Genomic DNA, 53,761 nt, shown 5'->3' with positions numbered 1-53,761 from the left:
TTTGATCTGCTTTTGATCTGCTTTTGATCTGCTTTTGATCTGCTTTTGATCTGCTTTTGATCTGCTTTTGATCTGCTTTTGATCTGCTCTTGATCTGCTTTTGATCTTGATCTTGGGCGCCCCGTCAAACACGCTGGCCGAACGCAGGCTTGAATCCGTGACCCGCTGTAAGAGCGGAACCCCAATTGGCCGTTACCTAAATAACGGATATGTACCCAACACTCGGTCAGCTTTTGTGCAGCTTACTCATCAACTGCGCCTCAGCCTGCGTCAACCCACACGACTGAGTCAGCTCATCCACCGTAGCCCCCATCCCCACCAACTTCGCCGCCTGGGCAAACGACAGACTGGTAGGATCACGCTGCTCCAGCTGTGCCAACTTGTCCGGCAACGGCCCGAGGATCGCACGCAGTTCGTGCACCTCGTCCCCCACCTTCACCGCACTCTGCTGGTAATGATCAACGCGCTTGACCAACTCCAGAATGCGCCGGTCACGCACGGCATCACGCTCGGCCTGTTGCAGGGCCGACTCACGCTGCTGGCGCATGTAACGCAGCACAAATGCCAGTGTCCCGGCCCACAACAGGGCCAGGACAATCACCGCCGCCTCAAAGAACAATCAGATGCTCTCCAGTTCCGACCATTCTTCTTCGCTCATCATCTTGTCCAGCTCAACCAGAATCAGCAGCTCGCCGTTCTTGTTGCAGACGCCCTGAATGAACTTGGCCGATTCCTCGTTACCCACGTTCGGTGCGGTTTCCACTTCCGATTGGCGCAGGTAAACCACTTCCGCCACGCTGTCGACCATGATCCCGACCACTTGCTTGTCGGCCTCGATGATGACGATACGGGTGTTGTCGTTGACTTCGGTCGGCACCAGGCCAAAGCGCTGGCGGGTGTCGATGACCGTCACCACGTTGCCGCGCAGGTTGATGATGCCCAGCACGTAGCTCGGCGCTCCCGGTACCGGCGCGATCTCGGTATAGCGCAACACTTCCTGCACGCGCATCACGTTGATGCCGTAGGACTCATTGTCCAGCTTGAAGGTTACCCATTGCAGGATCGGATCATCTGATCCTTGTGCGGACGCTGACTTGTTCATATCTCTGACCCTTCCCCTTCAAATGCCGTTACGTACGGCGTGTGTGCTTCATCGGCCGCACTCGCATGCGGCCCTTATTGTTCAATCAACTGCGTTTGTTGAGCGGCATCGATTTGACGGCGCCGCTGGCGATCAGCTCGGCCAGTTCGGCGACGTCGAGCAAGGCGCACATGTGTTCGATCACGGTACCGGCCAGCCACGGGCGTTGGCCACGGTGGCTGCGCCATTTGATTTCGTTCGGGTCCAGGCGCAATGAGCGGCTGACTTGGTGCACCGCCAACCCCCACTCGTAGCCTTGCACCGAGATCACGTATTGCAGGCCCTGGCGAAAGTCATCGCGGTAGCGGTCGGGCATCACCCAGCGCGCGGTGTCCAGCACCTTGAGGTTGCCGGCCTGGCTGGGCAGGATGCCGAGGAACCATTCCGGCTGTCCGAACAGTGGTGTCAACTCCTGGCCTTCCAGCGAATAGATCGAGCCCAGGCATACCAGCGGCACGGCCAGGGTCAAGCCGGCAACGTCGAACAACAGGCATTCGAACGGCTCGGCGGCCCACGATGGGCGATCGTCACCACTGAGCGGCGGCGGCGGGTTGCTCGGCGGCAGGTGCACTTCGACCACCGGCGCGATCACCACCGGGGCAACCGGCGCTTCGATGACCGGCGCGATCGGTACCACGACGGCGGCGACGGGCGTCACCCGGGCATCACGGGCCTGCTCTTCCAGCACCGCCAGCTGGAACTCATCCAGCGTGCTGTGCGGTTCGGCGGCCGGCTCCAGTACCAGGATCGGCTCGGGCAAGGCTTCTTCGGTCGCATCCTGCAGCAAGGCGTCCAGGTAGGACTCCAGCGCCAGTTGCGGCCGGGTCTTGAGTTCGGTGGGTCGGCTCATCAGGCCACCTGCGCCACAAGCTGCTGGGACAGCAGGTGTTTGAGCAAGGCGCGGTAAGCCTGCACACCCCGGCTTTTGCCGTCGAACTGCGACGGCACCAAGCCTGCGCGGCTGGCGTCACGCAGGCGCGTGTCCACTGGAATGTAGCCTTGCCAGATGGTGTCCGGGTACGCATCGCGCAGCACGCGCAGGGTACCGAGGGAAGCCTGGGTACGGCGGTCGAACAGGGTCGGCACGATGCTGAACGCCAACGGCTGTTTGCGCGAGCGGTTGATCATCGCCAGGGTGCTGACCATGCGTTCCAGGCCCTTGACCGCCAGGTGCTCGGTCTGCACCGGGATCACCAGTTGCTGGCTGGCCGCCAGGGCGTTGACCATCAGCACGCCCAGCAACGGCGGGCTGTCGATGATGGCGTAGTCGAAATCCTGCCACAGCTGCGCCAGCGTCTTGGCGATCACCAGGCCCAGGCCGTTCTGGCCGGGCGACTGGCGCTCCAGGGTCGCCAGGGCGGTACTGGAAGGCAGCAGGGAAATACTGTCATTGCTGGTGGGCAACAGCAGTTGCCCGGGCAAGTCGGCCGGCACGCTGCCCTTGTGCAGAAACAGGTCATAGCAGCTATGTTCCAGCGCATCCGGATCGTAGCCGAAATAGCTGGTCATGGAGCCGTGGGGATCCAGGTCCACCACGACCACACGCTTGCCCGCCTCGGCCAGCAAGCCGGCCAGGGCGATGGAAGAGGTGGTCTTGCCGACTCCACCTTTTTGATTGGCAACTGCCCAGACTCTCATTCGGTTGGTTCCTCCCGGCAGGCACAGGCGCGACCGAGACATGGCATGGGGTTATTGAGCCGGTGACGGAGAATTGACGGTACCCTGACGAACCGGCGGCTTTGCAGCAGGCGGTGCAGTTTGTGTGCCAGCCCGCTTCAACGCCGCATCCGGTGTGGCATTGGCGGTACCGGTGCCGGTCAGGCTGCGACGTACATCCAGGTTGCGCGATACCACCAGCACCACCCGGCGGTTGCGCGCGCGCCCTTCGACCGTGGCATTGTTGGCCACCGGCTGGAACTCGCCATACCCCACCGATGCCAGGCGCTGCGGGTTCACACCCTGCATCGCGAGCATCCGTACGATACTCGCCGCCCGCGCCGACGACAGCTCCCAGTTGGTCGGGTACTGCGCCGTGCTGATCGGGAAATTGTCGGTAAAGCCTTCCACATGAATCGGGTTTTCAAACGGCCGCAGGATCGCCGCAACCTTGTCGATGATGGTGAACGCCTGGTCGCTGGGCATGGCGTCGGCACTGGCGAACAGCAGGCTGGAATTGAGCTCGATCTCCACCCACAACTCATTGCCGCGTACGGTCATCTGGTTGGAACTGATCAGGTCGCCGAACGCCGCACTGATGTCATCGGCGATGCTTTTCAGCGGGTCGCTGCTACCGGCCACGCCGGCAGCGGTTTCATCGCTGTCGTTGACCAGCGGCTTGGCCGGGGTCACGGTCTTGGGCCGTTCCTCACCGATGGGAATCGGCTTGAGGGCGCGGTCTGCGTCGTTGAACACGCCGATCAGCGCCTGGGAAATGACCTTGTACTTGCCTTCGTTGATCGACGAGATCGAGTACATCACCACGAAAAACGCGAACAGCAAGGTGATGAAGTCCGCATAGGACACCAGCCAGCGTTCGTGATTGACGTGCTCTTCAGGCTCGCGGCGGCGACGGCTCACAATTCATCCCTCCCATCAGTCCATGAAGCCCTGAAGCTTCAATTCGATGGAGCGCGGGTTCTCGCCCTCGGCGATCGAGAGGATGCCTTCAAGCAGCATTTCACGGTAACGCGACTGGCGCAGGGCAATCGATTTGAGTTTGCTGGCCACCGGCAGCAATACCAGGTTGGCGCTGGCCACACCGTAGATGGTGGCGACGAAGGCCACGGCGATGCCGCTGCCCAGTTGCGACGGATCCGCCAGGTTGCCCATTACATGGATCAGGCCCATCACCGCACCGATGATGCCGATGGTCGGCGCGTAGCCGCCCATGCTCTCAAACACCTTGGCCGCGTTGATGTCGCGACTTTCCTGGGTGTAGAAATCCACTTCCAGGATGCTGCGGATCGCTTCCGGCTCGGCGCCGTCCACCAGCAATTGCAAGCCTTTGCGTGCGTAGCTGTCAGGTTCGGCATCCGCCACGCCTTCCAGGCCCAGCAGGCCTTCCTTGCGCGCGGTGAGGCTCCAGTTGACCACGCGGTCGATGCCACCCGGCAGGTCGACGCGCGGGGGGAAGATGATCCACACCAGAATCTGCATCGCGCGCTTGAACGAGCTCAATGGCGATTGCAGCAGCGCGGCGCCCACGGTACCGCCGATCACGATCAGCGCCGCCGGGCCGTTGGCCAGCGCACCGAGATGGCCGCCTTCGAGGTAGTTGCCGCCGATGATCGCGACAAACGCCATGATGATGCCGATCAGGCTTAACACATCCATCAGAGACAGGCCTCCACCAGATGCTTGCCGATATCGTCCAGGCTGTAGACCGCATCGGCCAAGTCAGCCTTGACGATGGCCATGGGCATGCCATAGATCACGCAGCTGGCTTCGTCCTGGGCCCAGATGGCGCTGCCGCCCTGCTTGAGCAGGCGCGCGCCTTCACGACCATCGGCCCCCATGCCGGTGAGCACCACCGCCAGAACTTTGTCACCGTAGGACTTGGCCGCAGAACCGAAGGTGATGTCCACGCACGGCTTGTAGTTCAGGCGCTCGTCACCCGGCAGGATTTTCACCGCGCCGCGACCGTCCACCATCATCTGCTTGCCACCCGGCGCCAGCAGCGCCAGGCCCGGACGCAAGATGTCGCCGTCTTCGGCTTCCTTGACGCTGATGCGGCACAGCTTGTCCAGGCGCTCGGCAAAGGCCTTGGTGAACGCGGCGGGCATGTGCTGCACCAGCACGATCGGCGCCGGGAAGTTGGCCGGCAATTGGGTCAGCACCCGTTGCAGGGCTACCGGGCCGCCGGTGGAAGTGCCGATGGCGACCAGCTTGTAGGCCTTGCGCTTGGGCGCGGGCGAATGAGCAGCGGGCGCTGCGGCGCGCACTGGCGCCGGCGCTGGGCGTGCAGCCGGCGCAGGCGCTGGCGCGGGACGACCGAACGATGAGGCCGGTGCAGGGGCCGGTGCCGCAACGGCAGCCGGCGTCGGCGCGGGCGTACTGAACAGGCTGCGACGGTTGCTGCGGGAAATGCTGTGTACTTTCTCGCACAGCAGTTGCTTGACCTTCTCGGGATTGCGCGAGATGTCTTCGAAATTCTTCGGCAGGAAGTCCACCGCACCGGCGTCCAGCGCATCGAGGGTCACCCGAGCGCCTTCGTGGGTCAGCGAGGAGAACATCAACACCGGAGTCGGGCAGCGCTGCATGATGTGCCGCACCGCCGTGATGCCGTCCATCATCGGCATCTCGTAGTCCATGGTGATCACGTCCGGCTTCAACGCAATGGCTTGATCGATCGCCTCTTTGCCGTTGGTGGCCGTGCCGACCACCTGGATGCTTGGATCGGCGGAAAGAATTTCCGAGACGCGGCGGCGGAAGAAACCCGAATCGTCCACCACCAGGACCTTGACTGCCATAAACACTCCGTTAGGCGGGGCAGGCACTACTGCCCTGCCCCACCAGAATCAAATACGCCGAGCGGCGTAACGCTTGAGCATGCTCGGAACATCGAGAATCAGCGCGATCCGACCGTCACCGGTAATGGTCGCACCCGACATGCCCGGGGTTCCCTGCAGCATTTTGCCCAAAGGCTTGATGACCACCTCTTCCTGGCCCACCAACTGGTCGACGACAAAGCCGATGCGCTGGGTGCCCACGGAGAGAATCACCACATGGCCTTCGCGCTGCTCTTCATGCTTGGCCGATGCCACCAGCCAGCGCTTGAGGTAGAACAGAGGCAATGCCTTGTCGCGCACGATCACCACCTCCTGGCCGTCCACCACGTTGGTGCGCGACAGGTCGAGGTGGAAGATCTCGTTGACGTTGACCAGCGGGAAGGCGAACGCCTGGTTGCCCAGCATCACCATCAGGGTCGGCATGATCGCCAGGGTCAACGGCACCTTGATGACGATCTTCGAGCCCTGGCCCTTGGTCGAGTAAATGTTGATCGAGCCGTTGAGCTGGCTGATCTTGGTCTTCACCACGTCCATGCCCACGCCACGGCCGGACACGTCGGAAATCTCGGTCTTGGTCGAGAAGCCCGGAGCGAAGATCAGGTTGTAGCACTCGGTGTCGGTAAGACGGTCGGCGGCATCCTTGTCCATCACACCACGCTTGACCGCGATGTTACGCAGGATGGTCGGGTCCATGCCCTTGCCGTCATCGGTGATCGACAACAGGATATGGTCGCCCTCTTGCTCGGCCGCCAATACCACTTTGCCGTTGCGGGACTTGCCGGCGGCTTCGCGTTCTTCCGGGGTTTCGACACCGTGGTCGACCGCGTTGCGCACCAAGTGGACCAGCGGGTCGGCCAGGGCCTCGACAAGGTTTTTGTCGAGGTCGGTTTCTTCACCCACCAGTTCCAGGTTGATTTCTTTCTTGAGCTGGCGCGCCAGGTCGCGAACCAGGCGCGGGAAACGACCGAAGACTTTCTTGATCGGCTGCATCCGCGTCTTCATCACCGCGGTTTGCAGGTCGGCGGTGACCACGTCGAGGTTCGACACGGCTTTTTGCATCGCCTCATCGGCGCTGCTCAGGCCCAGGCGCACCAGGCGGTTACGCACCAGCACCAGTTCGCCGACCATGTTCATGATGTCGTCCAGTCGCGCGGTATCGACCCGCACGGTGGTTTCGGCTTCGCTGACCGGTTTTTCGGCCACCGGTGCCGGCGCGGCGCGGGCTGGAGCCGCTGCTGCGGCAGGGGCCGGTGCGGGCTTGGCCGCTGGCGCAGCGGCTTTGGCCGCCACCGGTGCCGCCGTCGCCACGGCGGCGGCCGGAGCGACTTCAGAGAACTTGCCCTTGCCGTGCAGCTCATCCAGCAGGGACTCGAACTCCTGATCACTGATCAGGCCATCGTCCGCAGGCGCTGCCGGCGCAGCAGCCGGTGCCGCCGCCGTGGCAGCGACCGCCGGCAGTGCATCGGCCGCAAAGGTGCCTTTGCCGTGCAACTGGTCCAGCAAGGCTTCGAATTCGTCGTCGGTAATGTCGGTGCTCGCCGTGGCGGCAGGCGCCGGCGGTTCCACCGCAGCCGGTGCCACTGCATCGGCGGCGAATTGGCCTTTGCCGTGCAATTGATCAAGCAGGGATTCGAACTCGGCGTCGGTGATATCTTCGCTGGCGGGCGCAGCCACCGGCGCCGCCGGCGCTTCAGCTTCGGCCTTGACCGCACTGAGGGAGTTGAGCAGTTGTTCGAACTCGCTGTCGGTCACATCCGGCTCAGGCGCGGCCACAGGCTCGGGCGCCGCTTCAGCCACCGGCGCCGCCGACGGATCGGCCGGTTCGGCGTAGCGCGCCAGGGCGGCCAGCAGTTCCGGGGTGGCGGGAGTAATCGGCGCGCGTTCGCGCACTTGGCCGAACATGCCATTGACGGCGTCCAGCGCTTCGAGAATTACGTCCATCAATTCCGAGTCGACGTGACGCTCACCCTTGCGCAGGATGTCGAACACGTTCTCGGCGATGTGGCAGCACTCCACCAGCTCATGGAGCTGGAGGAAGCCGGCGCCCCCTTTTACAGTGTGAAAACCGCGAAAAATTGCATTGAGCAGGTTCGCATCATCCGGTCGGCTTTCCAGCTCGACCAGTTGCTCGGACAACTGCTCCAAAATTTCGCCGGCCTCTACCAGGAAATCCTGAAGGATCTCTTCATCGGCGCCGAAGCTCATGTGGGTGCTCCTTTAGGTCCTGATAGCGGCAAATGACGGATCGCGTTGGAGCTGTGAGCGGGCCAGGCAAGGCGCGGAACGCGGGCAAGGGTTGTTTCCTTGCCAAGTTCCGCAACGCAGCATGGCGCGCTCACAGCTCCAACCCGGAGGGCCGGGCCCCGCAAGGCGCAAGCCGTCGTTATTCGTCGTTCATTTGGAAAAACCAAACCTCTCTCCTCATGCCTAGCCTTGCGCCTTGCGGGGCCCGGCGCGACCGTCATTTGCCGCTATCAGGACCTAAAAGCCTAAACTGGATAACAGGTCATCGACATCATCCTGACCCGATACAACGTCTTCACGTTTATCGGCATGAATCTGCGGACCTTCACCCTTGGCGAGATGTTTTTGTGGATCTTTTTCCGAGAGGATCGCTGCGCGGTCATGTTCGATCCCCGCGAAACGGTCGACCTGGCCGGCCATGAGCACCAATTTGAGCAAGTTGCTTTCCACTTCGGTGACCAGTTGGGTCACGCGCTTGATCACCTGACCGGTGAGGTCCTGGTAATCCTGGGCCAGCAGAATGTCATTGAGGTTGCTGGAAACCGTACGGTTTTCCTGCTCGCTGCGTGACAGGAACGCTTCAATCCGACGGGCCAACTCGCGGAACTCTTCCGCCCCGACTTCGCGGCGCATGAAGCGGCCCCAGTCAGCGCTGAGGGCCTGGGCTTCGCTGGCCATGCCGCTGACCAGGGGCGTGGCGTTTTCCACCAGGTCCATGGTGCGATTGGCCGCCGCCTCGGTCAGCCTGACCACATAGGACAGGCGCTCGGTGGCATCGGTAATCTGCGAAATCTCTTCAGCCTGGGGCATGTGCGGGTCAATGTGGAAATTGACGATCGCACTGTGCAGCTCGCGCGTGAGCTTGCCCACTTCCTGGTACAGGCCACGGTCACGGGTCTGGTTGAGCTCATGGATCAACTGCACCGCATCGCCGAACTGACCTTTTTCAAGGCTCTCGACCAACTGGTGAGCATGTTTTTTCAGGGTCGACTCGAAGTCTCCCTGTGACGTTTCGTTATGCTCCATAGCTCCCCCGTGGCAGCATCAGTTACCGATGCGTTCGAAGATTTTTTCGATCTTCTCTTTCAGCGCCAATGCGGTGAATGGTTTGACCACGTAACCGTTTACCCCGGCCTGGGCGGCTTCGATGATCTGTTCACGCTTGGCTTCGGCGGTCACCATCAGCACGGGAAGGCTGCGCAGTTTTTCGTCGGCGCGCACGTGGCGCAGCAGATCGATGCCGGTCATGCCTGGCATGTTCCAGTCGGTTACCAGAAAGTCGATGCTCCCGCTGTTGAGGATCGGAATCGCCGTAATGCCGTCATCCGCCTCGACCGTGTTTGTGAACCCCAGGTCACGCAACAGGTTTTTTATGATCCGCCGCATCGTTGAAAAGTCATCAACGATGAGGATTTTCATGTTCTTGTCCAATTCGACCTCCAAGCAGTCTTAAACGCGCCCAGCACCTGGACGCGCCATTTCAATCAACAGGCATTACACAAAAAGGACTGCCGGTGGCACCACGGGTCGGTTCCGCAAAGGTCAACGCCCCTCACGGCCTCGTCTGCAGTGCTCCCCAACACTGCCTGTCAGCGCGCTCGCCACTCTCCCAGACGCCCCCGCAAACGGGCGGCGCACTGGCTATGCAACTGGCTGACCCGCGATTCGCTGACCCCCAGGACCTCACCGATTTCCTTGAGGTTCAGCTCTTCGTCGTAGTACAGCGCCAACACCAGCCGCTCACGCTCCGGCAAATTGGCAATCGCGTCCGCCAGCGCGCCCTGGAAGCGTTCGTCTTCAAGGTCGCGCGACGGCTCAAGATGAGCACTCGCGCCGTCCTCGTGCAGCCCTTCGTGTTCGCCGTCCTGCAACAGGTCGTCGAAACTGAACAGGCGGCTGCCCAAGGTATCGTTCAAAATCCCGTAGTAATCGTCGAGACTCAATTGGAGTTCGGCAGCAACTTCATGATCTTTAGCGTCACGGCCGGTTTTTGCTTCAATTGCGCGAATTGCATCACTGACCATGCGCGTATTGCGGTGCACCGAACGCGGCGCCCAATCGCCCTTGCGCACTTCATCGAGCATCGCGCCACGGATGCGAATACCCGCATAGGTCTCGAAACTCGCACCCTTGCTCGCGTCGTATTTGGTCGACACTTCGAGCAGGCCGATCATGCCCGCCTGGATCAGGTCTTCGACCTGGACGCTGGCAGGCAGGCGCGCCAGCAAGTGGTAGGCGATACGCTTGACCAGCGGCGCATAGCGCTCGATCAACTCGCCTTGGCTGTCACGGGCAGACTTCTTGTACGCGTTGTAGCCAGTCGCTGTCATAGCACGGGTCCTGCGCTCGTCTGATGCACCAATCGCTCGACGAAAAACTCCAGATGCCCGCGCGGGTTGGCAGGCAACGGCCAGGTATCGACCTTCTGGGCAATCGCCTTGAACGCCAGCGCGCACTTGGAGCGGGGAAACGCTTCGTAGACTGCACGCTGCTTCTGCACAGCCTTGCGCACACACTCGTCGTAGGGCACAGCGCCGACGTATTGTAGGGCGACATCGAGAAAGCGGTCCGTGACCTTGGTCAATTTGGCGAACAGGTTGCGACCTTCCTGCGGGCTCTGGGCCATGTTGGCGAGCACACGGAAGCGGTTCATGCCGTAGTCACGGTTGAGCAGTTTGATCAGGGCGTAGGCGTCGGTGATCGAAGTGGGCTCATCGCACACCACCAGCAACACTTCCTGGGCGGCGCGCACGAAGCTGACCACGGACTCGCCGATCCCGGCAGCGGTGTCGATCACCAGCACATCCAGGTTGTCACCGATATCGCTGAACGCCTGGATCAGGCCGGCATGCTGCGCCGGACTCAGGTGCACCATGCTCTGGGTGCCGGAGGCCGCCGGCACGATACGAATGCCGCCTGGGCCCTGGAGCAGCACATCGCGCAGCTCGCAGCGCCCTTCGATCACATCGGCAAGGGTGTGTTTGGGCGTCAGTCCCAGCAGAACGTCGACGTTCGCCAGCCCCAGGTCAGCGTCCAGCAGCATGACGCGACGGCCAAGCTCTGCCAGCGCCAGGGACAAATTCACTGACACGTTAGTTTTCCCGACGCCACCTTTGCCGCCGGTCACCGCGATCACCTGTACGGGATGCATGCTGCCCATTTTATTTCTTTACCTTGTCTTGCTTAGACGCAGGCTACATGGCTTGGCCGCGTGAATCGCTTGCAGACCATCGATGTAGATACATTGCACTGTGTTCATAGTGCTCAGCCCACCCGTTTGGCCGGGCTGTGGTACAGATCAGCGAACATGTCGGCCATCGCTTCCTCGCTAGGCTCATCTTGCATTTGTACGCTGACGGCACGGCTGACCAACTGATGACGGCGCGGCAGATGCAGATCATCCGGGATCCGCGGCCCGTCGGTCAGGTAGGCGACCGGTAGTTCATGGCTGATGGCCAGGCTCAACACCTCGCCCAGGCTCGCGGTTTCATCGAGCTTGGTGAGGATGCAACCGGCCAGGCCGCAACGCTTGTAGCTGTGATAAGCAGCGGTAAGTACCTGTTTTTGACTGGTGGTTGCAAGCACCAGGTAATTTTTCGACTTGATGCCACGCCCGGCCAGGCTTTCCAGTTGCATGCGCAATGCCGGATCGCTGGCTTGCAGGCCGGCGGTGTCGATCAGCACCACGCGCTTGCGCAGCAGCGGGTCGAGGGCATTGGCCAGGGACTGGCCCGGGTCGACATGGGTCACCGGCACATTGAGAATGCGCCCCAGGGTCTTGAGCTGTTCCTGCGCACCGATACGGTAGCTGTCCATGCTCACCAGCGCGATATTCTGCGCGCCGTACTTGAGCACATAACGGGCGGCCAGCTTGGCCAGGGTGGTGGTCTTGCCCATGCCGGCCGGGCCGACCATGGCGATCACGCCGCCCTCTTCGAGGGGTTCGATTTCCGGGGTGACGATCATCCGCGCCAGATGGGCCAGCAGCATGCGCCAGGCCTGGCGGGGCTCTTCGATTTCGGTGGTCAGCGCCAGCAGGTCGCGGGACAACGGGCCGGACAAGCCGATGCGTTGCAGGCGGCGCCACAGGTTGGCCTGTTGCGGTTTGCTGCCTTGCAATTGGGTCCAGGCCAGCGAGCCCAGTTGCACTTCCAGCAGCTCGCGCAGGCCGTTGAGTTCAAAGCGCATCGAGTCGAACACACGCGGGTCCACCGTCGGCGCGGGGGCAGGCGCGGCGGGACGCGGCGGCTCTTTGAAAGTCGGTTCCACCAGCGGCTCGGCAGCAGTCAGCGGCAGGCCGGCGAACAGCTGGCGATTGGTGGTCGCGTCGCTGTCGCCACGCATGCTCAACTCGGCCTGGGCCGAAACGATGCGCGAAGCGGTCTTGCGCAACTCGTCTTCGAGTTCCATGTTCGGCACACGCGGCGCCAGGGCCTGGGGGGTGTAATCCAGGGCAGCCGTCAGCTCCACACCGCCGGCAATACGACGGTTACCGATGATCGCGGCATCAGCGCCCAGCTCATCACGCACCAGTTTCATGGCCTGGCGCATATCGGCGGCGAAAAAACGCTTAACTTGCATAACCCACTACCCTCAGCCGTTGGGCCCTACTGTCGCGACGATAGTCACTTGCTTGTTGTCAGGAATTTCCTGATAAGCCAAAACGTGCAAATTCGGTACTGCCAGACGCCCAAACCGCGACAACATCGCCCGGACGGGGCCCGCCACCAGCAGAATCACCGGTTGGCCCTGCATTTCCTGGCGTTGCGCGGCGTCGATCAACGAACGCTGCAGCTTCTCGGCCATGCTTGGCTCCAGCAGAACGCCCTCTTCCTGGCCTTGTCCTGCCTTCTGGATACTATTGAGCAATATTTGTTCCAACCTGGGTTCCAGGGTGATCACAGGCAGCTCGGAGTCAAGCCCTACAATGCTTTGCACGATTGCGCGGGACAAGCCGACACGCACCGCCGCCACCAGAGCGGCAGTATCTTGACTCTTGGCGGCATTGTTGGCGATGGCCTCAGCAATGCTGCGAATGTCGCGTACCGGCACCTGTTCGGCCAGCAAGGCTTGCAGCACCTTGAGCAACTGCGACAGCGTGAGCACGCCCGGCACCAGCTCTTCGGCGAGTTTTGGCGAGGCTTTGCCGAGCAAGCCCATCAATTGCTGGACTTCCTCGTGGCCGATCAGCTCGTGGGAGTGCTTGTAGAGAATCTGGTTGAGGTGCGTGGCCACCACGGTACTGGCGTCCACCACGGTGTAACCCAGGGACTGCGCCTGGCTGCGCTGGCTGATTTCGATCCAGACCGCGTCCAGGCCAAAAGCCGGATCTTTGGCGGTAATGCCGTTCAGGCTGCCGAACACCTGGCCCGGGTTGATCGCCAGCTCGCGGTCCGGGTAGATCTCGGCTTCGGCCAGGATCACCCCCATCAGGGTCAGGCGATAGGCGCTGGGGGCCAGGTCGAGGTTGTCGCGAATGTGCACGGTGGGCATCAGGAAGCCCAGGTCCTGCGACAATTTCTTGCGCACCCCCTTGATCCTCGCGAGCAATTGGCCGCCCTGGTTGCGGTCCACCAGCGGAATCAGGCGATAGCCCACTTCCAGACCGATCATGTCGATCGGGGTTACGTCGTCCCAGCCCAACTCCTTGGTTTCCTGGGCGCGGGCCGGCGACGGCAGCAGTTCCTGCTGGCGCGCAACCTCTTGCATGGCCTTGACCTTGATCGCGTGCTGCTTCTTCCAGAACAGGTAAGCGGCGCCGCCGGCCAACGCGGCCATGGTGAGGAACGATACGTGGGGCATGCCCGGCACGATGCCCATGATTGCCATGATGCCGGCGGCGACGGCCAGCGCCTTGGGCGATGCGAACATCTGCCGGCTGATCTGCTTGCCCATGTCTTCGGAGCCCGAAGCACGGGTCACCATGATCGCCGCCGCTGTCGATAACAACAGTGATGGCAATTGCGCCACTAAACCGTCACCGATGGTCAGCAAGGCGTACACCTTGCCCGCATCGCCGAAGGTCATGCCGTGCTGGAAGATACCGACCGCCATGCCGCCGATCAGGTTGATGAACAGAATCAACAGACCGGCAATGGCGTCACCGCGCACGAATTTGCTGGCACCGTCCATGGAACCGTAGAACTCGGCTTCCTGGGCCACTTCCGCGCGACGGGCCTTGGCCTGGTTCTGGTCGATAAGGCCAGCGTTGAGGTCGGCGTCGATTGCCATCTGCTTGCCGGGCATCGCATCGAGGGTAAACCGCGCGCTCACCTCGGAGATCCGCCCGGCACCCTTGGTCACCACGACGAAGTTGATGATCATCAGGATGGCGAACACCACGATACCGACCACGTAGTTGCCGCCGATCACCACCTCACCGAAGGCCTGGATCACCTTGCCGGCGGCGGCGTGGCCGTCCTGGCCGTGGAGCATGACCACGCGGGTGGACGCCACGTTCAGCGCCAGACGCAGCAGGGTCGCCACCAGAAGGATCGTGGGGAATACCGCAAAGTCCAGCGGCCGCAGGGCGTACACACACACCAGCAGCACCACGACAGACAGGGCAATGTTGAACGTGAAGAATACGTCCAGCAGGAACGGCGGCATCGGCAACATCATCATTGCCAGCATGACCAGCAACAACAGCGGCACACCCAGATTGCCCCGCGAGAGGTCAGTCAGGGTGCCACGGGCCGTGCTGAGCATTTGAGAACGTTCCACCGGTATTCCTCGTGTCCTTGAAGCAAACTTTTGACGCCGAGAGGCGTCCTGGAGGCGCTATTGCAAGAAGCCTTCCAACTTTTGCTCTTCAGATCGGAACCCCTTGTTTCCGGGGCGGCACAGCTGACAACGAGGCTGCCTGACCCACCGCCTTCGTAGCCTCGCCGGGGCTCGACAACTCCCACAGGGGATTGGCAGTGGCTGGAAGAACGCTGCCACCAGGGACATCGCGCCGCTTGTGGGAGCTTTGCCTGCGAAGACGGCGACACAGCCGCCGCTAGATAAGCGTGATGTTGACCGCAAACACACCCTCGCGGCGGTTGATTCTCCCCAGTCGCACTCGCAGGCCCTTTCTGAGCCAGATCCCGCGCGAGCTGATGAGATCCACTTGCACGCAGTCTTCCCCATTATCCAGTGCAATCCAGCCCTTGCCGGTTGCCCGGCAATAACAGCTGACCGTGCCCGTCACAACTTCCATCCAGCATTCCCCTGCATCTTTTAACCACTTCTGCGCAGTCCATAGCGCCATGGAATCGCGGGCGGGCAATGCTGGCTACTGTCAAAGTTGACAGGTCTCAGGGACTTTCGGATAAATGGCACGGTGTCAATTTGACAGCGCGCAAAGGCGTCAAAAATCCTCAGGAATCGCGGCGCAGGTCAGGCGGGATCGGCAGGTCTTTGAGCGGATCCGGGCGCTTGCCCTTGCCTGCACGGTATTGGCGGATCTGATAGACATATGCCAGCACCTGGGCCACGGCCAGGTACAGACCGGCGGGGATTTCCTGGTCCAGGTCGGTGGAGTAGTAGATCGACCGCGCCAGCGCCGGCGACTCCAGCAGCAGGATGTCGTTGGCCACGGCGATTTCGCGGATTTTCAGCGCGGTGAAGTCGGCGCCCTTGGCCAGCAGCATCGGCGCCCCACCCTTTTCCGGGTCGTACTTGAGGGCCACGGCGTAGTGGGTCGGGTTGGTGATGACCACATCGGCGTCGGGCACCGAGGCCATCATCTTGCGCTGGGACATTTCTCGCTGGAGCTGGCGAATGCGCTGCTTGACCTCGGGGCGACCTTCCTGGTCCTTGTGTTCGTCGCGCACTTCCTGCTTGGTCATCAGCAGTTTCTTGTGGCTTTCCCATAGCTGGATCGGTGCATCCACCGCCGCGATGATGATCAGCCCGGCCGCCATCCACAGCGAGCTCCAGCCCACCAGCTGCACGCTGTGAATGATCGCCGACTCCAGCGGCTCATGGGCGATGCGCAACAGGTCGTCGATGTCCGACGACAACACCATCAGCGCCACGAACAGCACCAGGATGAACTTGGCCAGCGCCTTGAGCAGCTCCACCAGCGCCTTGGCGGAAAACATCCGCTTGAGCCCCGCCCCCGGGTTCAGGCGGCTGAATTTGGGCGCCATGCTGCCGGCTGCGAACAACCAGCCGCCAAGGGACACCGGTCCGATCAGGGCGGCCAGCAACAGGGGAATCAGGATCGGTTGCACCGCCAGAATGGCGATCTTGCCCGAGTGCATCAGGTACTGGCCCATGGTGCCCGGGTTGAGCAGCACGTCACGGGGCAAGGCGAAGTTGTGCTTCATCAGCTCCATCAGGTCCAGCGCGAGGCCGCCACCGTAAATCAGCAAGGCACCGGCACCGGCCAGCATCACCGCAACGGTATTGAGCTCTTTGGAACGCGCGATCTCGCCCTTTTCCCTGGAGTCCTTTTTGCGTTTCTCCGTGGGGTCTTCTGTTTTGTCCTGACCACTCTCGCTCTCGGCCATGGCTCAGCGCGCCCGTGCCAGATCACGCAAAAACTGCAAGGCGTCGGTCGCCAGCGGTTGATACTGATTGAGAATGTCAGCCAGGCTGACCCAGAGAATCCCCATGCCCAATACGAGGGTCAGGGGGAAACCGATGGAGAAGATGTTCAGTTGCGGCGCCGCGCGGGTCATCACGCCAAAGGCAATGTTGACTACCAGCAGCGCGGTGATCGCCGGCAACACCAGCAGCAACGAAGCGCCGAGCACCCAACTGAGGCGCCCGACCAGCTCCCAGAAATGGTTGACCACCAACCCGGAGCCTACCGGCAGGGTGGTAAAGCTCTCGGTCAGCACCTCGAACATCACCAGGTGGCCGTTCATCGACAGGAACAGCAAGGTCACCAACATGGTCAGGAACTGCCCAATCACCGCCACCGACACGCCGTTGGTGGGATCGACCATGGACGCGAAGCCCATGCCCATCTGGATCGAAATGATTTGCCCGGCGATCACGAACGCCTGGAAAAACAACGTGAGGGAAAAGCCCAGCAGCGCGCCGATCAGGATCTGTTCGGCAATCAGCATCAGTGCGCTGAGGTCCAGGGCGTTCACCGGCGGCATGGGCGGCAATCCGGGCACGATCACCACCGTGATGGCAAATGCGAAATACAGGCGGATACGCCGCGGCACCAGGGTGGTACCGAATACCGGCATGGTCATCAGCACCGCCGTGACACGAAACATCGGCAGGATGAAGGACGCCACCCAGGTACTGATCTGGGTGTCGGTCAATGCGAGCACGGATTGCATCGGGTCAGCCGATCAACTGCGGAATACTGCCGTACAACTGCAGGATGTATTCCATGAAAGTCTGCACCAGCCAGGGGCCGGCCACGATCAGCGTGACCAGCATCACCAGCAGGCGCGGCAGAAAGCTCAGGGTCTGTTCGTTGATCTGGGTCGCGGCCTGGAACATCGCCACCAGCAGGCCCACCAACAGGCTGGGCACCACCAGCACGGCCACCATCATGGTGGTCAGCCACAACGCTTCACGGAACAGGTCGACCGCAACTTCTGGTGTCATCGCGCTATACCCCGCCGAAACTGCTGGCCAGGGTGCCGATAATCAGCGCCCAGCCATCCACCAGCACAAACAGCATGATCTTGAACGGCAATGAAATGATCAGCGGCGACAGCATCATCATCCCCATGGCCATCAGCACACTGGCCACCACCAGGTCGATGATCAGGAACGGGATGAAGATCATGAAGCCGATCTGAAACGCAGTTTTCAGCTCGGAGGTGACGAACGCCGGAACCAGAATGGTCAACGGTGCCTGGTCCGGCGTGGCGATGTCGGTGCGCTTGGACAGGCGCATGAACAGCTCGAGGTCGCTGGAGCGGGTCTGCGACAGCATGAAATCCTTGACCGGGCCCTGGGCTTTGTCGATGGCTTCCTGGGCGGTGATTTTTTCCGCCAGGTAGGGTTGCAGGGCTTGCTGGTTCACCTTGTCGAACACCGGCGCCATGATGAACAGGGTCAGAAACAGCGCCATGCCGGTGAGGATCTGGTTCGACGGCGTCTGTTGCAGGCCCAGGGCCTGACGCAGGATCGAGAACACAATGATGATCCGCGTGAAGCTGGTCATCAGCATGACGAACGCCGGGATAAAACTCAGCGCGGTCATGATCAGCAGGATCTGCAGGCTGACCGAATACTCCTGGGCGCCCTGCGCGTTGGTGCCCAGGGTGATCGCCGGGATCGACAGCGGGTCGGCGCCGAACGCCAGCGGCGCCGCCAGCAACAGCATGAGCGTCAATAAAACGCGCATTACTTCTTATCCTTCTGATCCTTGCCCAGCAACTCCATCAGGCGCTGGGCGAATTCCGGCGTGGCGGCCTGGGACTGGGCCACTTCCACCGGGGTCTTGAGCACATGCAGCGGCGTGATGCGGCCTGGGGTGATGCCCAGCAGGATCTGCTCCTCGCCCACCTGCACCAGCACCAGCCGGTCACGCGGGCCGAGGGCACGGGCGCCGATCATTTCGATCACCTGGCCATTACCCGGGCCAACCCGCTGCACGCGACGCATCAGCCAGGCCAGCACGAAGATCAGGCCCACCACCAGCAACAACCCCAGCACCAACTGAGTCAGTTGCCCACCGATGCCGCTGCCGCTCGGCGCCGCTGCGGCCGCCGCCTGGGCCACCGGTTCCGCCGCCAATACGTCCAATGGCAGTGCGACCAACAGTCCTACCATCAAGCGCCGCATATCAGCGCAACTTCTTGATGCGTTCGCTGGGGCTGATCACGTCAGTCAGGCGGATGCCGAACTTCTCGTTGACCACCACCACTTCGCCGTGGGCAATCAGGGTGCCGTTGACCAGCACGTCCAACGGCTCACCGGCCAGGCGATCCAGCTCGATCACCGACCCCTGGTTGAGCTGCAGCAGGTTGCGAATGTTGATTTCGGTGCTGCCCACTTCCATGGAAATGGACACCGGAATATCCAGGATCACGTCCAGGTTAGGGCCATCGAGGCTCACCGGGTCGTTGTTCTTCGGCACGCTGCCGAATTCTTCCATCGCCAGGCGGTTGCCCACTGGCGCGGTGGCTGCATCGGCAGCCAGCAGTGCGTCGATATCGTCCTGGCTGGCGTCGCCGGTCTCTTCCAGCGCCGCTGCCCACTCGTCAGCCAGGGCCTGGTCTTCAGCGGAAGTGTTTTCGTGTTCGGTAGCCATTACATGTCCTCGGCGAAGCAAACATTCATAAATAGGGTGGCATCAAGCGGTGTGACTAGCGTCGGTTGATCGGCTCGACCACCTGCAACGCCAGGTTGCCCTTGTGGGAACCCAGCTTGACCTTGAACGACGGCACGCCGTTGGCGCGCATGATCAGCTCTTCCGGCAGTTCGACCGGGATCACATCCCCCGGCTGCATGTGCAAGATATCGCGCAGGCGCAATTGGCGACGGGCCACCGTGGCGCTCAGGGGGACGTCGACGTCCAGCAGGTCTTCGCGCAGGGCCTTGACCCAGCGCTCGTCCTGGTCGTCCAGGTCCGACTGGAAACCGGCGTCGAGCATTTCGCGCACCGGCTCGATCATCGAGTACGGCATGGTCACGTGCAGGTCGCCGCCACCACCATCGAGTTCGATATGGAAGGTGGAGACCACGATGGCTTCGCTGGGGCCGACGATGTTGGCCATGGCCGGGTTCACTTCCGAGTTGATGTACTCGAAATTGACCTCCATGATCGCCTGCCAGGCTTCCTTCAAGTCGATGAAGGCCTGTTCCAGCACCATGCGCACGACCCGCAGTTCGGTGGGGGTGAATTCGCGGCCTTCGATCTTGGCGTGACGGCCATCGCCGCCGAAGAAGTTGTCCACCAGCTTGAACACCAGCTTGGCGTCGAGGATGAACAACGCGGTGCCGCGCAGGGGCTTGATCTTGACCAGGTTGAGGCTGGTAGGCACGTACAGCGAGTGCACGTATTCACCGAACTTCATCACCTGCACGCCGCCCACCGCCACGTCCGCCGAGCGGCGCAGCATGTTGAACATGCTGATACGGGTGTAGCGGGCGAAACGCTCGTTGATCATTTCCAGGGTCGGCATGCGTCCACGGACGATGCGATCCTGACTGGTGAGGTCATAACTTTTGACACTGCCGGGTTCGGCAGCCATTTCGGTCTGTACCAGACCATCGTCGACACCATGCAGCAGTGCGTCGATTTCATCCTGGGACAGCAGGTCTTGCACGGCCATGTCGTGATCCTACTGCAATACGAAGTTAGTGAAGAGCGCCTGTTCGACCACGACTTTGCCGAGCTCTTTCTGGGCCACTTCCTGCACGCTGGCAGTGACCTTCTGGCGCAGCATTTCCTGGCCCACCGGGGTGGCCAGGCTGTCGAAGCTTTGTCCGGAAAACAGCATGACCAGATTGTTGCGGATCACCGGCATGTGCACCTTGAGGGCATCCAGGTCCGACTGGTTACGCGCCAGCAAGGTGATGCTCACCTGCAAGTAGCGTTGGCGACCGTTCTGAGTGAAGTTGGCGACAAAGGCCGGCAGCATCGGCTCGAAGATAGCCGGTTGCTTGACGTTAGTGGCGGTTTCGGCGGCAGGTGCCGGTTTGCTTGCACTGCTGTGCATGATGTACCAGGTACCACCGACCGAGGCGCCGATGGCCAGGATAAGGCCCAACACAATCAACAGGATAAGCTTGAGCTTGCCCTTGCCCGCGGGTGCTTTTGCTGCGTCGTCGCTCTTCGCCATGCCAATAATCCGTCACTATTCGGGGATTCATAGATCTACGGAAAGGCAAGAGCAAGTGTTATGCCAGAGTTGTCTGGTAGAGAAGGACAGGTGTCACGCTGAAGAGCCATGTGGGAGCGGGCTTGCTCGCGAATACGGTGTGTCAGTGAATAGACACTTAACTGATATACCGCATTCGCGAGCAAGCCCGCTCCCACATTCAGGCCTCTGCAAGGCTCGGTTCAGGCGTAGTAATCCACCGCACTGGAGCCGATCACCGTCGAGGTCACGGGCGCTACAGCCTCAGCCACCTCAACATGGGCGCCCGAGTCGCTATCACCGCCACGCCCGCTGCTGCGGCTGACACCCGCGGTCTGCGCCTGCTGCTGTTGTTGTTGCTCCTGCCCACGGGACTGGTCAGACACATTGACGTCCACCTGCCCCATGCCCTGCTGGGCGAACATTTCCCGCAGGCGCCCCGACTGGCTTTCCAGGGCTTCACGCACCACCGGGTGGGCGCTCATGAAATTGACCTGGGCCTGCTGATCGGCGCTCATGTTGACCTTGATATCCAGGCGCCCGAGTTCGGCCGGCTGCAGCTGGATTTCCGCCGACTTGAGGTTGGCACTGGAGAGGTACATGACGCGGTTGACCACCTCGTCGGTCCAGCCGCTCTGGTGCATGGCCAACGGTGCATTCATCACCGGCGGCAAGGCGTTGGCGGTTTTCGGCGTGGCGGCCTGGGTCAACGCGGCCAGACGGTTGGCGAAGTCATCGACACGGGTGTCGCTGCTCGCGCCCTTCAAGTCCTTGAGGCCATCCTCGATCAGACTGCCGAAGGCCTTGTCGCCGCCCGTGTCAGTGCTGTCCTTGGCGGCTTGCTGGTCAACCATATTGGCCAGGCCGGCGGCGAAATTCTGCGCGGCGGTCGGTTGATCCTGGGTCGGCGCTGGCGCGGTTTTCGGCGGAGTCTGGCTGCTGGCCGACACATGCCCACCCTGCTCCATCGCCAGACGCACCGCCGGCATGGCGTCCAGCGGGTCGGCTTGCGGATCGAACTCGGGCTTGGCCGGCTCGGTCGCCACAACCGGCGCAGCGGCGACCGGTGGCGCAGCCTTGTCATCCTTGGCTGCCACCGGCGCAGGAGTTTCCATCGGCGCCGGGACCGGCACCGCCACCGGGGCGACCGTGGCGATCAGCGCCGGGTCGACCACCGGGTCCGTCGGCGGCTGTTGCGCCAGGGTCGGGTCCACCGAGGCATCGTCATCGGAACTGGCACTGTCATCGGATTTGGCAGGCGGCGTGGCCGGCGGGTTGGCAGGCAAGGTATTGCCGCTATCGGCAACCGCTGGCGCGCTGGCGGCAGACTTGTCGTTGCCGGCAGCAGGTTTGGCGCTGGCGTCGGAAGCCTTGTCCCGCGTGGGCTTGGCCGAGTTGTCATCGGTCTTGACCGAGGGTTTCGAGGCCTGGTTGGCGAACACCTGAGCGAAGGCCGGGCCCTTGTCCCGGGGGTCCGCAGCCGCTACCTGAGGAGTAGCAGCGGGCGCTTGAGGCTTGGCCGCAGGGGCAGCCTGAAGGAGCGAATTCGGGGCGACTGGCATAGGTAAAGGTCTCCACTGCATAGGGATCGGGGATGCAGTATCAGGAGGTAGAGCAAGAGTTGGGCCAGCTTTCGGTTTTGTGTGCAGATCCGTTGTTTGATGGGGCGCCCAGATCAAAAACAGAGCCAGAGCAGATTGATATCTGCCTGATACAGGAGATCCAAATCGTGGGAGCGATCGGCTACCAGGCCGCCGTTACCGCAGAAACGGATCTACACGCAATCAAATCCGAAACCGCTGGCGCTCCGTCTCATACAACCGCTTCACCACCGCAAACTCACGATCAATCTGATCCACCAGCTTCCCAAGATCCACCGCCGCCCCGGCAGACTCAACCTCCAGACGCCGACACAACTCCGCCAAGCGCAATGCACCGAGGTTGCCGCTGCTGCCCTTGAAGCTATGGGCGATCCGCCCCAATGTCGTGGCATCGTCCCGCGCCTTGCGCAGCGCCTCGACACGCTTCTGGGAGTCATCGAGAAAGGTATCGAGCAACTTGGGATACTCGCCTTCCATGACCTCCTGCAAACCCGACAACACGCCAGGGTCCAGATGAGTCTCAACCACTTGCTCGCTCCTTGATCAAGAATCGGCGGATTATGCCAGAGCCTCCCAGGAAAACTCCACGCAGACACTGCGCCCGCCGTCAGACCAACGTACATCGCTGCTCAGCTGGCGCACCAGGCTCAACCCCCGACCAGACAGACGGTCGATATCCAGCGGACGGGCCAATACGTGCTCCACGTCGAACCCCGGGCCACTGTCTTCAATGCGCAAGGTCAGGTTGCCGCCCATGTCGGTCGGCACCACCTGCACATGCACCCGCACATAGCCGCTGTTCAAACTCGCCAGGCGCTCGTTGCGCTGGCGGTAATAGCGGGCAAACCCCTGGGCATCGCGCTTGAGCCGGGAGTCCAGGCCCAGCACGCCATGCTCCAGGGCATTGGAATACAGTTCGGCCATCACACTGTAGAGCGCCCCGCTCTGCTCTCGCAGGCCGTGAATTTCCAGCAACAATTGCAACAGGTACGGCAACGGGTTGTAACGCTTGAGGGTTTCGGCGCGAAATTCAAAGCTCACTGACCAGTCCAGCGGGCACGACTGGCCGCTGTCGGCATACAACGGCTCCGTGGCCCGCAGCGATTGGCCGGGTTGCAGGGTGACTTCCACCATGCTCACGTCATCCCGGGCCTCACCACGAAACGCGGCCAGGGCCTGTTCGATGTCTTCGAACAGGCGGTCGGGCTCGCGATTGGCGGCAAACACCTGCTGCAACCGTTCGGCGCCAAACAGCTGATCATTGGCGTCAGCGGTGTCCAGCACGCCATCGGACAACAGAAACACCCGATCGCCCAAGGCCATGGGCCAGACTTCAGTGCGGTCATCAAAGGCTTCCGCCGAGAGCACGCCCAGCGGCAAGTGCCTTGATGCCAACGGCGTGCGCTTGCCGCTGGCGACCTCATGCACATAGCCCTCGGGCATGCCGCCATTCCACACCTCGACCACCCGCCGCTGGGCACTCAGGCACAACAAGGTGGCGCAGCAGAACATGTCCACCGGCAGGATGCGCTTGAGCTTGGCATTCATCTCCCGCAGGAGCTGCGCCAGGCCATAGCCCTTGGCGGTCATGCCGTAGAACACCTCGGCCAGCGGCATCGCCCCCACCGCCGCCGGCAAGCCGTGGCCGGTGAAATCACCGAGCAGCACGTGCATGTCGCCCGAGGGCGTGTAGGCAGCCAGCAACAGGTCGCCGTTGAACAGCGCGTAGGGCGATTGCAGGTAGCGGATATTCGGCGCGGCGTTGATACACCCGGAGTGGGCGACTTTGTCGAACACGGCCTTGGCCACGCGCTGCTCATGCAAAAGATAGTCATGGTGCCGCGCGATCAGGTCACGTTGCTGCAACACCGTGGCCTGCAAGCGACGCAGGCGGTCCATCGCGTTGATCTTCGCGGCCAGAATCAGTTGGTTATAGGGTTTGGGCAGGAAGTCGTCACCGCCGGCATCCAGGCATTGGGCCAGGGCTTCGCTCTCGCGCAACGAGGTCAGAAAGATGATCGGCACCAGCGCTTCACCCGCCAGTTGCTTGATCTGCCGTGCGGCTTCAAAACCGTCCATCACCGGCATCAGCGCGTCCATCAAGACCAATTGCGGACGCTCGCGCGTGAACACCTCCACCGCTTGCGCACCGTTGCTGGCGGTGAGCACCTGGTGGCCCTGGCGCCGCACGATGGTCGACAGCAACAACAAGTCGGCGGCGCTGTCTTCGGCGATCAGGATCGTCAGCGGCTCAAGGACCGGGGCCAGGGCGCTCAACTGATGTCGAACAGTTTGTCGAAATTGGAAATGCCGAGGATCTTGCGCACATCGGAGTTGCTGTTGATCACGCGGATATCGGCATCGTCGCCCCCGGCATGGTCACGCAGCAGCAGCAACATGCCGAGGGCGGAACTGTCGAGGTAGGTGGCCTCCTTGAGGTCTACCACAATGGCGTCGGGCTTGGGGTAGATGCGTTCGTAGACTTCACGAAAGTGCTGGTGACTGCTGAAATCAAACCGGCCCTTGACCGCGATCGTCAACTTCTTCCCATCCAGGGATACTTCCGACTCGACTGACATGCAACTGCTTCCGTGTCATTGGCAATGAGACAAGGTTTAGCAGGAGAAGGAGCTGCGGGCAACTTTCAATAGACGTCTTTGCGTGGCAGGCGCTGGGAGAGTTCGTCGAGCAATTTCTGTTCGCGCTTGTCTTCGATGGCTCGCGCTTCGTCGATATAGCGCTGCACCAGTTTGCGCAAGCCTTCGACCCGGGCGAACGCCGCCTGCCAGCTCTCGCGCGCCTTGTCGAGGTTGTTCTGGTGCCAGGCCAGGCTTTGGCGTTGCTGGCCCACAGCGGTTTCCAACTGATTGAGAAAGCCCTGATAGCCCATCAGCCATTGGCCGGATACACCTTTGCTGCCGCGCTCTATCCACTGCTGCTGGTATTCGCCGCGAAAGCGCTCCAGGTCACCCAGCTTGCTTTCCGCCAGGCGTACTTGCCCCTGGAAATATCCCAGGCGTTGCACGGCGGTCTTTTCGGCTTTTTCGGCCATGTCCACCACGGGGGCCAGGCGCGCGGAACGGCTGTTGGCCATGGCTTAACCCCCTGGCGCCGGGGCGAAGATCGATTGCAGGTGCGCCTCGCTTTCCCCCATGCCGATCTTGTCGTTGAGGCCCTGGCGCAGGTAGGTCACCAGTTGCGGCTGCAGGGCAATCGCCAGGTCGGTCTCACGGTCACCGCCGGCCACGTAGGCACCGACGCTGATCAGGTCGCGGCTTTGTTGATAGCGCGACCACAGTTGCTTGAACTGCTGCGCACGGATCATGTGCTCCGGCGTGACCACCGACGGCATCACCCGGCTGATGGACGCTTCGATATCGATGGCCGGGTAATGCCCCTCCTCGGCCAGGCGCCGCGACAACACAATGTGGCCGTCAAGTACGCCCCGCGCCGAGTCGGCGATGGGGTCCTGCTGGTCATCGCCCTCGGACAACACGGTGTAGAACGCGGTGATCGAGCCCCCGCCGGCCTCGGCATTACCGGCACGCTCCACCAGCTTGGGCAGCTTGGCGAACACCGACGGCGGATAACCCTTGGTCGCGGGCGGCTCGCCGATGGCCAGGGCGATTTCCCGCTGGGCCTGGGCGAAACGCGTGAGCGAGTCCATCAGCAACAGGACGTTCTTGCCCTTGTCGCGAAAATATTCGGCGATGCGCGTGCAGTACATGGCGGCGCGCAACCGCATCAACGGTGCATCGTCGGCTGGCGAAGCCACTACCACCGAACGCTTCAGACCTTCTTCACCGAGGCTGTGCTCGATGAACTCCTTCACCTCACGGCCCCGTTCGCCGATCAGCCCAACCACGATGATGTCGGCCTCGGTAAAGCGGGTCATCATGCCCAGCAATACCGACTTACCCACACCGGTACCGGCGAACAGGCCCAGACGCTGGCCACGGCCCACCGTCAATAATCCGTTGATGCTGCGAATGCCCACGTCCAGCGGCACGCTGATGGGGTTGCGGTTGAGCGGGTTGATGGTGGGGCCGTCCATCGGCACCCAGTCTTCGGCCTTCATGCCGCCCTTGCCGTCCAGCGCGCGACCGGCGCCGTCGAGGACCCGACCGAGCATGCCCATGCCCATGGGCAGGCGGCCCGTATCGGCCAGTGGCACCACGCGGGCGCCGGGGGCGATACCCGCCAGGCTGCCCACGGGCATCAGGAAAATCTTGCTGCCGGAAAAGCCCATCACCTCGGCCTCGACCTGCACCGGGTGGTAGCTGTCATCGTTGATCACCATGCAACGGCTGCCCATGGCGGCGCGCAGGCCTTCGGCTTCGAGCGTCAGGCCGACCATACGCAGCAGGCGCCCTTCGAGAATTGGCTGGCCAGGCAGCTCGGTGGCCTCAACGTAACCGCCCAGGCGCTTGGCGAAGCTGGTGCGATCAAGGCGCATCGGGAGCGTCCAGCTCAACGCTCAGGTCAGGCTCCGCCGGGTGCAGGGCCTGCTCGTGCAGTTGATCGAAAAGCTTGGCCATGATCTGGCTGATACGGGTTTCCACCGTGGCGTCGATGCGACTGTGCTCGGTCTCGACGCGGCATCCGCCCGGTTGCAGGGACGCGTCCTCGACGATGCGCCAGGTTTCTTCATGGCGCTCGCGCAGGCTTTTGACCTGTTCGAAATCCTGAGGGTTGATGTACAGGCGCACATTGCCGACGCCCAGCGGCAGCAACTTGAGGGCTTCGCGCATCACGCTTTCGAGGTGGCTGGAGTCCATCAGCAACTCGCGCTGGATCACCTGGCGAGCGATGTGCTGCACCAGGCCGACCATGGCTTTTTCGATCTGCGAATCCTGCTCGGCAATCGGGTCGAACAGCCCGCCCATCAAACGCTCCAGGCTGGCCAGCTTGACGCTCAGCGCGGCCTCGGCTTCCTGGCGCACCTTGAGGGTGGTGCTGCGAAAGCCGTCCTTTTCGCCAGCGGCAAAGCCTTCGTTGTACGCCTCCTGGCGGATAGCCTCCAACTCTTCGAGGGTCAGTGGCTGGACTTCCTCCAGCGGCACTTCTTCGATTTCCACCGGAGGCTCTTCGACCGGCTCAGGCTCAGGCTCCGGCACGTGGGGATCGAAACTGGGCAACGACCAGATGTCGAACCCGCCGACATCCCGCGCGCGAATCACATCGCTGGGCGCCTCATCTTTGTTCGACATGCGTGGCGCCTTAGATCATTTCTTCGCCGCCCTTCCCGCCGAGAACGATTTCTCCGGCTTCGGCCATACGGCGGGCAATAGTGAGGATTTCCTTCTGTGCGGTTTCCACGTCGCTGACGCGCACCGGGCCCTTGGCCTCCAGGTCGTCGCGCAACAGTTCGGACGCACGCTTGGACATGTTCTTGAAGATCTTTTCCTTGACGTTCTCGTCGGAGCCCTTGAGCGCCAGCACCAGCACGTCGGAGGACACTTCGCGCAGCAACGCCTGGATGCCCCGGTCGTCGACATCGGACAGGTTGTTGAACACGAACATGAGGTCTTCGATCTGCACCGACAGGGTGTCGTCGATTTCGCGGATCGAATCCATAAGCTGGCCTTCGACCGAGCTGTCGAGGAAGTTCATGATATCCGCCGCACGCTTGATGCCACCCAGGGTGGTGCGCGAGGCATTGGAGTTGCCGGAGAACTGCTTCTCCAGAATCGTGTTGAGTTCCTTGAGGGCCGCCGGCTGCACGGTGTTCAGCGACGAGACACGCAGGATGATGTCCAGGCGCACTTTATGGTCGAAGTGGCCAAGCACTTCGCCGGCCTGGTCCGGGTCCAGGTACGCCACCACGATCGCCTGGATCTGCGGGTGTTCGTAGCGGATCACGTCGGCCACGGCGCGCGGCTCCATCCACTTGAGGCTGTCCAGGCCGCTGGTGTTGCCGCCCAGCAGAATGCGGTCGATCAGGCCGTTGGCCTTGTCTTCGCCCAGGGCCGAGGTGAGCATCTTGCGGATGTAGCTGTCGGAGCCGACGCCCAGGCTGGTCTGGTCGCCGACGATCTCGACGAACTCGCTCATCACCTGCTCGACCTGCTCGCGGTGCACATTGCGCATCTGCGCCATGGCCACGCCCACGCGCTGGACCTCTTTGGGGCCCATGTGGCGCAGCACTTGGGCGGCGTCGGTTTCACCGAGGGACAGCAGCAGGACTGCGGCTTTGTCGACCTTGGTGAGCTTGGCAACAGCGGCTCGATTATCACTCATCTGCGTTGATCCACTCTTTCACGACCTGGGCCACACGGCCCGGGTCTTCTGCCACCAGACTCTTGATTGCGTTCAGCTGAGCGTCATAGCCTTCGCTCGGGCTTGGCAAGAGGATGCTTTGCGGTCCGCCGAGGCTCACGCGGTCGTTGGCCAGCTCGCCATCCAGGCCGCCCATGCCACCCAGCTCGACGTCGCCGCCGGCCAGGGCCAGCTGTTTCTTGCCATGGCCGGTGATGTTGTTGAGCACCGGGCGCAGCACGCCGAACACCAGCACCAGGATGAACAACACGCCCAGCACTTGCTTGACGATGTCCCAGAACCACGGCTGGGTGTAGAACGCCGGGTCGGCAATCACTTCGCCGCGCTCGGCGGAGAACGGCATGTTGATCACACTGACGCTGTCGCCACGGCTGGCGTCGAAACCGACGGCGTCCTGCACCAGGCGGGTGAAGCGCGCCAATTCGTCGGCACTCCACGGGGCACGGGTAACGGCGCCGTCCGCCGGGTTGACCTTGACCTGATCATCGACCACCACCGACACCGACAGGCGATTGATACGGCCCTGCTGCTGCTTGGTGTGGCTGATGGAACGGTCCAGCTCGAAGTTCTTGGTGGACTGGTTGCGCTTGTCCGACGGGTACGGCGCGAGCATCGGCTGGCCGGTGGCCGGGTCCATGATCTGCTGGCCGTTGGCGTCAAGCAATGGCTGGCCAGGCTGCACGGCACCGGCGGACGCAGTGGCGCCACCGGTGGTCTGCGGCGCGGAGGCCGGGGTCGGCGGCTGGTTGCTCAGGGCACCCGGCACACCTTGCGGGCCATTGCTGGCGGTGCGTTGTTCGTTGGTGGACTGCTCGCTGCGCAGCGCAGGCTGGTCCGGGTTGAACTGTTCGGAGGTGGACTCGACGGCGCTGAAGTCGACGTCCGCCGACACTTCGGCCTTGTAGCGGTCGTTGCCGAGCACCGGTTGCAGAATGTTATGCACGCGCTGGGTGAGCATGCTTTCCATGCGACGGCTGTAGTCGAACTGCTTGCCGGCCTGGGTCAGCGCGGAGTTCTCGGCCTGGTCGGACAGCAGGTTGCCCTTCTGGTCCACCACGGTGATCTGCGATTTGCTCAGCTCGGGAACGCTGGTGGCCACCAGGTTGATGATCGCCAGCACCTGGCCGGGCTCCAGGGAGCGGCCAGCGAACAGCTCGACCAGCACCGAAGCGCTCGGCTTGCGCTCGTCGCGCACAAACACCGAGCTTTTCGGGATGGCCAGGTGCACACGGGCGCCCTTGACATTGTTGAGGCTGGAGATGGTCCGTGCCAGTTCACCTTCCAGGCCACGGCGGTAACGGGTGGCTTCCATGAACTGGCTGGTACCCAGGCCCTGGTCCTTGTCGAGGATTTCGAAACCGATATTGGCGTCCGACGGGGTCACACCAGCGGCGGCCAGCTTCATGCGCGCACGGGCCACGTCATCGGCCTTGACCAGCAGCGCCCCGGAGTTGGGCTCTACGGTGTAGGCAATGTCGGCGGCGGCCAGGGTTTCCATGATCGCCTTGGAGTCCATGCCCGCCAGGCTGCCGTACAGCGGCCGGTAATCGGGTTGCTGCGACCACAGCACCACGGCAAAACCAATCGCCACGCTCGCCGCCAGGCCGACCAACAGGCCCACCTGACGCAGCATGGTCATTTCGGAGAGGTTTTCCAGGAACGACAGGCCAAACAGTGGCGGCTTGCCTTCTGCCTTGGCGGGTACGTTGTCCACGACTGCTTCTGCCATGACTTAAATCTCGTCCTTAAACCGGCATCTGCATGATGTCTTGATAGGCCTGAACCAACTTGTTGCGCACCTGGGTCAAGGCCTGGAAGGAAACGCTGGCTTTTTGCGAGGCGATCATCACATCGGTGAGGTCGACGCCGCTTTTACCGATCTCGAAGGCGTTGGCCAACTGGCTGGAGGCTTGCTGGGTATCACTGACCTTGTTGATGGCCTGGCCCAGCATGTCGGCAAAACTGCTTTGGCCCAATTCCGGCGCTTGTGCGACGGATTTCGGCTGACTCATGGCATCCATTTGCATGGAGCGCATATCCAACATCAACCGATTGAACTCAATACCCTGGCTCATGACCTTCTCTCTCCGACAACCCGCAATTTTTTGACACTACGCAGCAGTTACTAGGGGTGGTAGCAACAAGGGTGCCAGATCCGTGGCGACTCGTAAGAAAAGGCGACAAACCCTGTCGGCCTAAATTTTTGCCCAACCCCGCGGGTCAGGTGGCGAACAGGTACGCTTCCACATCCATGCCCGCGTCGCGCATCTGCGCCAGCTTGTAGCGCAGGGTGCGCGGGCTGATCCCCAAACGTTCGGCAGCTTCCTTGCGGCGGCCGCGCTCGGAACGCAGGGTGTCGATGATCATCTGGAATTCGCGGCGACGCAGGTCATCGCCCAGCGCGCCGGCGGACTCCGCTTCAGCGACCACCACCGGTGCAGGTGCCAGGCTGGGTAGCGGCGCCACCCCTGCGCCCATGGCCAGGCAGAAATCCTGAGGCTGGATCAAGCCGCCCTGTTGCAGGATCAGCGCGCGCTGGATGGCGTTATCCAGTTCACGCACGTTACCCGGCCACGGGTAAGCCACCAGACACGCCTGGGCCTCCGCCGACAGCCGCGCCTGGGCGTGCTTCATTTTTTTGACGTGGTTGCTCAGCAGGCGCTCGGCCAACGGGATGATGTCGGCCGGCCGCTCGCGCAGTGGGCGCCAGGCCAGGGGGAACACCGACAGCCGGTAGTACAGGTCTTCACGGAAGCGCCCCGCCGCCACTTCGCCCGCCAGGTCGCGGTTGGTGGTGGCGACCACACGGATATCCAGCTGGATCGGCTTGCGTGCGCCGACCCGCTCCACTTCGCGCTCCTGCAACACCCGCAGCAGTTTGGCTTGCAGGCCCAGGGGCATTTCCGAAATTTCATCGAGCAGAATGGTGCCGCCATCGGCCTGTTCGAATTTGCCGGCCTGGGCCGCGATGGCGCCGGTGAAGGAGCCCTTTTCATGGCCGAACAGCGTGGCTTCGAGCATGTTGTCGGGGATCGCCGCGCAGTTGATCGCGATAAAGGGTTGCTTGGCCCGGGTCGATTGCTGGTGGATATACCGCGCCAGCACTTCCTTGCCGGTGCCGGACTCGCCGGAAATCAGCACGGTGGAATCACTGCGCGCCACGCGGGCGGCCAGCTCCAGCAATTGCGCACTGGCCGGTTCGAAGGCGATCGGGCCTTCGCCCTCCACCACCGCGATCACCCCAAGGGCATGACGGGCCACCAGTTCGATCAGCGCCTTGGGCTCGAAGGGCTTGACCAGGTAATCCGCCGCGCCCTGGCGCATGGCGTCCACCGCGCGCTCTACCGCACCGTGGGCGGTCATCAACAGCACCGGCAATTGCGGCTGGCGCGCGCGCAACAGGCCCAGCAGCTGATGGCCGTCCATGCCCGGCATGTTGACGTCACTGACCACCAGGCTGAACGACTCTTGCTCGACGGCCTCCAAGGCGTCCTCGGCAGAACCGACCGCCCGGTAGTCATGGCCCGCCAGCAGCAGCGTGTCAGCCAATGCTTCACGCAGGGCGCGATCGTCTTCCACCAACAAAACCTTGATAGCCATGCTTTTTACTCCGCGCTTGCCGCGCCTGAAAACAGCGGCAACGTCATCAATGCACAAGTGCCGCGCCCCAGGCGCGAATGCAGTTGCAATTCTCCCTGATGAGCCCGTGCCACAGCCTTGACCACGGTCAGGCCCAGGCCAGTGCCGTTGGTCTTGGTGGTAAAAAACGGTTCGCCGAGGCGCTGCAACACGGCAGGATCGATACCGCTGCCGCTGTCACTGATGCACAGCCGCAGGGTTTGACCACGGCCGTACAGGTGCACTTTGAGACGCGCCCCCGAGCCGCTGGCCTGGACGGCGTTTTCGATCAGGTTGAGCAAGGAACCGACCAGGGTGTCGCGATTGCACAGCAACTCACCCACGTGGCTGTCGCACTGCCAGCGCACCTGGACGTCCTGGATATGGGTAGCAGCCGCCGCCTGCAACGCCTGCATCAGTTCGCCAGGGCTGACGCGATCGGTCAGCGGCAACTCCCCCCGGGCAAATACCAGCATGTCGCGCACCTGATGCTCCAGCTCGTGCAGGCGCTCTTTCAGGCGCCCGGCAAAACGCTGGTGCGTCGAAGCGGGCAATTGTTCATCAGTCAAATGACTGGCGTAGATCAACGCCGCCGACAGGGGCGTGCGGATCTGATGCGCCAAAGAAGCGACCATCCGCCCCAGGGACGACAGCCGCTCATGACGCGCCAACTGGTCCTGCAAGTGACGGGTTTCAGTCAAGTCATTGAGCAGCACCAGTTGCCCGGGCTCGGCGTCCAGGGAACGGGTGGCGATGGACAGGCGACGACCGTCCTTGAGCGAGATTTCGTGACCGTCGTCTTCACGCGGGGCAAAGCAGCGACTGATGACTTCGCGCCACAACTCGCCTTCCAGCGGCAGGCCGAGCATGTCGCTGGCTGCCGGGTTGGCTTCGCGCACACGGCCCTGGTCGTCGATGACGATCACACCGCCCGGCAACAGCGACAGCAGGTTTTGCAGACGGTTGGCCAGGCGCTCTTTCTCGGCCAGTTCTTGCATGCGCTGGGCGCTGACCACCGCCAGTTCGCCCTTGAGTTCCGAGACCCGGGCTTCGAGCAGGCTGTAGGAGTCCGTCAGTTGGCTGGACATCTGGTTGAACAGCGAAAAAGCCTGTTCCAGGCCATGGCGGCTGAGCTGTTCTACAGAAGGCGCAGGCCCCTGGAGATCAGGGACCGAAGATAGTTGGACGGCGTGGGGCATCATGCTCTCTCGCTTGGCTGACCGTCAGTGAAACGGTGCGTTGCGAGGGCTGTAGCAATACTTGTGCCGAAAAAAAACCGCTGATAAATCAGCGGTTTGAAAAACAGGCGTCAATCATCTGCCTGTTCATCGCCTTCTCGACGACTCATCCCGTATTTGCGCATCTTCTCCACCAGTGTGGTACGACGGATGCGCAGGCGTTCGGCGGCGCGGGCGACGATGCCGTTGGCGTCGTCCAGAGCCTGCTGGATCAGCCCCTGCTCCAGGTTGCCAAGGTAGTCCTTGAGGTCCAGGCCTTCCGGCGGCAGCATGGCGGTGGAACCGAAGTCCGGCGTGTGGCCATTGATGGCGACCCGCTCTTCCATGTCGCTGCGGATGCTGTCCACCAGTTGCTCGTCTTCGTCGTCGACGTAGCGGAATTTCTTCGGCAGCTCGACCACGCCGATCACGCCGTAAGGGTGCATGATCGCCATGCGCTCCACCAGGTTGGCCAACTCGCGGACGTTGCCCGGCCAGCCGTGTCGGCACAGGGACATGATCGCCGCCGAGTTGAAGCGGATGGAGCCGCGCTTCTCGTGCTCCATGCGCGAGATCAGTTCGTTCATCAGCAGCGGGATGTCCTCCACGCGCTCGCGCAGCGGTGCCATCTCGATGGGGAATACGTTGAGGCGGTAGTACAAGTCTTCACGGAAGCTGCCCACCTCGATCATGCTTTCGAGGTTCTTGTGGGTGGCCGCGATGATGCGCACATCGATGCTCTGGGTTTTGTTGCTGCCCACGCGCTCGAAGGTACGCTCCTGCAACACGCGCAGCAGCTTGACCTGCATCGGCAGCGGCATGTCGCCGATTTCGTCGAGGAACAGGGTGCCGCCGTTGGCCAGCTCGAAACGCCCGGCGCGGCTGGTGATCGCCCCGGTAAAGGCGCCCTTCTCGTGGCCGAACAGTTCGCTTTCGAGCAACTCTGCCGGGATCGCCCCGCAGTTGACCGGCACGAAGGGTCCGTCGCGACGCTTGGAGTGGTAGTGCAGGTTGCGCGCCACCACTTCCTTGCCGGTTCCCGACTCGCCGAGGATCAGCACGCTGGCGTCGGTATCGGCCACTTGCTGCATCATCTGGCGCACGTGCTGGATGGCGCGGCTGGTGCCGACCAGGCTGCGGAACAGGTTGGGTTCGCGGTGGCGACCACGCTCGCGGGCCTGGTCGTACATCTCGCGATAGACCTGGGCGCGGTGCAGGGAATCTAGCAATTTGCTGTAGCTGGGGGGCATTTCCAGGGTGGAAAGCACCCGGCGGCGCTGGTCTTCCGGCAGGTCGACAGAAGAAATTTCGCCCATTAGCAAAACCGGAAGGAACTCATCCCAGGTTGAGAGTGTCTTTAACAGGCCCAGAACTGCGCCAGGAGCGTTTACCGTCCCGATCAGCACACAAATGACTTCACGGCTCGATGACAATGAGCTGACCGCCTGCTGCCAATCATGGCTACCGCAGGGCAAATTTTCTTCGCCAAGAAAATTCAAAATCACCGCTAAATCGCGGCGGCGGACGCTATCGTCATCAATCAGCAGAATTTTGGTTTCACGCCACATGCAATAGCAACTTCCCTAGTTAACTCAAATGCCCTCGAATCGGGGCAATCTAGATAGCTGTAGGCATTTTCTGCGCTGCAACCGTCTGAAATCTGAAAACAGCACTAGTTAAGTCAAAAATGCGGGCATAGTCAAATATATGACGCACCGTTCGGATTAACTGGGCCCGTTCAGCCGAACAGATGGTAAACCTTTGACGCATTTTTAGCTCGGTTGATCAGCGACATCTCTTCAAAAATCGCCTGCCGCTCACCTGTGGTCACTTCCAGCAATTGCTGGTAGACCGCCAACAGGCTTTCGAGCTTCTCGCGCAGCACATCTTCGTCCACCGGCGCTTCGTTCAGCACTTGCTCGATCACGTTGCGGCATCCCATATCCAGTTCGCCAATGGCGTCCCAGTTGCGTTCCGCCAGCGCATCGATCAGGGCTTCACGGGTTTCATCAATGCGTTGAAGTGCTTGGCTCATGACGTGTTCCTCAAGGCGCTCGGCCTTATTGTGCTTCACCTTGTGGTGTTGCGATGGCATCCCAGCCCTCTTTCACGGTAATCAGCAAACGGGCGACTTCGTCGATCATGCTGGCGTCGTTGTGCAGATTGGCTTCCATCAAACGGTTGGTCATGTACGCGTACAGGCTTTCCAGTTGCTGGATGTAGGCAGGATCTTCACTCTTCTCGGCATCCAGGCCGTCACGCAGACCGATGATGATGTCGACAGCCTTGCCGAGCATCAGGCCCTTCTGCGCGATGTCACCCCGCGCCAGCGCACCCTTGGCCTGCGCCATGCGGTCGAGCCCGCCCTCCATCAGCATCTGCACCAGGCGGTGCGGGCTGGCTTCGGAGATCTGGGCGTGGGAATTGACCTTCTGGTATTGGCGAAGGGCTCGCATGGGATTCATGGTTCTACCTCGTGACAGGCGACAGCGAATAGGGTTTCAGTAACCATTATGTCGACGAGCTCACAAAAAACTTTAACCCGCCGGTCTTATCAACAACAAAGCCCAGGTCGCATGACCTGGGCTTTTTCATGCGCGATCAATCAATTGTTCTTCTGATTGTTCAAAGCGTTGAGCGTACCCAGGATGTTGTTACTTTGCTGACGCAACTGCGCCACCAGGGTGTCCATGGCGGTATATTTCCGGGTCAGGCTGGCGGTCAGGTCAGTCACATGCGCATCCAGGTCGGTCTGGTCCTGGGTCAATTTCTTCAAACTGTCCGACAGCGACGTGGAACGCGTGGCGAAGATCCCGGTGGTCGGCTTGGCGTAGTCGTCGGTCGCTGCCGTCATGCGTGCCAGCAGCCCGGTCTTGCCACTGAACATGCTGCTGATGTCCGCCGCGTTGGTCAGTACCGCCTTGTCGAAGTCCTTGTCGTTGAGTACCAACAGGCCGGTGGCCGAGTCGGTGCTCACGCCAAACTGCGCCAGAGACTTGAAGGCGCCCATGCCGGACTGGGCGTTGAACTCGTTGCGCAATGCCGTCTGCAGGGAGCGCATGTTCGCGTCACCGGTCAACGCCGCCGGCACAGAGTTACCGGCCGCGTCCTTGGTCACCTTGGTTTCGGCGTTCATGGCCTTGAGCAAGGCGTTGTAGCTGTCGACGAAACCCTTGACCCCGGACTTCAGCGCCGTGGTGCTGGTGGTGACGGAAATGGTCGTGACCGATTTCGTCGAGTCGGTGCTGCTCACGGGCGGCGAGACCGACAACAGCTTGATGCTCACACCACTCACCGCTTCGGTGATGTTGTTGGTCTTGGACGTGTACGCCACACCGTCAATGGTGTATTCGGCGTTCTGCGGCGTGTCGATCACGGTGTAGCCGGTGTCGATGCCTGAGTTGCCCGACAGCGTCAGGTCCGAGCCCACACCACCGGTGGTGGACGTCAGGACCATGCGCGAACCGGTGGAGTCCGTCACGATGTTGGCGCTCAGGCCGGAGGTGCCGAACTGCGTGTTGATGGAGTCACGCACCTGCTTCAAGGTCGCACCCGGCGGAACGCTCAGGTCGAACTTCTTGCCGGACTGGGAAATGGTCAACGTGGTGGCCGTGGTGCCTTTGTTGACGACGGTCGACGCACCGCCCGCCAAGGTAGCGGTCGACAGCTTGGAAGGCTGCGCGAGCTTGTTGACCACCAGGTTGAAACTGCCGTTGGCCGCCCCCGCCGCAGTGGTCATGGTCGCGACCTTTTCGTTCGACGAGGTACCGGTCAAGCCGCTGAAGCTGTTGTCGTCCGTAGTGCTCTTGAGATAACCACGAAAGGCGTCCAGCGCAGCCTGGATCTTGCCGATCGACGACAGCTGGGTGGTAGCCTTCTGCGACTGGGTGTTGATCTGCGTCTGCTTCGGCGCACTATCAGCAGCCACCAGGGACTTCACGATGCCCTGAATGTCGATGCCCGATCCAACACCGTTAACCGTTGTACTCGCCATCGTCTCTCTCCTAATCCAGTAGTTGCCGTTTTCTTGGCGAACAACACTTCAAGAAAATCACTGCAACAAGTTTCGTGCCAGTTCAGACCTTTTCGTCAAACAGCACATGGCTGGCAGTCGCCAGGCTTTGTGCGAGCTTCAAGGCCGTTTCCGATGGAATCTGGCGAATCACTTCACCGCTCTCGGTGGCGATCACCTTGACCACCACCCGGTGGGTCGTGTCATCAATGGAAAAATCCAGTTTGCGCTGGGCCGCTTGTACGAATTCGCGAATATCAGTGACAGCCTTTTCCAGGTCAGCCCGTTCAGGCTCAGCCGAGGACGGCGCAATCGGCTCGACCCTGGTCTTGTCTTTGTCTGCAACAACAGGGGTGGTCGCGCTTTGCGGGGCAACCGGTGGATAAGACGAGGCCAGCTTTACACTCATGTCCATGTCCAATCTCCTCTACAACTGAAAAGACGAAAGGGCACGTAAACGCGCCCCTCCGTCAGTTACCAAGCGCCGCTATTACTGAAGCAGTTTCAGTACAGAGGATGGCAGTTGGTTGGCTTGCGACAGGATCGCGGTAGCGGCCGACTGCAGGGTTTGTTGCTTGGTCAACTCGGCTGTTTCAGCAGCGAAGTCGGTGTCTTGTACAGTCGAACGTGCAGCGGTGGAGTTCTTCTGAATGTTGGTCAGGTTGTCTACGGTAGTGGTCAGACGGTTCTGAACAGCACCCAGGCCCGAACGTACGCTGTCGATGCCGCCGATGGCTTTGTCGATTACAGCGATGGCCGATTGCGCGTTGAAAGCGCTGGTCACGTCGGTTTGAGCAACCGAAGTCTTGGTCGAAGCAGCGGCAGTACCGGCAGCAGCGAACAGACCGGTTACACCAGCACCGTTCAGGGCGTAGCCTTTGGACGAGTCCAGGTTCACAGCGCCAGTGGCGATGATGCCGTCAGCCAGTGCAACACCGGCACCGTAGACGCCCGAACCGTTTTTGGTGGCAACAGTGATCGAACCGGCGTCGGTCGAAGCGCTGAAGGCCAGGTTTTCACCGGAGTCGGATTTCACCGACAGGGTGCCTTTGGATTCGTCGTAGTTAACGCTGATGCCCAGTTTGGCGGCGTTGGACTTCAGTTGGTCAGCCAGGCTGGCAGTGTCAGTCACACCGGTGAAGGTAGTGGCTTGACCACCGATGGTCATGGTGAAGGTAGCAGGAGCAGTCTTGGCAGCAGCGCCCACAGTGAACTGAGCTTCAGTGCTGGCGGAAGCGCTCAGGCCACCTACAGCGCCGTTCAGTTGGCTGGCGATGGTTTTGGCCGATGCGCCGGCAGCTACGGTGACGCTGGCAGTCTGGCCGTTACCGGTGACGCCGATCACGCCGCCTGCAACACCAGTAGCGCTAGGGGCAACGCCCACGCTCTTGATCTGCTGGGAACCGATGTTGTTGGCCGCAACGTTGTCCAGGGACAGGTTGATGGTTTCGTTGGCGTTGGCGCCGACCTGGATCGACTTGGTGCCGTACGAACCGTCCAGCAGCTTCTGGCCACCGAAAGTAGTGGTCTGGGAGATACGGGTCAGTTCCGAAGTCAGAGCCTGGTATTCTTCCTGGTTGGAAGTACGGTCGGCGTCGCTCAGGGAGCCGGTAGCCGAGGACAGAGCCAGGGTACGCATTTTTTGCAGAATGTCGGTCGAAGCCTGCATTGCGCCTTCAGCGGTTTGCGCGATGGAGATACCATCGTTGGCGTTCTTGACTGCCTGGCCCAGGCCGTTGATCTGGCTGGTCAGACGGTTGGAGATCTGCAGGCCGGCGGCGTTGTCTTTGGCGCTGTTGATGCTCAGGCCGGTGGACAGACGCTGCATGGAGGTTTGCAGCGAGCTGGCCGCTTTGCCAAGGCCGTTCTGGGTAGTGATGGAAGCAATGTTAGTGTTTACTGTTAAAGCCATGACGAAATCCTCGTTGGATGGATACTGCGGCTTCCGGCCCTGGCAACCGCCGGGTGTGGCCTGAGAACCTACGTAATAGTTATCGTCGTGGTGAGCGGTTGCTTGAGGGTTTTTTTGAAATTTTTTACTAGCACCGTGCCACCCCTTGAAATTCAAGGGTTTACACCGGCCTGAAACCCCGCATTTGCCGGTTTTTCTGGCGCCAAATAAAAAACGCCGATGACTCTTCAATCATCGGCGTCTTCATTTAAAGGTGCTGTTCAGCCTATCAGGCAGTCACGGACGATAGAGAATCGCCGATCCCCACGACAGGCCCACACCAAACCCGCTGACCGCGACCCGCTTCCAGGTCGCGTCCATCACGTGCTTTTCCAGCAGCAACGGAATGCTCGAAGACACGGTGTTGCCGGTCTCGACCATGTCCTTGATGAATTTGTCCAGCGGCGCGTCTTCGAAACGGCGCGCCACGGCATCGACGATCGCCGCGCTGCCCTGGTGGATACAGAACGCATCGATGTCTTCGGCCTTGAGCTGCGACTCATCGAGCAGCTCATGCAGGTGCGCCGGTACCTTGAGCAAGGCGAAGTTGAACACCTGACGGCCATTCATGAAGAACACCCCGTCGCTGACTTTCAAGTGCGGCGCGCCGGAACCGTCGGTGCCGAACTTGGATTTGCCGAGCAACCACGGCGCATCTTCACCCATCCAGGTCGCCGTGGCGGCGTCGCCGAACAACATGGTGGTGTTGCGGTCTTCCGGGTCGACGATCTTCGAATACGGGTCGGCGGTGATCAGCAGGCCGTTTTTCAGGCCGGCGGCTTCCATGAAGCCTTTCATGGCATAGATGCCATAGACGTAGCCGGAGCAGCCCAGGGAAATATCGAACGCCGCCACGTGGGTCGGCAGGCCCAGTTTGTCCTGGACGATAGCCGCCGTGTGGGGCAAACCCTCTTCGTCGCCGTTCTGGGTCACGACGATCAGCGCGTCGATGGACTCACGCTTCAAATCCGGGTTGTTGGCAAACAAAGCGTTGACCGCCTCGACACACAGATCGGAGGTTTCCTGCACCGCATCCTTGCGTGGCAGAAAGGCCGAACCGATCTTGCCGATGATGAACTCTTCATCCTTGGCGAATTTGGCACCCTGGGCGTAGTTATCGATCCCGTCGGCCGGCACGTAACTGGCGATGCTTTTTATGCCAATCATTGTGGCTTCCCAATACTAAATAGCTGGAGAACATCCCGCGAACAGGCTCGCCGGATGCTGACAATAAAAGGGGATGACCCCGCAAAAATCTCGCTGAAAGCCGCCAAACAAAGACCCGCAGGCGACTTATCCTTTTCGCACGATACAGTGAAGATGCGCTTTATGACTCACAGGTCACTCAATTCTCTGTGGTTTATTCAAAACCTTCAAACAATTAAGTCGCAAAAACGACAACGGCCCACCCCGTTTCCGGGGTGGGCCGTCGTTTTTGCGCGGTGAAAGTCACATTCTGCTGAACAGGGTCAGCTGGGAGATTTTCACGAAGGCCGCCTGAGAGGCTTGCAGCATGGTCTGTTGCAGCGTCAGGTTGATCGCCGCCTGCGCGGTGTCGATGTTGCCCAGGTCGCTCATGGTGCTGGTGTTGGCCAGGCCAATGCTCGTGTTTTCGGCGGTCTGGATATCCAGCGCCGCGGTCCGCGCACCGATGGAGCCACGCACGTTGTCGACCTGGGCCCGGGAGTTGGCAAGGTTGGCAACGGACGAGTTGATCACATCCTTGAGCTTGAGTGTCGCCGCCGGATTGCCGTCAGCCGGCTGCTCCAGGGCCTGGCGCAACTGGCTCAGGGTATCCAGTGCGTTCTGGGTCTTCTGGGTGCTGGCCGATACGGCGAACTGATCGCCCGCCTGCGGCGTGCCGCTGACGTCGAAGGTCACACCCGCCGCCGTGACCGTCGTCCCACCGCCGGTATCACCGGTGGCGATTGCCTTGCTGTTGGCGGTGTAGGGCTGGGCATACACCTCGTAGGCGGTGCCGCTGGTGAACTTGATCACCGCCCCGCTGTTCGCCGGGAACGTACTGGCGTAGGCGGCCTGGTTGGTCACCTGGGCGTTGGTCAACTGCGCGGTGGACGCGTTGCTGGCAGTGCGCGAGACCCCGAAGGTGTCCGGCTTGGCCGCCAGGCTGAAGGAACGCCCCCCGACCAGCGCATCGGAGTCCGGCCCGGGCGCGACACCCTTGAGGTCCAGGTTGATATCGAAGTTCACGCCACGCAGGCTCACCGTGGAAGCGCCTTCCTTGGTGGAGTCGAAGGTGCCGTTGCCCGGGATCTCCGACGTGATGTCGTTGCCGTCCTTGTCGGTCACGGTGTACTGCGTGCTGCTGGTGAAGGTCAGCTTGTAGGGCTGGCCATCGGCGAATTTACGCGTGTAATCGCTGCCCGACGTCACCAGGCCGGCCGACACCGACACTTTGTTGTCGTTGACCACCGGCGGCGCCGGAGGAATCGCTGGCTGAATCCAGGTCGCCTGGGTGCGGCCCGAGTTGACGGCGCCCGACATGATGCTCTTGCCGGTATCGCCCGCGCTCACTTTGAGCGTGTCGGAAACCTGCAGACTCAGCGGGGTTTCATCGCCCTGATAGGTGTAGGTACCGTCGCTGTTGCGGCTGTAGGGCGGCGTCGAAGTCTTGGAGCCGGAAAACAGGTAGTTGCCCGACGAGTCCTTGCTGTTGAGCAAGCCCAGCACCTGGTCTTCGAGGGCGCCGATCTGGCCGGCGATCGATTTGCGGTCCGCGTCACTGAGCGAGCCACCAGCCTGCAGGGCCAGGGTGCTGGCCGCTTGCAGCGCATCGTTGATCGAGTTGAGCACGCTTTCTTCGTTGGTCAGCGAGTTCTTCAGGCTGGTGATGTTGCCGTTGAACTGGCCAAGCAAGTCCTTCTGCTGTTGCAGCATCAGCAGGCGCGCCGCCGCCACCGGATCATCCGCCGCGGTTTCCACGCGAATGCCCGTGGTGGCCTGGTTCTGCGCCTTGACCACGCTGGAATAGTTATCCGAATACTTGGCGGTCGTCGTGTCGAAATACTGAGCGGTAGAAATACGCATCGTCCCAGGCTCCCTTAAAGGCTATTGATCAGCGTGCTGAAGGTTTCTTGCGCGGCCTTGATGATCTGCGACGACGCGGTGTAGTACTGCTGGAACTTGATCATGTCGCCCGCCTCTTCGTCCAGGTTGACCTGGGACACCGAGTTGCGTGCATCCTGGTTGGCCTTGAGCACCGCACCGGTCGCGGTGTTGTCGGTATTGGCCGAAGCCGCCTTGGCGCCCACGGTCGAAACCAGGTTGCTGTTGGCCCCGACCAGGCTCATGCCGCTGGCACCATCGTTCAGGCCGACCGTCGCCTTGGTCTGCAGGTCGAGCAGCGACTGGGCGTTGCGGTTGTCCGACTTGCCCGAGGCGTTGAACGAGAACGTGGTGCTGTCACCTTCGGACGGCGCACCGCCGACCGTGGTGTCGAACTTGAAGCTTTTCGCCGGCACCACCAACGCACCGTTGGCATCGCGCATCGGCACGTCGATGGTGATCTTGTTGCTCTGGCCCGGGATGATGCTGCCGGTGCCGATCGGGTTGCCCTGGGCATCGTTGACTGTGTAGGTCTGAGTGCCGTCGGCGGCAGGCTTGCCGAAGACCATCTTCACCGGCATCGAGTGCTCGATCCCGGTCCGCAGCTGCGCGGTGTCGGCGCCGCCGTGAATGTCGATTGGCACGGTCAGGGTCGGTGGCGTGAACGTCCCGGTGCCCTGGTTGGTCTTGCTGCCCTCGCCCAGCAACGGGCCGGCGAACGCGAGTTTGTTGGCGTCCTTCAGATCGGTACCGATATTGGTGGCCCCATTGGCGGTCGGGCTGACCTTGAAGCTGTCACCGGCGGCCATCGGCCCGCCGCCGTTCAGCGCCAGGGTGAAACCGTCGATCACCGGTGGCGGCGTGGTGGTCACGTCGAAGGCACCCATGGCCTTGCCGTCGGAACGCACCACGGTGTAGTTGTTGGCGCTGGTGAAGGTGACCTTGTAGTCGTAGGTCGACAGCTTGCTGGAGTCCTTGATCGTCACGTTCAGGTTGCCCGAGCCGGCACTGTTGCCGACGGCACCCTGGCTGCGCTGGGCGATGGCCGCGGCGCTGTTGATGTCCTTGAACAACGAGGAGCCGAACTCGCCGTTCAGGTCCAGGCCCTGGCCCAGCTGGCTGTTGATCGTCTCGGCGGTGGCAATGGCGATACGGCCCAGGTCATTGATGGCCGGCATCAGCATATCGCTGCGATAACGCAACAGGCCGCCAATGCTGCCGCCACTCAGTACGCTGCCGATGTCCACCGAGGTGCCACCGCTCATGTTGAGCTGGATGGTGTACTGGCTGGTGTCGCTGTTGCTCGGAACCGCCGAGATGGTATTGGACTGGTCGCCCAGCACCAGGGATTGACCGGTACCGGTGCTGACGCTGAACACGCCATTCTTTTCGCTGGTGGTGACGCCCACCAGCTCGTTGAGCGAACGCACGGCTTCGTTACGCGCATCCAGCAGGTTGGCCGGCGCGCTGTTGTTCGAGCCCTGGGCCTGGGTGATCTGTTTGTTGAGCGAGGCAATCGACGAGGTCAACTGGTTGACCTGATCGCTCATGGTTTTCAACTGGCTGTTGATCGTCTCTTTCTGCTGGTTCAACTGGCCGGAGATCGCGTTGAAGCGGTTGCTCAGGGTCTGGGCGCTGGTCAGCAATACCTGGCGCGCAGACACATCGCTCGGGTTGGCCGCCGAGGTCTGCACGGCGGCGAAGAAGGCGCTGAGCACCGAAGACATGCCGGTGGTCTTGTCCGACAGCGTCTTGTCTACCGCATTCGCCTGGGCCGCATAGGCCTTGGCGTCATTATTCAACGCAGTGCTGTTCTGATACGCCGCGTCGAGGAATTCGTTGTACACCCGGCGCACATCCGCCAGGGTGGTGCCGCTGCCGATGAACACGCCGCCATACGGGTTCGAGGCGCTGGCGTTCTGAGTGGTCTGCTGGCGCGAGTAGCCCGAGGTGTTGGCGTTGGCAATGTTGTTACTCAAGACCGACAGCGATCCTTGGGAGGCGTTGAGCCCTGACATCCCGATACTGAGCAAACTCATGGTTCAGACCTTATAAATGGGTGGTTGCGCCAACGGCAGCGTAATTCTGGTAACTGTTCATCGTTTTTGCGATCTGCGAAATCTTGCTGGCGTAGTCCGGGTCGGTTGCATATCCGGCTTTTTGCAACTCGCGTACAAACTGTTCCGGGTTGTCGGCTGACTTCACAACTTCTTTATAGCGATCATTGCTTTGCAGCAACGTCACCAGGTCGTGGAAGCTGTCCTGATAGGAGTTGTAGGAACGGAATTGCGCCGTCTCCTTGACCATCGCCCCATCGCGGAACTCGCTGGTGATCGCGCGCGCCTGGCCGCCCTGCCAACTCTGCCCGGCCTTGATGCCGAACAGGTTGTGACTGCTGCTGCCGTCCTCGGCGCGCATCACCGATTTACCCCAGCCGGTTTCCAGCGCGGCCTGGGCCACCAGGTACTTCGGATCGACCCCAATACGTGCGGCGGCGGCCTTGGCCATCGGCAGCATGGTGGCGACAAATTCGTCCTGCGAACTGAAGGCCTTTTTCGCCGGCGCCAGCGGTGGCTGGGCCACGGCACGCCCGTAGACCTGCATGCGCCCGCTTGGCACGGCAAAGCTGCGCGCGGCGCTGTTGATCACGTTGTCCTGGGCAGCGCTGTTACGCAGTGGCGCGGGCTGGGCGACAGCCGCATCGGTGCTCGGCACGATGCCGGCGAGCAGACGGTCGGTCAGCTTGCTCGGCAACGCGATTCGGCGCTGGTTCATCAGTTCCATGTCATTGCTATGGGAGGCCGCCGCGCCCGCCTGGGGCTCGGCCACGCGATACGCCCACAGCGGACGCTGGCCATTGGAGCGGCCCAGCGGTCCGTCGGCCTGGGTACCGGCGGCGATTTCCGTCGGCACATCGACCTTCTTCGCCGGCTCCGCGGCTGCGGGGCCCTGCAAGGTGGCTGCCTGGGCGTCCACCGGTTTGTTCTTCTGCATCTGGCGCATCAGCACGTCGGCCAGGCCGATACCGCCGCCCTCGCGGGACAACGACACCGCGAGCTGCTGGTCGTACATTTCCTGGTACTGCTTGGCGGCCGGCGTGTTCATCGGGTTGTCCTTACCCAACGCTTCGGTGGCCGAGCGCATCGACTTGAGCATCTCGCTCAAGAACAACGACTCGAACTCCTGCGCCACCTTGCGCATATTCGCTTCGCTGTTCTTGTCGCCCACCTTGAGCTGGTTGAGCCGGTTCAGGTCGGAGTAAGACCCCGAGTCCGCCGTGCTGCTGATCCCGCTCTTGCGCATATCCATGGCCACGGCCTCAAATCACGATCAGGTCGGCTTGCAAGGCGCCGGCCTGTTTCAGGGCTTCGAGGATCGCCATCAAGTCGCCGGGCGCTGCGCCCACCTGGTTCACCGCGCGGACAATCTCATCCAGGGTAGTTCCCGGGCCGAACTTGAACATCGGCTTGGCTTCCTGCTGGGCGTTGACGCGCGAGCGCGGCACCACCGCCGTCTGGCCGTTGGACAAAGGTCCCGGCTGGCTGACGATCGGGTCTTCGGTGATGGTCACGGTCAAGCTGCCGTGGGTCACTGCCGCCGGCGATACCTTGACGTTCTGCCCGATCACGATAGTGCCGGTCCGCGAGTTGATGATGACCTTGGCCACGGCCTGGCCGGGATCGACCTCGAGGTTTTCCAGGATCGACAGGTAGTCCACACGCTGGCTCGGGTCCAGCGGCGCGGTGACGCGAATCGAACCGCCGTCGATGGCCTGCGCCACGCCCGGGCCGAGCATGTCGTTGATCTTGTCGACCACGCGCTTGGCGGTGGTGAAGTCCGAACGGTTCAGGTTCAGGGTCAGGCTGTTGCCCTGGTTGAAACCGCTGGGCACGGTGCGTTCGACCGTGGCGCCACCCGGGATACGACCGGCCGACGGCACGTTGACCGTGATCTTCGAACCGTCGCGGCCCTCGGCGTCAAAACCGCCCACCACCAGGTTGCCCTGGGCGATGGCGTAGACGTTGCCGTCGATACCTTTGAGCGGGGTCATCAGCAAGGTGCCGCCACGCAGGCTTTTCGAGTTGCCGATGGACGAGACGGTGATATCCAGCACCTGGCCCGGCTTGGAGAACGCCGGCAAGTCGGCGCTGATCGACACCGCCGCGACGTTCTTGAGCTGTACGTTGCCTGACCCAGGCGGCACCTTGATCCCGAACTGCGAGAGCATATTGTTGAAGGTCTGCAGGGTGAACGGGGTCTGGGTGGTCTGGTCACCCGTGCCATTGAGCCCCACCACCAGGCCGTAACCGATCAACTGGTTGGCGCGCACGCCGGAGATGCTGGCGATGTCTTTCAGGCGCTCGGCCTGGGCGACAGCGCTCAAGGAAAGCAGGAGCGCCGCAGCCATCAGCTGTTTGAGTTTCAAAGTGGCCACCTAGAACGGGAACAGCGGGCTAAGGAAGAAACGGTCGAACCAGCCCGGCTGACTCGCATCAGCGAACGAACCCGTACCCGAGTAGGTAATGCGTGCATCGGCAATGCGCGTGGACGACACGGTATTGTCGGTGGCGATGTCATCGGCCCGCACCATACCGGCAATGCGCACCAGCTCGTCGCCGGTATTGAGGGTCATCCACTTTTCACCGCGTACGGCGATGATGCCGTTGGGCAGCACGTCGGCCACGGTCACGGTGATCGAACCGGTCAGGCTGTTGCCCTGGCCTGCCGCACTCTTGCCGTTGGTGGCACGGTCGCCGCTATAGCCCACATCCAGACTCAGGTCACCGCTGCCCAGCGGGTTGTTGGTGTTGGGCACGCCGCCGAACAGCGAGGTAAGGCCGATACCGGTCTTGCTGTTCTTGTTGATCTGGGAGTTGGCGTTCTTGCTGGCCTGGGTCTTCTCGTTCAGGGTGATGGTGATGATGTCACCGACCCGGAACGCCTTGCGGTCGCTGTACAGGTTCTGCTCGAAACCCGCCTGGTAGATCGAACCATTGTTGGCCGCCGCCGGCAGTGGCGTGCGCGGCAACACCGGCGCGTAGTACGGGTCATTGGGCTTTGGCGTCGGGGCGACACAGCCCGCGAGCACGGCAATCCCACTCAATGCCAGAACGGAAACATAGCGATTCATGACCCTTACCTCACGGTGTTGCAGGCGCCCTCAAGAGCGCCCCATAGACTTGATTACAGATTCTGCGTTACGAACGAAAGCATCTGGTCGGCGGTGGAAATCACCTTGGAGTTCATCTCGTAGGCGCGCTGAGTGGTGATCATGTTGACCATCTCTTCAACGGTGCTGACGTTGGAGGTTTCCAGGGTGCTTTGCAGGGTGGTGCCGAAACCGTTCAGGCCCGGGGTGCCGATCTGCGGCGCGCCGCTGGATGCGGTTTCCAGGAACAGGTTGTTGCCGATGGCCTGCAGGCCGGCCGGGTTGATGAAGTCGGCGGTTTGCAGGTTGCCGATCACTTGCGACGCCGGGTTGCCGGCCACGGTGATCGACACGGTGCCGTCGTTGCCGACGGTGAAGGTCTTGGCATCGGCAGGCACAACCACCGCCGGTTCCAGGGCGAAGCCGTTGGCGGTCACGATCTGGCCATTGGAGTCCAGGTGGAAGGTGCCGTCACGGGTGTAGGAAGTGGTGCCGTCCGGTTGCAGGATCTGGAAGAAACCACGGCCGTTGATGGCCATGTCCAGCGGCTGACCGGTCTGTTGCAGGTTACCGGCGCTGAAGTTCTTCTGGGTGCCGACGATCTGCACACCGGTACCCAATTGCAGGCCCGACGGCAGTTCGCTGTCCTGGGTCGACTGGGCGCCAGGCTGCTTCTTGATCTGGTAGAGCAAGTCCTGGAATTCGGCACGGTCACGTTTGAAGCCCGTGGTCGACACGTTCGCCAGGTTGTTGGAAATGGTGGTCAGGTTGGTGTCCTGGGCGGACAAACCGGTTTTGGCAACCCATAGAGCCGGAAGCATGCTGTTCTCCTTCGTGCGCCTGTTTGTTGGCGCCGCATCACAAATTAGTTAACGGGCTCGATCAGCTCATCTGCATGACGCGCGTCATGGCCTGGTCGTCTTCCTTGGCGCTGTTCATCATTTTGATGTGCAGCTCGAATTGCTTGGAAAGCGCCAGCACCGCCGTCATTTCTTCAACGGCGTTGACGTTGCTCGCCTGCAGGAAACCCGAGGTCAGCGTGACGTTTGCGTCGGCCTGTGCCGGCTGGCCATCCTTGGTGTGGATGGTGCCGTCCAGGCCCTTGTTCATGTTCTTGAGGTCGGGCTGGACCAGCTTGATGCGGTCGACTTCGGCCATGACCCGCGGCCCCTCGCCCATGGCGCGGATGCTCACGGTACCGTCGGAGCCGATTTCGATTTTCTGCTGGGGCGGCACGGCAATCGGGCCACCGTTGCCCATGATCGGCATGCCGTTGCCGGCCCGCAGTACGCCGAGCGCGTCGACGTTCATGCTGGCGCTGCGCACGTAGGCTTCGCCGCCGTCCGGGGTCTGCACGGCCAGCCAGCCGTTGCCGTTGACGGCCACGTCCAGGTCACGACCGGTTTCCACCATGGCACCAGGCGAGAAGTCAGTGGCCGGCCGTTCGGTCATGGCAAAGGCACGCGCCGGAAAGCTGTCACCGAACACCGGCATCGACCGCGCCTGCTCCAGGTCACGCTGGAAACCGTTGGTGGAAATGTTCGCCAGGTTGTTGGCGTGGGCCTTTTGCGCCAGAGCATTCTGGCTGGCGCCGGTCATTGCCACATAAAGGTACTTGTCCACACTCTTTCCTCTTTCTGACGGACGCTTGCCGCCCACCACGGTACTGATGAGGCTTAAGCAATTTGCGAACCAACTTTTTAAAAGGTGGAGAAGTCCAGGCGGGGCGGGGCTTTGCAGGCGGGTATGAAGAACTGATGGTCGAACGAGAGTCGAAAAAACGGCGGACTACTGCCGCCTGCGGCAAGCCCCGTCCTTGAAAACGACAAAGATCAACTGTGGGAGCAGGCAAGCCAGCTCCCACACTTTTTAACCGCGCTCAGACTTGAGAATTTCGTAATCGCGTAACTTGTTGGCGATGGTGGTGTGGGACACCCCCAGACGCTTACCCAACTGCCGACTGCTGGGATGCTCGGCATACAGGCTTTCGAGTACAGCTTTTTCGAACCGCCCGACAATTTCTTCCAATCCACCTTCAAGCGAGAAATCGCCAAGCGGCTGACGCACACCGTAGTCCGGCAAGCGAATATGCTCGACCTTGACCGTACCGCCATCGCACAGCGATACCGCCTGGAACAGTACGTTCTCGAGTTGGCGCACATTGCCCGGCCAATGGTAATGACTCAGCCGGTCCATCGCCGCCGGCGCCAGCCTGGGCAGCGGGCAGCCAATTTGCCGGCTGGCTTGATCGAGAAAGTGTTCGACCAGCGGCTCCAGGCCATCAAGGCACTCGCGCAGCGGCGGGATATGCAGCGACAGCACATTGAGGCGATGGTAGAGATCCTGACGGAATTCACCCCGGGCGCAGAGTTCGGACAAATCCACCTGGGTCGCGCAGATCACCCGCACATCGAGGTACACCTCTTCATCGCTGCCGACGCGACGGAAGCAACCGTCCTGCAGGAAGCGCAAGAGTTTCGCCTGCAAACGCGAACTCATTTCCCCCACACCGTCGAGAAACAACGTGCCGCCGGCCGTCAGCTCCAGGAGCCCCAGCTTGCCTTCGGCCCGCGCCCCTTCGAACGCACCCGGGCCGTAGCCGAACAGTTCGGTCTCGGCCATCGACTCCGGCAGCCCCGCACAGTTGAGCGCCATCAACGGCGACTGGCCGCGCGGGCTGGCCAGGTGACAGGCGCGGGCCAGCAACTCCTTGCCGGTACCGGTTTCGCCTTCTATCAAGAGAGGCGCATCCAAAGGGGCCATGCGCCGGGCTTCGCGCACCACGGCGGCCATGACTTTGGAGCTTTGGAAAATGCTGTCAAAGCCACGCAGCTCCTGCTTGCGCACATTGTAGATACGCTCCCCCACCCGGTCGGCACGGTGCAGCGTCAATACGGCACCGGCCATGGCTTCGCTGTCATCGTGCTCGGAAGATTGCAGCGGCGCGATGTCCGCCAGGAAAACGTCACCCTTGACCTTGACCCTCAAGCCATTGATCCGCGACTTGCTCCCGCGCACCAGCTCCGGCAAGTCGAAATCCTCGGCATAGCGCGACAGGGGAATGCCCGGCACCTCGTCCACCCGCACGCCGAGCAACTGCGCCGCCGCCCGGTTGGCGGCGACAATGGAGCCGCCCATGTCGATGGACAAGACCGGAAACTCCAGGGCACCGAGCAAGGCATTGAGCTCCATATGCCGACGCTCGCTGGGCATCAGCCCTACCCTTTTGACGCCAAATACCCCGGCAATCGCTTCGAACTGCGGGCGCAACGCCTGGAACTGCATGTTCACCAGGTTCGGGCAGAACAGGTAGATGGCGTTGCCGTGCTCACCGCCCACTTCGCCCTTGGCCACGTTGACGCCGTATCCCACCAACAGGTTGAGGATGTCCCGCAGGATGCCGATGCGGTTCTGACAGTGAACTTTGATTCGCATGAAAAAGGCCCGAAAGGTAGGAAGCGCCGCGTTTTTTGTGCTGAGGCGCAGATAAGCGTCAAGATTATGTGACAGGTTATGGGCATTTCCCAGCCCATCACAGAGACCAACTGCGCAACCGTAACGAATACTTTACGAAAAACGGTAAATATTCCTACGCATCCAGCCATTTGAGCAGTGGAATCCTGGCCCGCACCGGGTATCAATACAGGCATCGCAGGACATAAAAAGAACGAATGCCTAGCAGGAGAGCCGTATGAAGCAGACGCAGTACGTGGCCCGCGAGCCCGATGCGCAAGGTTTTATCCACTACCCGCCGGAAGAACACGCGGTGTGGAACACCCTGATCACTCGCCAATTGAAAGTGATCGAGGGTCGTGCCTGCCAGGAATACCTGGACGGCATCGACAAGCTCGGCCTGCCCCTGGATCGCATTCCGCAACTGGGCGAAATCAACAAAGTGCTTGCCGAAACCACGGGCTGGCAAGTTGCCCGGGTGCCGGCACTGATCCCCTTCCAGACCTTCTTCGAATTACTCGCCAGCAAGCAGTTCCCGGTGGCGACCTTTATTCGTACCCGTGAAGAACTGGACTACCTGCAAGAGCCGGATATTTTCCACGAGATCTTCGGCCACTGCCCGTTGCTGACCAACCCCTGGTTCGCCGAATTCACCCATACCTACGGCAAACTCGGCCTGGCGGCCACCAAAGAACAGCGGGTGTACCTGGCCCGGCTGTACTGGATGACCATCGAGTTCGGCCTGGTAGACACGCCTGCCGGTCGACGCATCTACGGTGGTGGCATTCTGTCGTCACCCAAGGAGACGGTGTACAGCCTGTCCTCCGAACCCGAACACCAAGTCTTCGACCCGCTGGAAGCGATGCGCACGCCGTATCGCATCGACATCCTGCAACCGCTGTACTTCGTGCTGCCCGACCTCAAGCGCCTGTTCGAGGTGGCGCAGGAAGACATCATGGGCATGGTCGAACACGGCATGCAGCTTGGCTTGCATGCACCGAAGTTTCCACCCAAGCCCAAGGCTGCGTGAACCTTACATCTTGAGGCCAGGTGAGTCTGTTCCCTGGCCCCGCGTTGCTTTAGGGTGACGCCACTGACCTTCATACATTCGAATTCAGGACACCCCACATGACCACCTTGAACCAAGCCCACTGCGAAGCCTGCCGCGCCGATGCCCCGCAAGTCAGCGATGAAGAACTGCCGGTGCTGCTCAAGCAGATCCCCGACTGGAACATCGAAGTGCGCGACGGCGTGATGCAGCTGGAAAAGGTCTTCCTGTTCAAGAACTTCAAATTCGCCCTGGCCTTCACCAATGCCATGGGTGACATCTCCGAGGCCGAAGGCCATCACCCGGGCCTGCTCACCGAATGGGGCAAGGTCACCGTGACCTGGTGGAGCCATTCCATCAAGGGCCTGCACCGCAACGACTTCATCATGGCTGCGCGCACCGACGAAGTGGCCAAGGACGCCGAGGGCCGCAAGTAATGCATTTCGATGCCATTGGCCGCGTGCCCGGCGACCCGATCCTCGGGCTGATGGACCTGTATGCCCAGGACACCAACCCGAACAAGTTCGACCTCGGCGTGGGTGTGTACAAGGATGACCAGGGCCTGACGCCGATCCCGCATTCGGTGAAAGTCGCCGAGCAGCGCCTGGTGGACACACAAACCACCAAGACCTACATCGGCGGCCACGGCAACACCGCGTTCGGCAGCTTGATCACTGAGCTGGTCCTCGGTGCCGACTCGGCCTTGATCGGCGAACGCCGCGCCGGCGCCACCCAGACCCCGGGCGGTACCGGTGCCCTGCGCTTGAGTGCCGACTTCATCGCCCAGCACCTGCCGGGCCGGGGCGTGTGGCTGAGCAACCCGACCTGGCCGATCCACGAAAGCATCTTTGCCAAGGCCGGGCTCAAGGTCAGTCATTACCCCTACGTGGGGGCGGACAATCGTCTGGATGTGACGGCGATGCTCGCGACCCTGTCCAGCGTGCCCCAGGGCGACGTCGTGCTGCTGCACGCCTGCTGCCACAACCCTACCGGTTTTGACCTGTCCCGGGATGACTGGCGCCAGGTCTTGCAGATCGTGCGCGAGCGCCAGTTGCTGCCACTGATCGACTTCGCCTACCAGGGTTTTGGCGACGGCCTGGAACAGGATGCCTGGGCCGTGCGGCTGTTCGCCGCCGAGCTGCCGGAAGTGCTGGTAACCAGTTCCTGCTCGAAGAACTTCGGCCTGTACAGCGACCGCGTCGGAGCGCTGATCGTATGCGCGAAAGATGCCGAGAAGCTGACCGATGTGCGCAGCCAACTCGCGAACACCGCGCGCAACCTGTGGTCGACGCCACCGGATCACGGCGCTGCGATCGTCGCGACTATCCTCGGCGATGCCGATCTCAAACAGGTGTGGGCCGGCGAAGTCGAAGCCATGCGCTCACGAATTGCGCAGTTGCGTTCCGGGCTGCTGGAGGCGCTGGCGCCCCACGGTTTGGCCGAGCGCTATGCGCATATTGGTGCGCAACGCGGGATGTTTTCCTACACCGGTTTGAGTGCCGAACAGGTGAAGCAGTTGCGGGAGAAACACAGCGTGTACATGGTCAGCTCAGGCCGGGCGAGCATGGCCGGAATTGACTCGACGCGGCTGGGGTTGCTGGCTCAGGCGATCGCCGACGTCTCCAATTGAAGAAACCGAATCAAAACTGTGGGAGCGGGCTTGCTCGCGAAAGCGGTGTGTCATCCGACACATCAGGTGATTGA

The 53,761-nt window shown here is 61.7% G+C and carries 53 protein-coding genes; 3 read left to right on the top strand and 50 right to left on the bottom strand.

What is annotated here, in order from left to right; translation table 11 throughout:
- Nucleotides 1–226: 226 nt before the first annotated feature.
- The 50 genes from ACW9IB_RS19020 to ACW9IB_RS18775 form a co-directional block, all read right to left on the bottom strand.
- Complete coding sequence (locus ACW9IB_RS19020) at nt 227–619, bottom strand: DUF2802 domain-containing protein (RefSeq protein ID WP_457366051.1); 393 nt, start codon at nt 617–619, stop codon at nt 227–229.
- Nucleotides 620–1,102 carry a chemotaxis protein CheW gene (locus ACW9IB_RS19015; protein WP_105694886.1) on the bottom strand — a complete coding sequence of 161 codons (483 nt, stop codon included), beginning with the start codon at nt 1,100–1,102 and terminating at the stop codon, nt 620–622. It lies immediately after the preceding gene.
- Between the two features lie 85 nt (nt 1,103–1,187).
- Entirely contained in the window at nt 1,188–1,991 is an 804-nt protein-coding gene (locus ACW9IB_RS19010) for a CheW domain-containing protein (RefSeq protein ID WP_457414890.1), read from the bottom strand.
- Nucleotides 1,991–2,779: a ParA family protein gene (locus ACW9IB_RS19005; RefSeq protein ID WP_457366053.1), complete on the bottom strand. Its 789-nt coding sequence runs from the start codon at nt 2,777–2,779 to the stop codon at nt 1,991–1,993. The genes ACW9IB_RS19010 and ACW9IB_RS19005 overlap by 1 nt, the downstream gene beginning before the upstream one ends.
- A gap of 51 nt (nt 2,780–2,830) precedes the next feature.
- Nucleotides 2,831–3,718, bottom strand: coding sequence for a flagellar motor protein MotD (gene motD / locus ACW9IB_RS19000; RefSeq protein WP_457366054.1), 888 nt, complete (start codon nt 3,716–3,718; stop codon nt 2,831–2,833).
- A 15-nt stretch (nt 3,719–3,733) separates the two neighbouring features.
- On the bottom strand, nt 3,734–4,474 hold the full coding sequence (locus ACW9IB_RS18995) for a flagellar motor protein (RefSeq protein ID WP_025855889.1): 741 nt from the start codon (nt 4,472–4,474) through the stop codon (nt 3,734–3,736).
- Nucleotides 4,474–5,610 carry a protein-glutamate methylesterase/protein-glutamine glutaminase gene (locus ACW9IB_RS18990; protein ID WP_457414888.1) on the bottom strand — a complete coding sequence of 379 codons (1,137 nt, stop codon included), beginning with the start codon at nt 5,608–5,610 and terminating at the stop codon, nt 4,474–4,476. Before ACW9IB_RS18990 ends, ACW9IB_RS18995 begins: the two co-directional genes overlap by 1 nt.
- Before the next feature lie 48 nt (nt 5,611–5,658).
- Nucleotides 5,659–7,854 (bottom strand): chemotaxis protein CheA, encoded by a 2,196-nt coding sequence (locus tag ACW9IB_RS18985; protein WP_457414887.1) that lies wholly within the window; start codon nt 7,852–7,854, stop codon nt 5,659–5,661.
- Between the two features lie 276 nt (nt 7,855–8,130).
- Nucleotides 8,131–8,919 (bottom strand): protein phosphatase CheZ, encoded by a 789-nt coding sequence (locus ACW9IB_RS18980; RefSeq protein WP_457366057.1) that lies wholly within the window; start codon nt 8,917–8,919, stop codon nt 8,131–8,133.
- An 18-nt stretch (nt 8,920–8,937) separates the two neighbouring features.
- Nucleotides 8,938–9,312 carry a chemotaxis response regulator CheY gene (locus ACW9IB_RS18975; RefSeq protein WP_457366058.1) on the bottom strand — a complete coding sequence of 125 codons (375 nt, stop codon included), beginning with the start codon at nt 9,310–9,312 and terminating at the stop codon, nt 8,938–8,940.
- A 170-nt stretch (nt 9,313–9,482) separates the two neighbouring features.
- The gene (gene fliA / locus ACW9IB_RS18970) at nt 9,483–10,223 is read right to left on the bottom strand and encodes an RNA polymerase sigma factor FliA (protein WP_135292003.1); all 741 of its coding nucleotides are present in this window, start codon (nt 10,221–10,223) and stop codon (nt 9,483–9,485) included.
- Nucleotides 10,220–11,053 (bottom strand): flagellar synthesis regulator FleN, encoded by an 834-nt coding sequence (fleN, locus tag ACW9IB_RS18965; RefSeq protein ID WP_003192912.1) that lies wholly within the window; start codon nt 11,051–11,053, stop codon nt 10,220–10,222. Before fleN ends, fliA begins: the two co-directional genes overlap by 4 nt.
- 104 nt (nt 11,054–11,157) lie before the next feature.
- Nucleotides 11,158–12,474, bottom strand: coding sequence for a flagellar biosynthesis protein FlhF (flhF, locus tag ACW9IB_RS18960; RefSeq protein WP_457414885.1), 1,317 nt, complete (start codon nt 12,472–12,474; stop codon nt 11,158–11,160).
- Nucleotides 12,475–12,486: 12 nt separating this feature from the next.
- Nucleotides 12,487–14,601 (bottom strand): flagellar biosynthesis protein FlhA, encoded by a 2,115-nt coding sequence (flhA, locus tag ACW9IB_RS18955; protein ID WP_457366122.1) that lies wholly within the window; start codon nt 14,599–14,601, stop codon nt 12,487–12,489.
- Nucleotides 14,602–14,893: 292 nt separating this feature from the next.
- Nucleotides 14,894–15,094, bottom strand: a complete 201-nt coding sequence (locus ACW9IB_RS18950; protein ID WP_457414884.1) for a cold-shock protein — start codon at nt 15,092–15,094, stop codon at nt 14,894–14,896.
- A 160-nt stretch (nt 15,095–15,254) separates the two neighbouring features.
- Nucleotides 15,255–16,391 (bottom strand): flagellar biosynthesis protein FlhB, encoded by a 1,137-nt coding sequence (gene flhB, locus ACW9IB_RS18945; RefSeq protein ID WP_457366061.1) that lies wholly within the window; start codon nt 16,389–16,391, stop codon nt 15,255–15,257.
- A gap of 3 nt (nt 16,392–16,394) precedes the next feature.
- Nucleotides 16,395–17,180, bottom strand: a complete 786-nt coding sequence (gene fliR / locus ACW9IB_RS18940; RefSeq protein WP_457366062.1) for a flagellar biosynthetic protein FliR — start codon at nt 17,178–17,180, stop codon at nt 16,395–16,397.
- 4 nt (nt 17,181–17,184) lie between these two features.
- Complete coding sequence (gene fliQ, locus ACW9IB_RS18935) at nt 17,185–17,454, bottom strand: flagellar biosynthesis protein FliQ (protein WP_003175300.1); 270 nt, start codon at nt 17,452–17,454, stop codon at nt 17,185–17,187.
- A 4-nt stretch (nt 17,455–17,458) separates the two neighbouring features.
- Nucleotides 17,459–18,202 carry a flagellar type III secretion system pore protein FliP gene (gene fliP / locus ACW9IB_RS18930; RefSeq protein WP_457366063.1) on the bottom strand — a complete coding sequence of 248 codons (744 nt, stop codon included), beginning with the start codon at nt 18,200–18,202 and terminating at the stop codon, nt 17,459–17,461.
- Nucleotides 18,202–18,642, bottom strand: coding sequence for a flagellar biosynthetic protein FliO (gene fliO / locus ACW9IB_RS18925; protein ID WP_457366064.1), 441 nt, complete (start codon nt 18,640–18,642; stop codon nt 18,202–18,204). Before fliO ends, fliP begins: the two co-directional genes overlap by 1 nt.
- A 1-nt stretch (nt 18,643) precedes the next feature.
- Nucleotides 18,644–19,111 carry a flagellar motor switch protein FliN gene (gene fliN, locus ACW9IB_RS18920; RefSeq protein WP_457366065.1) on the bottom strand — a complete coding sequence of 156 codons (468 nt, stop codon included), beginning with the start codon at nt 19,109–19,111 and terminating at the stop codon, nt 18,644–18,646.
- Nucleotides 19,112–19,166: 55 nt separating this feature from the next.
- Nucleotides 19,167–20,135: a flagellar motor switch protein FliM gene (gene fliM, locus ACW9IB_RS18915; RefSeq protein WP_105523143.1), complete on the bottom strand. Its 969-nt coding sequence runs from the start codon at nt 20,133–20,135 to the stop codon at nt 19,167–19,169.
- A 9-nt stretch (nt 20,136–20,144) separates the two neighbouring features.
- Nucleotides 20,145–20,645 (bottom strand): flagellar basal body-associated protein FliL, encoded by a 501-nt coding sequence (gene fliL, locus ACW9IB_RS18910; protein WP_457366066.1) that lies wholly within the window; start codon nt 20,643–20,645, stop codon nt 20,145–20,147.
- A gap of 221 nt (nt 20,646–20,866) precedes the next feature.
- A complete protein-coding gene (locus ACW9IB_RS18905; RefSeq protein WP_457414883.1) occupies nt 20,867–22,225 on the bottom strand; it encodes a flagellar hook-length control protein FliK in 1,359 nt (452 codons plus the stop codon).
- Between the two features lie 222 nt (nt 22,226–22,447).
- Nucleotides 22,448–22,792, bottom strand: coding sequence for an Hpt domain-containing protein (locus ACW9IB_RS18900; RefSeq protein WP_457414882.1), 345 nt, complete (start codon nt 22,790–22,792; stop codon nt 22,448–22,450).
- 30 nt (nt 22,793–22,822) lie between these two features.
- Nucleotides 22,823–24,541, bottom strand: coding sequence for an ATP-binding SpoIIE family protein phosphatase (locus ACW9IB_RS18895; RefSeq protein ID WP_457414880.1), 1,719 nt, complete (start codon nt 24,539–24,541; stop codon nt 22,823–22,825).
- Complete coding sequence (locus ACW9IB_RS18890) at nt 24,538–24,843, bottom strand: STAS domain-containing protein (RefSeq protein ID WP_457366070.1); 306 nt, start codon at nt 24,841–24,843, stop codon at nt 24,538–24,540. The genes ACW9IB_RS18895 and ACW9IB_RS18890 overlap by 4 nt, the downstream gene beginning before the upstream one ends.
- A gap of 65 nt (nt 24,844–24,908) precedes the next feature.
- A complete protein-coding gene (gene fliJ, locus ACW9IB_RS18885; RefSeq protein ID WP_457366071.1) occupies nt 24,909–25,358 on the bottom strand; it encodes a flagellar export protein FliJ in 450 nt (149 codons plus the stop codon).
- 3 nt (nt 25,359–25,361) lie between these two features.
- Complete coding sequence (gene fliI / locus ACW9IB_RS18880) at nt 25,362–26,720, bottom strand: flagellar protein export ATPase FliI (RefSeq protein WP_457366072.1); 1,359 nt, start codon at nt 26,718–26,720, stop codon at nt 25,362–25,364.
- Nucleotides 26,710–27,474: a flagellar assembly protein FliH gene (gene fliH, locus ACW9IB_RS18875; RefSeq protein ID WP_457366073.1), complete on the bottom strand. Its 765-nt coding sequence runs from the start codon at nt 27,472–27,474 to the stop codon at nt 26,710–26,712. Before fliH ends, fliI begins: the two co-directional genes overlap by 11 nt.
- 10 nt (nt 27,475–27,484) lie before the next feature.
- Nucleotides 27,485–28,504 (bottom strand): flagellar motor switch protein FliG, encoded by a 1,020-nt coding sequence (fliG, locus tag ACW9IB_RS18870; protein WP_457366074.1) that lies wholly within the window; start codon nt 28,502–28,504, stop codon nt 27,485–27,487.
- Nucleotides 28,497–30,272 (bottom strand): flagellar basal-body MS-ring/collar protein FliF, encoded by a 1,776-nt coding sequence (gene fliF / locus ACW9IB_RS18865; protein WP_457366075.1) that lies wholly within the window; start codon nt 30,270–30,272, stop codon nt 28,497–28,499. Before fliF ends, fliG begins: the two co-directional genes overlap by 8 nt.
- A gap of 16 nt (nt 30,273–30,288) precedes the next feature.
- Entirely contained in the window at nt 30,289–30,618 is a 330-nt protein-coding gene (fliE, locus tag ACW9IB_RS18860) for a flagellar hook-basal body complex protein FliE (RefSeq protein WP_457366076.1), read from the bottom strand.
- Nucleotides 30,619–30,763: 145 nt separating this feature from the next.
- Nucleotides 30,764–32,143: a sigma-54-dependent transcriptional regulator gene (locus ACW9IB_RS18855; RefSeq protein ID WP_457414878.1), complete on the bottom strand. Its 1,380-nt coding sequence runs from the start codon at nt 32,141–32,143 to the stop codon at nt 30,764–30,766.
- A 5-nt stretch (nt 32,144–32,148) separates the two neighbouring features.
- Entirely contained in the window at nt 32,149–33,360 is a 1,212-nt protein-coding gene (locus ACW9IB_RS18850) for a sensor histidine kinase (RefSeq protein WP_457414877.1), read from the bottom strand.
- Nucleotides 33,361–33,470: 110 nt separating this feature from the next.
- On the bottom strand, nt 33,471–34,946 hold the full coding sequence (locus ACW9IB_RS18845; protein WP_457414875.1) for a sigma-54 dependent transcriptional regulator: 1,476 nt from the start codon (nt 34,944–34,946) through the stop codon (nt 33,471–33,473).
- 170 nt (nt 34,947–35,116) lie between these two features.
- Entirely contained in the window at nt 35,117–35,413 is a 297-nt protein-coding gene (locus ACW9IB_RS18840; protein WP_457366079.1) for a flagellar protein FliT, read from the bottom strand.
- A gap of 25 nt (nt 35,414–35,438) precedes the next feature.
- Complete coding sequence (gene fliS, locus ACW9IB_RS18835; protein ID WP_457366080.1) at nt 35,439–35,843, bottom strand: flagellar export chaperone FliS; 405 nt, start codon at nt 35,841–35,843, stop codon at nt 35,439–35,441.
- A 140-nt stretch (nt 35,844–35,983) separates the two neighbouring features.
- Nucleotides 35,984–37,372, bottom strand: coding sequence for a flagellar filament capping protein FliD (gene fliD / locus ACW9IB_RS18830; protein ID WP_457366081.1), 1,389 nt, complete (start codon nt 37,370–37,372; stop codon nt 35,984–35,986).
- Between the two features lie 82 nt (nt 37,373–37,454).
- Nucleotides 37,455–37,805: a flagellar protein FlaG gene (locus tag ACW9IB_RS18825; RefSeq protein WP_457366082.1), complete on the bottom strand. Its 351-nt coding sequence runs from the start codon at nt 37,803–37,805 to the stop codon at nt 37,455–37,457.
- Nucleotides 37,806–37,880: 75 nt separating this feature from the next.
- The gene (locus tag ACW9IB_RS18820) at nt 37,881–39,302 is read right to left on the bottom strand and encodes a flagellin N-terminal helical domain-containing protein (protein ID WP_457366083.1); all 1,422 of its coding nucleotides are present in this window, start codon (nt 39,300–39,302) and stop codon (nt 37,881–37,883) included.
- 276 nt (nt 39,303–39,578) lie between these two features.
- Nucleotides 39,579–40,508 (bottom strand): ketoacyl-ACP synthase III, encoded by a 930-nt coding sequence (locus tag ACW9IB_RS18815; RefSeq protein WP_457366084.1) that lies wholly within the window; start codon nt 40,506–40,508, stop codon nt 39,579–39,581.
- 282 nt (nt 40,509–40,790) lie between these two features.
- Nucleotides 40,791–42,389 (bottom strand): flagellar hook-associated protein 3, encoded by a 1,599-nt coding sequence (locus tag ACW9IB_RS18810; RefSeq protein ID WP_457366085.1) that lies wholly within the window; start codon nt 42,387–42,389, stop codon nt 40,791–40,793.
- A 14-nt stretch (nt 42,390–42,403) separates the two neighbouring features.
- Complete coding sequence (gene flgK, locus ACW9IB_RS18805; protein ID WP_457366086.1) at nt 42,404–44,446, bottom strand: flagellar hook-associated protein FlgK; 2,043 nt, start codon at nt 44,444–44,446, stop codon at nt 42,404–42,406.
- A gap of 10 nt (nt 44,447–44,456) precedes the next feature.
- Nucleotides 44,457–45,716: a flagellar assembly peptidoglycan hydrolase FlgJ gene (flgJ, locus tag ACW9IB_RS18800; RefSeq protein ID WP_457414874.1), complete on the bottom strand. Its 1,260-nt coding sequence runs from the start codon at nt 45,714–45,716 to the stop codon at nt 44,457–44,459.
- 10 nt (nt 45,717–45,726) lie between these two features.
- Nucleotides 45,727–46,815 carry a flagellar basal body P-ring protein FlgI gene (locus tag ACW9IB_RS18795; RefSeq protein WP_457366124.1) on the bottom strand — a complete coding sequence of 363 codons (1,089 nt, stop codon included), beginning with the start codon at nt 46,813–46,815 and terminating at the stop codon, nt 45,727–45,729.
- Nucleotides 46,816–46,842: 27 nt separating this feature from the next.
- Complete coding sequence (gene flgH, locus ACW9IB_RS18790; RefSeq protein ID WP_457366088.1) at nt 46,843–47,538, bottom strand: flagellar basal body L-ring protein FlgH; 696 nt, start codon at nt 47,536–47,538, stop codon at nt 46,843–46,845.
- A 53-nt stretch (nt 47,539–47,591) separates the two neighbouring features.
- Nucleotides 47,592–48,377, bottom strand: coding sequence for a flagellar basal-body rod protein FlgG (gene flgG / locus ACW9IB_RS18785; RefSeq protein WP_457366089.1), 786 nt, complete (start codon nt 48,375–48,377; stop codon nt 47,592–47,594).
- Nucleotides 48,378–48,438: 61 nt separating this feature from the next.
- The gene (locus tag ACW9IB_RS18780; RefSeq protein ID WP_457366090.1) at nt 48,439–49,179 is read right to left on the bottom strand and encodes a flagellar basal body rod protein FlgF; all 741 of its coding nucleotides are present in this window, start codon (nt 49,177–49,179) and stop codon (nt 48,439–48,441) included.
- A 246-nt stretch (nt 49,180–49,425) separates the two neighbouring features.
- Nucleotides 49,426–50,991, bottom strand: a complete 1,566-nt coding sequence (locus tag ACW9IB_RS18775) for a sigma-54-dependent transcriptional regulator (protein WP_457414872.1) — start codon at nt 50,989–50,991, stop codon at nt 49,426–49,428.
- Between the two features lie 256 nt (nt 50,992–51,247).
- Here ACW9IB_RS18775 and phhA point away from each other — a divergent pair, with 256 nt between their 5' ends.
- From phhA to ACW9IB_RS18760, 3 genes are all read left to right on the top strand, one after another.
- Complete coding sequence (phhA, locus tag ACW9IB_RS18770; RefSeq protein WP_457366092.1) at nt 51,248–52,039, top strand: phenylalanine 4-monooxygenase; 792 nt, start codon at nt 51,248–51,250, stop codon at nt 52,037–52,039.
- A gap of 98 nt (nt 52,040–52,137) precedes the next feature.
- A complete protein-coding gene (locus ACW9IB_RS18765; RefSeq protein WP_016976549.1) occupies nt 52,138–52,494 on the top strand; it encodes a 4a-hydroxytetrahydrobiopterin dehydratase in 357 nt (118 codons plus the stop codon).
- Nucleotides 52,494–53,687, top strand: a complete 1,194-nt coding sequence (locus ACW9IB_RS18760) for an amino acid aminotransferase (protein WP_457414870.1) — start codon at nt 52,494–52,496, stop codon at nt 53,685–53,687. The genes ACW9IB_RS18765 and ACW9IB_RS18760 overlap by 1 nt, the downstream gene beginning before the upstream one ends.
- The last annotated feature ends 74 nt before the right edge of the window (nt 53,688–53,761 follow it).

The organism is Pseudomonas sp. SDO524_S393, assembly GCF_054071875.1.
The sequence above is the reverse complement of the archived record's forward strand: the minus strand, read 5'-3'. Positions and strand labels throughout refer to the sequence as shown.

Excerpts from the sequence above, each read along its gene's own strand:
- flgH (WP_457366088.1), bottom strand. The coding sequence starts at position 47,538 with ATGAATCGCTATGTTTCCGTTCTGGCATTGAGTGGGATTGCCGTGCTC.
- ACW9IB_RS18985 (WP_457414887.1), bottom strand. The coding sequence starts at position 7,854 with ATGAGCTTCGGCGCCGATGAAGAGATCCTTCAGGATTTCCTGGTAGAG.
- ACW9IB_RS18995 (WP_025855889.1), bottom strand. The coding sequence starts at position 4,474 with ATGGATGTGTTAAGCCTGATCGGCATCATCATGGCGTTTGTCGCGATC.
- ACW9IB_RS18850 (WP_457414877.1), bottom strand. The coding sequence starts at position 33,360 with ATGCCCCACGCCGTCCAACTATCTTCGGTCCCTGATCTCCAGGGGCCT.
- ACW9IB_RS18855 (WP_457414878.1), bottom strand. The coding sequence starts at position 32,143 with ATGGCTATCAAGGTTTTGTTGGTGGAAGACGATCGCGCCCTGCGTGAA.
- fliN (WP_457366065.1), bottom strand. The coding sequence starts at position 19,111 with ATGGCTACCGAACACGAAAACACTTCCGCTGAAGACCAGGCCCTGGCT.
- fliE (WP_457366076.1), bottom strand. The coding sequence starts at position 30,618 with ATGAGCCAGGGTATTGAGTTCAATCGGTTGATGTTGGATATGCGCTCC.
- fliJ (WP_457366071.1), bottom strand. The coding sequence starts at position 25,358 with ATGGCCAACAGCCGTTCCGCGCGCCTGGCCCCCGTGGTGGACATGGCC.
- ACW9IB_RS18760 (WP_457414870.1), top strand. The coding sequence starts at position 52,494 with ATGCATTTCGATGCCATTGGCCGCGTGCCCGGCGACCCGATCCTCGGG.
- ACW9IB_RS18815 (WP_457366084.1), bottom strand. The coding sequence starts at position 40,508 with ATGATTGGCATAAAAAGCATCGCCAGTTACGTGCCGGCCGACGGGATC.
- fliM (WP_105523143.1), bottom strand. The coding sequence starts at position 20,135 with ATGGCCGTGCAAGACCTGCTGTCCCAGGATGAAATCGACGCACTGCTG.
- fliI (WP_457366072.1), bottom strand. The coding sequence starts at position 26,720 with ATGCGCCTTGATCGCACCAGCTTCGCCAAGCGCCTGGGCGGTTACGTT.
- fliF (WP_457366075.1), bottom strand. The coding sequence starts at position 30,272 with ATGGCAGAAGCAGTCGTGGACAACGTACCCGCCAAGGCAGAAGGCAAG.
- flgG (WP_457366089.1), bottom strand. The coding sequence starts at position 48,377 with ATGCTTCCGGCTCTATGGGTTGCCAAAACCGGTTTGTCCGCCCAGGAC.
- fliA (WP_135292003.1), bottom strand. The coding sequence starts at position 10,223 with ATGACAGCGACTGGCTACAACGCGTACAAGAAGTCTGCCCGTGACAGC.
- ACW9IB_RS18825 (WP_457366082.1), bottom strand. The coding sequence starts at position 37,805 with ATGGACATGAGTGTAAAGCTGGCCTCGTCTTATCCACCGGTTGCCCCG.
- ACW9IB_RS18905 (WP_457414883.1), bottom strand. The coding sequence starts at position 22,225 with ATGCCAGTCGCCCCGAATTCGCTCCTTCAGGCTGCCCCTGCGGCCAAG.
- ACW9IB_RS18890 (WP_457366070.1), bottom strand. The coding sequence starts at position 24,843 with ATGTCAGTCGAGTCGGAAGTATCCCTGGATGGGAAGAAGTTGACGATC.
- ACW9IB_RS18990 (WP_457414888.1), bottom strand. The coding sequence starts at position 5,610 with ATGGCAGTCAAGGTCCTGGTGGTGGACGATTCGGGTTTCTTCCGCCGC.
- ACW9IB_RS18810 (WP_457366085.1), bottom strand. The coding sequence starts at position 42,389 with ATGCGTATTTCTACCGCTCAGTATTTCGACACGACGACCGCCAAGTAT.
- ACW9IB_RS18980 (WP_457366057.1), bottom strand. The coding sequence starts at position 8,919 with ATGGAGCATAACGAAACGTCACAGGGAGACTTCGAGTCGACCCTGAAA.
- ACW9IB_RS18795 (WP_457366124.1), bottom strand. The coding sequence starts at position 46,815 with ATGGCTGCGGCGCTCCTGCTTTCCTTGAGCGCTGTCGCCCAGGCCGAG.
- fliD (WP_457366081.1), bottom strand. The coding sequence starts at position 37,372 with ATGGCGAGTACAACGGTTAACGGTGTTGGATCGGGCATCGACATTCAG.
- flhB (WP_457366061.1), bottom strand. The coding sequence starts at position 16,391 with ATGGCCGAGAGCGAGAGTGGTCAGGACAAAACAGAAGACCCCACGGAG.
- fliP (WP_457366063.1), bottom strand. The coding sequence starts at position 18,202 with ATGCGCGTTTTATTGACGCTCATGCTGTTGCTGGCGGCGCCGCTGGCG.
- ACW9IB_RS18840 (WP_457366079.1), bottom strand. The coding sequence starts at position 35,413 with ATGAGCCAAGCACTTCAACGCATTGATGAAACCCGTGAAGCCCTGATC.
- ACW9IB_RS18820 (WP_457366083.1), bottom strand. The coding sequence starts at position 39,302 with ATGGCTTTAACAGTAAACACTAACATTGCTTCCATCACTACCCAGAAC.
- phhA (WP_457366092.1), top strand. The coding sequence starts at position 51,248 with ATGAAGCAGACGCAGTACGTGGCCCGCGAGCCCGATGCGCAAGGTTTT.
- ACW9IB_RS19010 (WP_457414890.1), bottom strand. The coding sequence starts at position 1,991 with ATGAGCCGACCCACCGAACTCAAGACCCGGCCGCAACTGGCGCTGGAG.
- ACW9IB_RS18950 (WP_457414884.1), bottom strand. The coding sequence starts at position 15,094 with ATGGAAGTTGTGACGGGCACGGTCAGCTGTTATTGCCGGGCAACCGGC.
- flhF (WP_457414885.1), bottom strand. The coding sequence starts at position 12,474 with ATGCAAGTTAAGCGTTTTTTCGCCGCCGATATGCGCCAGGCCATGAAA.
- fliR (WP_457366062.1), bottom strand. The coding sequence starts at position 17,180 with ATGCAATCCGTGCTCGCATTGACCGACACCCAGATCAGTACCTGGGTG.
- fliG (WP_457366074.1), bottom strand. The coding sequence starts at position 28,504 with ATGAGTGATAATCGAGCCGCTGTTGCCAAGCTCACCAAGGTCGACAAA.
- ACW9IB_RS18775 (WP_457414872.1), bottom strand. The coding sequence starts at position 50,991 with ATGCGAATCAAAGTTCACTGTCAGAACCGCATCGGCATCCTGCGGGAC.
- fliL (WP_457366066.1), bottom strand. The coding sequence starts at position 20,645 with ATGGCGAAGAGCGACGACGCAGCAAAAGCACCCGCGGGCAAGGGCAAG.
- fliS (WP_457366080.1), bottom strand. The coding sequence starts at position 35,843 with ATGAATCCCATGCGAGCCCTTCGCCAATACCAGAAGGTCAATTCCCAC.
- flgJ (WP_457414874.1), bottom strand. The coding sequence starts at position 45,716 with ATGGATATGCGCAAGAGCGGGATCAGCAGCACGGCGGACTCGGGGTCT.
- fliQ (WP_003175300.1), bottom strand. The coding sequence starts at position 17,454 with ATGACACCAGAAGTTGCGGTCGACCTGTTCCGTGAAGCGTTGTGGCTG.
- fliH (WP_457366073.1), bottom strand. The coding sequence starts at position 27,474 with ATGTCGAACAAAGATGAGGCGCCCAGCGATGTGATTCGCGCGCGGGAT.
- flgK (WP_457366086.1), bottom strand. The coding sequence starts at position 44,446 with ATGAGTTTGCTCAGTATCGGGATGTCAGGGCTCAACGCCTCCCAAGGA.
- fleN (WP_003192912.1), bottom strand. The coding sequence starts at position 11,053 with ATGGGCAGCATGCATCCCGTACAGGTGATCGCGGTGACCGGCGGCAAA.
- flhA (WP_457366122.1), bottom strand. The coding sequence starts at position 14,601 with ATGCTCAGCACGGCCCGTGGCACCCTGACTGACCTCTCGCGGGGCAAT.
- ACW9IB_RS19015 (WP_105694886.1), bottom strand. The coding sequence starts at position 1,102 with ATGAACAAGTCAGCGTCCGCACAAGGATCAGATGATCCGATCCTGCAA.
- ACW9IB_RS18765 (WP_016976549.1), top strand. The coding sequence starts at position 52,138 with ATGACCACCTTGAACCAAGCCCACTGCGAAGCCTGCCGCGCCGATGCC.
- ACW9IB_RS18845 (WP_457414875.1), bottom strand. The coding sequence starts at position 34,946 with ATGTGGCGTGAAACCAAAATTCTGCTGATTGATGACGATAGCGTCCGC.
- fliO (WP_457366064.1), bottom strand. The coding sequence starts at position 18,642 with ATGCGGCGCTTGATGGTAGGACTGTTGGTCGCACTGCCATTGGACGTA.
- ACW9IB_RS18975 (WP_457366058.1), bottom strand. The coding sequence starts at position 9,312 with ATGAAAATCCTCATCGTTGATGACTTTTCAACGATGCGGCGGATCATA.
- ACW9IB_RS19005 (WP_457366053.1), bottom strand. The coding sequence starts at position 2,779 with ATGAGAGTCTGGGCAGTTGCCAATCAAAAAGGTGGAGTCGGCAAGACC.